Here is a 57,671-nt window from a genome sequence, read left to right on the forward strand (position 1 = left end):
ACCCGGAGGGCATCGTCCACGCCCGCTACATCGTGGTCTGGGGCCACAACATGCTGTCCTCCCACCTGCACCTGTGGCCGTTCGTCAGCCAGGCCCGCAGGAACGGGGCGAAGCTGGTGGTGATCGATCCCTATCGCAGCAGGACCGCCCGGCAGGCGGACTGGCACATCCGGATCCGGCCGGGCACCGACGCAGCGCTGGCGCTGGGCATGATGAACGTGATCATCGCCGAGGGGCTCACCGACCAGGACTACATCGACCGCTACACGACCGGTTACGAGGAGCTCGCGGCGAAGGCGGCCGGGTTCCCGCCCGAGCGGGTGGCGGCGATCACCGGCATCCCGGCGGACGACGTACGGACGCTCGCCAGGGAGTACGCGACCAGCCAGCCGGCGGCGCTCCGCCTGGGAACGGCGGTGGAGAACCACCCGCAGGGCGGGCAGGCCTTCCGCGCGATCTACAGCCTGCCCGCGCTCGTCGGGGCCTGGCGACACCCCGGTGGCGGGGCCCACGACCTCACGCTGTTCTCCTTCCCGGTGCACTTCGACCGGCTCTCCCGCACGGACCTGATCACGCCGGGCACGCGGACGGTCAACGGGTTGCAGCTCGGCCGGGCGTTGACCGGCGAGCTGGAGCTCGATCCACCGATCAAGGCCCTGATGGTGTGCAATGCGAACCCCGTCGTCACGGTCCCGGAGCAGAACAAGACGATCGCCGGGTTGCTGCGCGACGACCTCTTCACGGTGGTCAGCGACCACTTCGTCACCGACACGGCCCGGTTCGCGGACATCGTGCTGCCCGCGACGACGATTCTCGAGCATTTCGACGTCATGTTCTCCTGGGGCCATCTGTACGTCTCGGCCAACAATCCGGCGATCGAACCGCTCGGTGAGGCGGTCTCCAATATCGAACTGTTCCGCCGGCTCGCGAAGGGCATGGGCTTCGACGACGACCCGTGGTTCACCATGACCGACGAGGAGCTCGCCGGCCAATGCCTGGACTGGGACGCGCCGCAGATGACCGGCATCACGCTGGAGGGGCTGAAGAAATCGGGATGGGCGAGGCTCGCCGTTCCCGGTCCGGACGAGGCGCCCTACGCGGCAGGTGGGTTCGGGACGCCGTCGACGAAGGTCGAGCTCGCCCTGCCCGGCGATACCGACTCCGTGGTCCCGGTGTTCCGGCAGGGCTACGCGGCCCTGCAGGGTGACGTGCCCAGCGCCGCGGTGCCCGACTTCGTGGAGGAGCCGGTCGACCCGCGCTTCCCGCTGAAGATGATCACTCCGCGGGGCCACAGCTTCCTCAGCTCCCAGTACGCGAACATGGACCGGCAGCTGAACGCCGAGGGCGGCCAGCACGTCAGGCTCCACCCGAAGGACGCGGCCGATCGCGGTCTCGTGGCCGGAGGGGAGGCGGAGGTCTTCAACGACCTCGGCTCGTTCCACGCACGGGTCCTGGTGGACGACGGCGTGCTCGCCGGGGTCGCGGTCGTGCCCTACGGGTTCTGGCGCGAGAACGGCGGATCCGGCCCGGCCGCGCTGATCTCCGGCGACCTGAACGACCTCGGCCGAGGCCCCCGCTACTCGGCGGCGTCGGTCGACGTCCGCTCCCTGACTCCCTGAACGGGTCGACAACGTGGAGGAACCATGACCAGCAACCTCACCACCCATCACGGCGCCTCGGTCGACGTGACCGACTACGAGCCGTTCCTCGTCGGCGACACCGCGATCGGCGAGGTGCACTGGATCCGCGACGGCGGCGCCGACGGCACGACCCTCGCCGTCGGCCTGTGGCGCAGCGAGCCGCAGACCTTCCCCTACCCGTTCGCCGCGGACGAGACCATCCACGTCCTCGAAGGTGTCCTCGACGTCGAGCTCGCGGACGGCACGGTCGTCACGCTGCGGCCGGGGGACATCGCGTCCTTCGTCAAGGGGACGGAGTCGGTCTGGACCGTCCGGGAACCGTTCAAGAAACTGTTCGTGGTCAGCGGGGCGTGAACCCGGTGCGGCACCGGCGCAGGACGGGATGACATGTGCTACACGGTGAAATCCATCGACGACGTCCGCAGTCTCGTGGCCGCGGCCCGCGGCCTCGCCGGGCTCGTCGACCTCGGGACGCTCACCTCGCGGGCCTGCCGCCACCTCCGCGACCTGGTCGGCTGCGACGCCACGGTGATCGCCGTGTACCGCAAGCCCGACCAGCTGGAGATCGCGGCCACCGAGGGGCTTCCGATGCCGGCGGAGGAGGCGTGCTCCCGCCACGGTCACGGCCTGGGCCGGCTCGCCTTCGACCTCGACGACACCCCGTGCGTCCGGCTCCACGAGACGGGACCACGCCTGGAGGACACGCCGACGGTGCAGCTCGGCCAGGATCTCGTCGCCCGGCTCCACGGCGATCCCGTCCTCGAGCTCGCGGCCTCGGCCGGGCTGGGCCGCGTGATGGCCTGCCCGGTCGAGTTCGGCGGCGCCCCGCTGGGGGTGCTCTACATCGGCAGGCGCGGTGACACGCCGATCGGCCTGCGGGACGCCGAGCTGGTCTGGGAGTTCGCGGCATCGCTCGCGCCGCTGATGGTCACCGCGCTCACCGCGCAGCGCGCCGGGGAGGTCGCGGCGCAGGAGGAGCGGGCCCGCATCGCGCAGCAACTGCACGACACCGCGGGCCAGATGCTGTTCGCGATCAGCCTCGCCGCGCGCGACCTGCGCCAGACGGCCGACGTCCACGGCGGGGTGGACACGCAGACGCTGGTCGACTCCGCCAAGCGCATCGAGTACGAGGCGGCCCAGGCCTCGGTCTGCCTCCGCAACGCCATGCACACCCTGCTACCCGCCGGGGAGGCGCTGCCCGTGAGCCTCCGCCGCGACGTCGCCACGTTCTCGCGGCGTTCGGGGGTCCCCGCGGAGGTGATCGTCCTCGGTACTCCGACCGACACCAGCGACATCGTCGACGAGACGGTACTGGGCGCCGTTCGCGAGGGCCTCCACAACGTCGAGCGGCACGCGGCGGCCTCGTCGGTGTCGGTCACCCTCACCTACCGCCCGCTCGATCTGGCGCTGCTGGTGCAGGACGACGGCGTGGGCCTGCACGAGCTGCCGCCGATCACCCCGCTGCCCGGGAAGGCACCCGGCCTGGGGATACCCGGCCTGCGGCAGCGCGTGCGCGCCCTCGGCGGCGACCTGAGCCTGTGCAACGGCGAGGACGGCGGCGCGAGCCTGCTGATCACCTGTCCCCTGGCGGCGGCGTGACCGCCCGCGTGCTCGTCGTCGACGACCACCCCCTGGTGGTCGCCGGGATCCGCGCCGTGCTCGCCCACGCCGAGGACCTGCACGTCGTCGGCGAGTGTCACTTCGGCCGGGACGCCGTGTACGCCGCCGCCGAGCTCGACGCCGATCTCGTCCTGCTCGACGTCCGGCTCGGCGACCTCGACGGCTCGCAGGTCGTCCGTAGCCTGCTGCAGGCCAGGCCGGCGACCAGGATCGTCATGCTCACGGCGTTCGACGAACCGGCGATCCTCACCACCTGCCTCGAGCTCGGAGCCTGCGGCGTCCTGCTCAAGGGCTCGCTCGACCTCGACCTCGTCCGGGCGCTCCGCGAGGTCGTCCGCGGCGGCATCGTCATCGACGACACGGTGGCGGCCGCCCTGCAGCGGGCCGGCTCCCTGCTCGAACCGTCCGGGACGCCCGCCGTGCTCGCGATGCGCCCGCGCGAGGTCGAGGTGCTCAAGCTCATGGCGATGGGGATGACGACGAGGGACGTCGCCGAGGAGCTGCACCTGTCGGTCAACACCGTGCGCTCCTACACCCAGACCCTGATGGAGAAGCTGGGCGCGCACACCCGCGTCCAGGCGATCGTGCAGGCGCGCCGCCTCCAGCTCATCTGACGGGGGTGGGGTCCATGCCCGGCGAGGTCCGGCCCGTCGTGGCCGACGCGATGCTCCGGCATCCGAAGATCTGCGACGCGACGACGACGCTGGGCCGCGCACGCGAGCTGCTGCGCGACGACCACGTCCACGCCCTCCTGGTGGTCGACGACCACGGGCTCCTGCGCGCCGTGGTGGAGCGTGAGGACCTCGCCGAGGGCGCCGCCGACACGCTCGCCGAGCACGCGGGCCGGCTGGCCGACCGCACCGTGGGACCCCATGTGGACCTGGTGGACACGCAGCGGCGCATGCGCCGGAACCGGCGCCGCCGCCTGGCCGTCGTAGACGGGCGCGGACGGCTGCTCGGCCTGCTGTGCCTCAAGCGCTCCGGCACGGGGTTCTGCTCCGACGACGGGGTGCGCGCCCGCGCGGCCGAATCCCGCCGGGGGGCTACCCCGTCGGCCCGGTGAGGAGCACCTTGCCGAGCACGGCCCGCGACTCCAGGCGGGCGTGCGCCGATGCGGCATCGGCGAGCGGGAACGTCGAGTCGACCGGGACCGCGAACCGCCGCTGCGCCAGTCCGGCGAGCACCTCCGCCAGGTCGGGTCTCGGGTCGTAGCCGTGCTCCATCAGGTCGGTGAACTGGAATCCGTGGATGTGCACATTCTTCGGGTAGAAGTCGCGCGTGTCGATCACGCTGGGGGCGAGCGCGACGTTGGCCAGGGCGACGACGTTCGCGGCGCGCGCCGCCGCACGCAGGCTCCCGGCGAACGTCTCCCCGCCGACCAGGTCGAGCACGACGTTCGCCCCACGGCCGTCGCTGTGCGCCAGAACCTCGGCGGGTACGTCGGCGGCGGTGTGGTCCAGCACGACGTCGGCACCGAGATCGTGCACCCACTTCACCTTCTCCTCGCCACCCGCCGTCGCGATCACCCGCGCCCCGGCGTCCTTGGCGATCTGCACCGCCGCGCTGCCGACGCCGCTCGCGCCCGCATGCACCAGCACGACGTCTCCCGGCCGGACCCCGCCGAGCCGGTGCAGGCTGTACCAGGCCGTCAACCAGGCCACCGGCACCGCGGCTGCGCCGATCAGCTCGACCTCGTCCGGCACCGGAAGCACCCGCTCCGCCGGCACCTCGGCCCGCTCGGCGTAGAACCCGGGATCACCGATCGCGCCCCAGGCCACGACCCGCCGTCCCACCTGCAGGTCCGTCACCCCCGCACCCACGGCGACGATCCGGCCGGCGGCCTCCAGACCCGGGGTGGCGGGCAGCTGCGGCCCCCGGTGGTACCGACCTGCCCGGAAGAGCGCATCCGCCCGGTTGACGCCGGCGGCCACGACCTCGACGACCACCGCGCCCGGGCCCGCCACCGGGTCCGGCGCCGCGGACCAGCGCAGCGCACTCGGGGGACCGAACTCGAGGACGCGGGACGCGTACATGGCCGGGGCCTCCACTCGACGGCGGGCTGGGCGTCGCCAGCATGGAACACTAGTTCAACCGGTGTCAATCGCTATGCTGGCGCCGTGCAGGACCACCACTCGGCGTTCGTCTTCGTCGGCGGACGGCCCTCGCTCGACCTCGTGGCGACGCTCGGTCGACGGCACGCCCGGCCGGTGGAGCGCATCCCCGACGCCGGCACCCTCGCGCGCTGGTTCGTCGGCGCGGGCATCCTGTCGACCGCGCCGCACGTCCGGGACCGGGACCTGGAACGCGCGCGGACGCTCCGCGAGGCGATCCACGCCCTCGTCCGGGCCGCGATCGGGCGGCACCCCCCGGACCCGGCGGCGATCGAGGTGCTCAACCGGCACGCCGCCGGACCCGATGTGCCGCCCCGGCTGGTGGCGGACGGACACGGACGGCTGACCGTGGCACCTGCCCACGGCGACGCCCGCGCGGCGCTCGCCGGGATCGGGCGGGACGCGGTCGGGCTGCTCGGCGGGCCGCAGGCGCAGCGGATCAAGGAGTGCGCCCACCCGGACTGTTCGCTGGTGTTCCTCGACGAGACCCAGTCCGGGCGGCGCCGGTGGTGCTCGATGGAGCGCTGCGGCAACCTCGTGAAGACTGCCGGATACCGCGCGCGGCGGGCGATCCGGGAATGACCGGTCGATCTCAGGCACCGTCGCCCGGCCATGATCGATCAGGGCCGCCGGTTTCGCGGTTGCGCCGCGGTCGGTGAGTGGCGAGTCTCGTGGGATGGCGCGTTACCACGTCACCGTCGTGACCGGGGACCCGTCGCGGACGGCCGCGGAGGTCGCCGCCGACGCCGGTGCGGAGGTGATCCGCAAGATGCGTGTGCCGGAGGACGGGGTGGCGGCGCTCGCCACGGAGGCGCAGATCGACGCGCTCGTCGCCGCGGGCGCGACCGTCCACCGGCATGCCGATCTCGCCGAGGGGCGCGCGGAGCGGCTCGCCGAGGTCGGCGAGGGCGACCGGTACGCCGAGGCGCTGCGCCGGTTGGCCGGACGCTGAGATGCCCTACCTGAACGTGGTGGAGGTCGAGTCGGCGCTGCAGGTCGTCGCGGCCACGCATCCGGGGTTCACCGAGCTGGTCACGCTGCCGCACCGGACGTGGGAGAACCGGGTCTGCCGTGCGGTGCGGGTGGCCGCCGACCTCGCCACGCCGCGGCCGACCGTCGTCCTCGTCGCGGGCGTGCACGCCCGGGAGTGGGGCGGGCCGGACATCCTCGTGTCGTTCCTGGAGCGCCTCACCGCCGCTGCGGCGGCCGGCGCGGAGATCGCCGTGCCCGGCTACACGGCGACCGCGGCGGACGTCGCGCGGATCGTCGGTGGCCTGGACTTCGCGGTGTTCCCGCAGGTCAACCCGGACGGGCGGGCGTACTCGATGCACCCCGACGGGGACGAGCTGTGGCGGACCAACCGCCGCCCGTCACCGGACGGCGTGGACGTCAACCGCAACTACGACTGGCTGTGGGACTTCCGCCGCCACTTCGACCCGCGGGCGCTCGCGCGTGGCGAGGTGTCGGTGTCCGACACGCCGGGCCAGGACACCTACCACGGGCCGGACGCCTTCTCCGAGCCGGAGACCCGCAACGTCGCGTGGTTGGTGGACCGGTACCCGACCACCCGCTTCCTCGTCGACGTGCACAGCTTCTCCGAGTTGATCCTCTATCCGTGGGGTGACGACGACAACCAGTCCACCGAACCCGAGCAGAACTTCCACAACCCCGCCTTCGACCGCCGGCGTGGCCTGCTCGTCCAGAACGGGCATCCCCACGCCGCCCGCTACGGCGAGTACCTCGGCTCCACGCATCGGCGGCACCTGATCGAGATCGGGGAGCGGATGCGCGACGCCGTCGAGTCCGTCAACGGCCGCCGCTACACCGTCCAGCAGGGCGCGCAGCTCTACGGCACCTCCGGCACCTCCGACGACTGGACGTTCGCCCGGCACGTCCTCGACCCGGCGCGTCCGGTGATCTACCCGTACACCATCGAGTTCGGACGCGAGCACCCCGACGACGTGGCGGCGAGCTTCCACCCTCCGTACGCGGAGATGGCGAGGATCATCGACGAGGTCGTGGCCGGACTGCTGGAGATGTGCCTCGCGGGGTTGGACCGGCTCGCCGCCGAGCAGCTGCCGTAGGCGACCCCATACGGAGGTCCTGCGGTGCGGATTCTCATCGTGACGTCGGGTTCGCGGGGTGATGTCGCGCCGTTCACGGGCCTGGGCGGGCGGCTGCAGCAGGCCGGCCACGACGTCGCGCTGGCCGCACACGACCGGTTCGCCGATCTCGTGCGCGAGTGCGGGCTGGAGTATCGGGCCCTTCCCGGCGATCCGGTCGAGCTCGTGCGCGCACGCACCGCCGCCCCTTCCCCGGACGCCGCGCGATCGGTCTTCGCCGCGTTCCTCGACGACCTGGGCGAGGGTGTCGCAGCCGCCGCAGCCGCCGGAACCGACATCCTGCTCACCGCGTTCGGCCCGGCCCCGCTGAGCCGGCTCGTCGCCGAAGGTCTCGACATCCCCAGCCTCGGCGTCTACCTCGCGCCCGGGGTCCCCACCCGAGAGTTCCCGCCACCTGGCGGGCCCGTCACCGGGCGGCCCTCGCCCGCCGACAACCTCGCCGCGGGCCGCGAGCTGCTCGCCCGGACCGACGCCCTCTACGCCGACGTCCTGCTGCGGCTGCGGGCCCGGCTCGATCTCCCCACCGCGACCAGGAGCAGACCCGACCGGCGGATCTGCCACGGCTACAGCCCGGCAGTGGTCCCCCGGCCCGCCGACTGGCCCGCGACGGTGCACGTCACCGGATACTGGTGGCCGGCCAGGCCGCCGCGATGGCAGCCCCCGGATCTGCTGGTCGACTTCCTCGGGGCCGGTCCCCCTCCGGTGTTCGTCGGCTTCGGCAGCATGACCCCCTCCCACGAGCGGCTCCACGACGTCGTCGCGGCCGCCGTCGGACGGGCCGGCGTGCGCGCCGTCGTCCAGGCCGGCTGGGCCGACCTCGAACCCGCAGGCGACGACATCCTGCTGGTCGGCGACCTGCCCCACGACTGGTTGTTCCCCCGGACGGCCGCCGTGGTGCACCACGCCGGAGCCGGCACCACCGGGGCCGGGCTGCGCGCGGGCGTACCGGCGGTCCCGGTGCCCGTCCTGGTCGACCAACCCTTCTGGGCGGACAGGCTGCACCGCCTCGGCGTCGCACCGCACCCGCTGCCGATGCACGAGCTGACCGCCGACACCCTGGCCGATGCGCTGCGGTCCTGCCTCGACCGACCGAGCTATCGCGACCGCGCCACCGAACTCGCCCACCGGATCCAGGCGGAGGACGGCCCCGCTGCCGTGCTCTCGCTCATCACCGGCCTCGAAGGCCGGCCGGCTCCTCGTCACCGCCGCGGATCTGAGTAGGCGCCACTCACGCCGCCGGCCCCGAACACCGCGACGGTCGTGAGGGGGCCGCCGGCACCCGTCGGCCCGTGACGGAGCGGAGGACATGCGAGATGACCGACACGATCCACGATGCCGACCGGGCTCTCAAAGCGAAGCACCGCGTGATGTGGGCCCTCGGCGACTACCACGCGGTGGCCACGGGCGTGGTGTCCGGACTCGGGCGGGAGCTCGTCGACGCGTGCCGGCTGCGCGCCGGCGAGCGCGTGCTCGACGTCGCCGCCGGAACCGGCAATGCCACCGTGCCCGCAGCCGCGGCGGGGGCGAGGGTGACGGCGGCCGATCTCACCCCGGAGCTGTTCGAGGCGGGCCGCACGGCCGCTGCCCGGCAGGGCGTCGACGTGGACTGGGTGGAGGCCGACGCCGAGGCGCTGCCCTTCGCGGACGGCGAGTTCGACGTCGTGATGAGCTGCCTCGGCATCATGTTCGCCCCGCACCACCAGGCGGCCGCCGACGAGGCACTGCGGGTCTGCCGGGCCGGCGGACGGATCGGGTTGCTGAGCTGGACCCCCACCGGGTTCGTCGGTGAGCTGTTCAGAACCCTGAAGGAGTACGCGCCGCCTCCCCCGCCCGGCGCGTCGCCGCCGCCGCTGTGGGGCGAGGAAGAGCACGTGCGCACACTGCTCGGCGACAGCGTGACCGAGGTCGTCGCGGAGCGGCGGATGCTCACCGTCGACCGCTTCGGCACGCCGCAGGAATGGCGCGACTTCTTCAAGGACACCTACGGGCCCATCATCGCGGTGTACCGGGGCCTCGGCACCGACACCGACCGGATCGACGCCCTCGACGACGACCTCGCGGCGCTCGCCACCCGGCACGATCGAGGTGCCGGCTCCACCGTCATGGACTGGGAGTACCTGCTCCTGACGGCCCGCCGGACCGCGTGATGCCGGCCATGGGGGCGCGGATCGACGCGCTCCTGCGCGCGGCCGTCGACCGCGGCGACGTGCCGAACGTCGTCGCCGTCGCGGCGGATCGTGACGGCCCGATCTACGAGGGGTCGGCGGGTCCCCGGGTGTCCGGGGAGGACCCGCCGGTCGGGCCGAACACGACGTACCGGCTGGCGTCGATGACCAAGATGGTGACCACGGTCGCCGCGCTCCGGCTGGTCGAGCAGGGAACGCTGGAGCTCGACGCGCCGGTGGAGCACTACCGGCCCGAGTTCGGCGAGCTGATGGTGCTCGAACGGATCGAGGGCGGCATGCCGAAGCTGCGCCCGCCTGCCGCCAAGGCCACGATCCGCCAGCTGGCCTCGCACACGACCGGCCTGGGCTACTGGTTCTGGAGCGCCGACCTGCTCGCGTGGGAGGCCGCGAGCGGCGTACCGAACGTCATGGCGGGCGATGCGAGGTCGTTCACCGCACCCTTGATGTGCGATCCCGGATCGAGGTTCGAGTACGGCATCAACACGGACTGGCTCGGCAGGGTCGTCGAGGTGGTGGCGGGACAGCCGCTCGACGTCCATCTCGCCGAGCACGTGCTGGAGCCGCTCGGCATGGCCTCCACCGGCTTCCGGATCGGCGCCGAGCAACGCGCCGACCTGGTGCCGGTGCACGTCAAGGGCCCGGACGGCGCGTGGTGCCCGACCGACATCGAGTGGCCGCCCGAGCCGGACTGGTGGCCGGGTGGCCACGGGTTGTACTCGACCCCCCGCGACTACCTGCGCTTCCAGCGCATGCTGCTGGGCGGCGGGACCCTCGACAGCGTCCGCATCCTGCAGGAACGCACCGTCCGCGCGGCGTTCACCAACCAGATCGGCGACCTCTCCGTGCCGGAGGTCATCCGTACCGCATCGCCCGCCCACAGCTGCGACTTCGCGGCCGGACCGGGTCGGACGTGGGGCCTGGGCCTCCTTCTCAACACCGAGGGTGAGCCCGGCCGGCGCGCGGCATACAGCGGCGCCTGGGCCGGTCTGTGCAACACGCACTTCTGGGTCGACCCGACGTCGGGAGTCACCGGCGCGATCTACAGCCAGTTCCTCCCGTTCGTCACGCCCGAGTCGATGGCCCTCTACGCCGACTTCGAGAGAGCGATCTATGCCGCTCGCTGAAGCGGGTTGTCCGGGCTCGGCGCGGGCTCGCGGATGCGCCAAGGGCCGGGCCGGATCGACGCTGCGGGCGAGCTGCCCGCATCGCATCAGCGGTGTTTCCGGACGCACCGCGCCGTACGATTCCGGCCGTGTCCACGCAGCCGTGGCCGCTGGTCGGCCGGGCCGAGGAGCTTCGCGTCGTCGAGGACGTGACGCGCGGCGGCGACGGGCCGGTCGGGGTCGTGCTGGCCGGTGCTGCGGGCGTCGGGAAGACCCGGCTCGCCCGCGAGGCGCTCGCGCTCGCCGAGCGCCGCGGGGCCGTGGTCCACCGGGCCACGGCGACGGCGTCCTCGCGGAACGTCCCGCTGGGCGCGTTCCCCACCGTGTCCGGGACGGTCGGCTCCGATCCGATGTGGCTGCTGCGCCGCGCCCGCGAGGCGCTGCTGGCCCGTGCGGACGACGGCGCCGTCGTCATCGGGGTGGACGACGCGCACCTGTTGGACGAGCTGTCGGCGACGGTCGTGCACCAGGTCGCGGTGCGGCGCGAGGCCCGGGTGGTGCTGACCGTCCGCAGCGGCGAGCCTGCGCCGGACGCGGTCACCGGCCTCTGGAAGGACGGCCACCTGCGACGGCTGGAGCTTGCCCCCCTGACCGTGGAGGTGACGGGGGAGCTGCTGGAGGAGGTCCTCGGCGGGCCGGTGGCGAGCGGTACGACCCGTGCGCTGTGGACGATCACCCGGGGCAACGCGCTGTACCTGCGCCAGCTCGTGGACGGCGAGCTGGGCGCGGGCCGGCTCGCGCGCGCGCCCGGCGTGTGGCGGTGGTCGGGACGCCCGCAGCTGTCACCGGGGCTGACGGAGCTCCTGCACGACCGCATCGGCAAGCTCTCGGACGCGCAGCGCGACGTCGTCGACATGCTGGCCCTCGGCGAGCCGCTGGGCGTCCCGGTGCTCGCGCGGCTCGCCGGCATCGCGGCGGTGGAACGGGCCGAGGCCCGCGGGGTGGTCGAGGTGTACCCCGACGGGCGCCGGATGCAGGCACGGCTCAGCCACCCGCTGTTCGGGGAGCTCCTGCGCTCGCGCTGCGGTGTCGTGCGCGCCCGCCGGTTGCGGGGCCGGATCGCCACGGCGCTCGCGGACTCCGGCGGCCGCCGCTCGGACGACACGCTGCGCCGCGCCACGCTGATGCTGGACTCCGACCTCGATCACGACGCCGCGCTGCTCGTCCGCGCCGCGGAACACGCCGTCCGGCTGGGGGACGCGGGCCTCTCCGAGCGCCTCGCCCGGGCCGGTCTGGCCGCGGGCGGAGGGATCCCCGCCCGGTTCGCCCTGTGCGACGCGATGCTCGGGGCTCCGCCGTTGGACCGGGTCGCCGCCGAGCTGTCCACCCTCGCGACGCTGGTCCGCACCGATCACGAACGCACGCGCGTCGCGACCCACCGAGCCGTCACACTGTTCTGGGTCCTCGCCCGCCCGGACGAGGCGGAGGGCGTCGTGGCGTCGGCGTTGGCCGAGGTGACCGACCTCGGGTGCCGGCAGGTCCTCACCGGCCTGCAGTCGGTGCTGGACGGGATCCTGTGCCGGCCCGAGCGGGCGATGGCCGCCGCGGCCGCGGTCCTCGACGATGCGCAGCGGGCACCCGTCGCCGCGTCGATCTACGCCTGCTGGGGCCTCGCCATGGGGTGCGGGGCGCTGGGCAGGCTGGCCGGCCTCGCCGACGCGGTGCGGCGCGTGGACGCCGGGCCGGACCGGTTCGAGGCGGTGCACTACCGCGTCGCGGGCATCGCCAACGCCTGGACCCGGGCCCTGCGGCTGGCCGGGCTGCTGGCCGAGGCCGAGGAGAACACGGAGGCCTACCTGCAGCGTTACCAGGACGCGGGTGGTCGGTCGGCACCGATCAGCCGCGTCCTGCACGGTCTGGTGCTGCTCGACCGGGGCCGGGTCCGCGCGGCGGCACGGGTGCTCAGGGAAGCCGGTGCCGAGCTGCGGGGCATGCACCCGGTCTGGTCGTACGTCTCGGCGGTGGGCCTCACCCTCGCGCTCGGCATGGCGGGCGAGGCGACCGGCGCCCGGCAGGCCCTCGCCGCAGCCCAGACGCAGCGGCGCCACCCGGCCCTGGTGTTCCGCGAGCCCGACTGGCTACTGGCCCGCGCGTGGGTCGCCGCGGCCGAGGGTGCCGTCGCCGAGGCGCGCGCGCTGGCCGGTGCCGCCGCGACGCTGGCGGCGGCCCAGACGCAGCCGGCGGTGGAGGTGGTCGCGCGGCACACGGCCGTCTGCTTCGGCGATCGCGAGCAGGCGGCGCGGCTGGCGGAGCTGTCCCGCGAGGTGGACGGTCCCCGCGCTCCCGCGGCCGCAGCGCACTCCGCCGCGCTCGCCGCCACCGACGGCGACGGGCTGCGCACCGCCGCCGCGCAGCTGGCGGACATGGGCGCGACGCTGCTGGCCGCCGACGCAGCGGCCCAGGCCGCCGCGGCCTACGCCCGGCACGGGCGGAAGGGCTCGGCCCTGACCGCGGCCGCGCAGGCGCACCGGCTCGCCCGGCTCTGCGGCGGTGCCGGCACGCCCGCGCTCGCCGCCGCCGAGGCGCCTGCGGCCCTCACCGGCCGGGAGCGCGAGATCGTCACCCTGGCCGCCCGCGGGCTGTCCAACCGGGCGATCGCCGAGCGGCTGGTCATCTCGGTGCGCACCGTGGAGAACCACCTCTACCGCGCGTCCGCGAAGCTCGGCGCCACCGACCGCAGCGAGCTCGCCACCGTGCTCCACGGCTGAACGCCGGGCGCCGCTCCGCCGGGCTCAGGAGGCGACGAGCTCGTCGATCTGGTTGATCGCGGCGCTGGCGCCCTCGATGACACCCATCTCCAGCACCTTCTGCAGACCGTCGGCGGTCTCGTACGTGCTCACGTAGGTCGCACGGGTGCGGCCGTCGTGCTCGGAGAAGGTGTAGACGTTCGTCGAGACCGGCAGGTCCGGGTTCGGCTGGAAGTCCAGGTCGGCGAACCCGTCCTCGAACGAGAAGGTCCGCGGCTCGTCGACGGCCGTGACCTTCCAGTAGCCGGCGAACTTCTCACCCTCGGGGCCGGTCATGTAGTAGGTCACCCGGCCGCCGGGCGTGAGGTCGTGGTCGACGAAGGTGGCCGGGTAGGTCGGCGGGCCCCAGACCTTCTCCAGCTGGCGCGGGTCGGCGTAGATCCGCCAGATCCGCTCCACCGGTGCGGCGAACTCGGCGGTGATGGTCAGGGTCCGGGTGTCCAGGTCCTGCGTGACGTCGATGACGGGCATGGTCAGTCCTTCCGTTCGGACGGGGTTGCCGGGTCGAATGCGATCAGCTCGTCGATGCGGGCGATGCGGCCGCGCCAGACCTGCTCCAGCTCGGTGAGCAGTGACGCCACCGACCGCACCGCCGTCACGTCGCCGCTGGCCAGCTGCTCGCGGCCCTTGCGCCGCTTGACGAGCAGGCCGGCCTTCTCCAGGACGGCGACGTGCTTCTGCACCGCGGCGAAGCTCATGTCGTACTTCGCCGCGAGCGCCGAGACCGAGTACTCCCCGGCCAGCACCCTGCGCATGATGTCGCGTCGGGTCCGGTCGGCGAGGGCGTGGAACAGGGCGTCCGCCCGGTCCTCGTCCGCCTCGGTCACGCGAACAATATACAACCGATCGGTTGTACGTTGTCAAGGCGCCCGAGCCGGCGTCTGCCCTTGCGACAAAGCGGTGTGCCCGCAACCGGCCGTGCGCGATGCTTGTCGCGTGCGGCCGAGTGACCTGTCCGGGCTCCGCACCCGGGAACGTCTGGCCCGATCGCGTCGGGCGGTGTGCGTACTGCGTACGGAGATCGGCGAGTGGCTCGCTGTCCGACGCGCCGATGACGCGTTCGCCCGCTTCGCCGGGCACCTCGCCGTGCTCGAACGGGTTCTCGGCGGCATGCTGGACGCGGTGGCGGCCGAGATCGTCGCCATCGATACCGACGCGACCGCCAGTGGGCTCGTCTACGAACGGTGCCGTGCCGCCGACCACCGGATCTCCCTCGTCCGCAGGACCCACGAGTGGTACGCGGCGAAGTACGACCAGCGCCTGGGCAGCGCCGCGACGGTGCTGCGCGCGGCAGACGAGGTGGTCCGCAGCTGCTGGTCCGAGGCCTTCGCCGCGCTCGGGCGGCAGCCTCCCGCCGGTCCGCTGGTGTACCTCGATCCCCGGTTCGACGCCTTCGCCACCCCGAGGGTGTCGGTGCCGCCGGACCTGCGGGCACCGGGCGACGCCGTCGTGGGCGAGTTCGTCCGTGAGCTGCCGATCCCGGTGGTCGCGCTCCCCGCGCTGTGTGCCGACGAGCCGTGGTGGCTCGTACTGGCCGCCCACGAGACCGGGCATCACGTGCAGCACGATCTCGGCCTCGTCGCCGAGACCCGCACGGTCCTCGGCGTGGCGGTGGGGGACGAACGCGCGGCCTGCTGGTCCGCGTGGGCGATGGAGGCGTTCGCGGACGCTTTCGCGGTGCTGACGGTCGGTCCGGCGGCGGCATGGGCCGTCGAGGAACTGCACCACGGCGATCCGGCCCGGATGGTGACGACCCCGTCGGCGGCGAGCCGGTACCCGCCGCCCCCCGTGCGGACCGCCCTGATGGGTGAGCTGGCGCGCGCCGCCGGCTGGGTTAACACCGGCCCGGCCGCGGCCGACGTCCTGGAGTGGCTGGCCGAGCTGTCGACCGCGGATGAGGCCCCGCTGCCGTGCGAGGAGGTGAGCGAGCACGTGCGGCTCACTCCGCAGACGGCCTCGGCGCTCGTCGAACTGCCGATCGAAGGGGTACCGATGCGAGTGGTGTGCGGTGGGGAGGACGACACCCTCGCGGCGGACGACGGGGTCCACGCATGGGCGGCCGCACTGCAGACCCCCCGTCCCCTCGTATCGGGGCGGAGTCGGCGCGAAGCCGCCCGGTACGGCGTCGCAGGCGGTGTCGCCGCCTACCGCGCGCTCGCGGCCCGCTCCGGGTCCGGGCACCTCGACGACCTCCGTACGACGCTGCCCGCTCTGCTCGCGACCTGTGGCCCGACCGGTCACCTGGCCGCCGCCCCTGTGTCCGACCTCGACGACCTCACCCGGCGGTTGACCGCGCAGTTGTTCGCGGCGGCCCCCGACGGTCCCGGAGGCGGTTGATGCACCGGATCGTCGTACGTGTGGACGCCGCCGGTGCGGCGGGCGGATGGCGGGTGACGGTCCGCTCCGGCAGCGCCGAAGGCGAGGTGCTGAGCGTCTACCCCATGGCATCGACGGACCTCGGACGGCGGCGGGTGCCGGCCACGCCGCCGGAACGTGCACCGGAGCCGGGTGAACCGCACACAGCGCTGTGCACCGGCGACCGGGACGAGCTCTCGGGCCTGCTGGGGCGCATCGCGCGGGGCCGCACCCGCCAGGAGGACGTGGCGACGTACGGGCGGTGGCTCTTCGAGTGCCTGCTGGCGCCCGCGTGGCCGGTCGTGCTGGCCCATCCGGAGGTCGTCCGCGCCCACGCGGTCGAGCTGGCCCTGCGCTGGCCCGCCGCGGACGGGGACCTGCACCGGCTGGTGTGGGAGGCGATGCGCGACGGGATCGGTCCATTGGCCGGCCATCCGTCCGCCGTCATCGCCGTCACGCGGCTGGTCCCGGCCCCGCCGACGCCGGTCCGCACGGTCACCAGGGTCCCGTCGGTACTGTTCGCGACGAGCGTCGCGCTGACCGACCCGACGATCCGCCCTGGCGCGATGTACATGGGCCTGCTGCGCGAGTTCGATCTCGCCGGCCGCTGCCGGGCGCGCGCCATCGCGAAGGCCTCGGCCGAGGATCTGCACGCCGCGTTCGACCGCTGGCGACCCGATCTCGTGCACCTGGTGGCGCACGGGGTGCGCCGGGCCGACGGCGAGCCGGTCGTCCTGCTCGCCGACGGTGCGGGCGCCGAGCAGGAGATCGACGCCGCCGGGCTGCTCGCGGCGCTCGGCGCGGGTGGCGAGCGGCCGTTGGCGGTGGCCCTTTCGGTGTGCCACACCGCGTCCTCCGCCGAGGCGGGCGACGGCCCGGCCGACGCCGCTCCGCTCGCCGCGCGGCTCGTCGCGGGCGGGATACCGATCGTGTCCGCCATGGCGGGCGAGGTGCGCGAGTCCGCGTGCCGGCTCTACACCCGCAGGCTGGCCGCCGCGCTCCACGACGGGCAGCCGGTCGTCACCGCGTCGGCACACGGCAGGCGCGCCGCCCTGCTCGGCACCGAGCAGCCGAGCGCCGACATCGACTGGGCCCTCCCGGCGCTGTACCTCGGCGAGCACGTCGAGCCCGCGCAGCGGCTGGTCCACGCGGAGACGGCCACCGCGCTCACCCGCCTGTCCGACACTCTCGGCCTACGCCGGGAGCCGGTGTTCATCGGCCGTGAGGAGGTCCTGGCCGCGGCCGACACGGCGGTGGAGCCGTCGAGCCCGGTCGGGGTCATCACCGTGATGGCCAAGGGCCCCACCTCCGGGATGGGCGGAACCCGCCTGCTCCAGGAGATCGGCTGGCGAGTGCTGCGCGACGGCCACGTGCCCCTGCTGCTCGGCCCGTACCAGGACCCGCGCACGATGCCCACCACCTCCTGGGGGCTGGTGCACGCCCTGCTCTGGCGGGTCGTGCTCGTCGCCGAGCTGATGGAGCTGCCGCCGTTCGTACCGTTGACGCTGCGGTTCGAGCTCGGGGACGAGGGTGCGGCGCTGGCCGCTGCCATGGAGCAGGACGTCCCGGCGCTGGCCCGCGCCACCCTGCGGCAGGCGCTGCGCTCCCTGCTGGACCGACCCGGCGACGTCGACCCGATACTCACCCGCGACCTGCTCGCCGAGGATCTGGACGAGCTCGCCCGCCGGGCCGCCACCGTCTGGGGCGCGCCGTTCGGGCCACACACGCGCGCGGTGGTCCTGTGCGACGACGTTCACGAGTGGTCGAGACCGCCCCCGGACGACGGTCGCGGCCCCTTGACCGCGCTGGGCTGCCTGCTCTCGATGCTCAATGCACACGGGCTCGGACGGCCCGAGCGGCCGGCTCCGGTCGTACTGACCGCATCGACGACGCTCGGCGACGGCGGCACCGTGGCCCTCTGGAGCGCGACCGGCCGTCCTGGCTTCCTCGTCCACCCGATGGACGACCTCACGCCCGAGGAGCGCGTCGTCGGCTACCAGTGGGTGCTCCTGCACCCGTGGACCACGAAGCCCGCCGAGGAGCGGCAGGTGTTCGGCGCCGTTTACACGTCGCTTCCCGGCCGGGCCGCACACTGGGAGGCGACGCTGCAGATGGTGGGCGGGCGGCCCACCAGCGTCGCCGACCGTCTCTACTTCGCCGTCCAGGTCGCGGTGGCTAACGAGAGCGGGCGGCGCAACGACGACGAGCACGCCTGGAACCGCTACGTCGAGGCCCACCCGGAGTACCGGCTGTGAGCGCGGGTCTGCAGCTCGACGAGATCGAGGCCGAGTTCCGCCGACGGCGCATCGCGCGGTTCGCACCGGCCACGCTGCTGTGGTTGGCGGCGCTTCCGGAATGGACGGACCAGCGCGCGGCCGCCGTGGGGTTCCCGCCCGGGGACGAGTCGCTCGACGTCCTGCTGGACCGGCTCGACGCGGTGGGGCTGCTCGCGCGGCGGATCGACGTCGACCGGGACGGTCGGTTGCTCTCCGCGTTCTGGCTGCCCGCGTCGCGGCGTGCCGAGGTCGGCACCCATCTGCGGTCCGAACGCACGCCCGGACAGCTGCGCAACGGGCTGCGCGAGCTCGCCCGCGCCCTCGCCGGGCTGCCCGGCGAGCACGGCGAGGACATGAGGCCGTGGCTGGCCGTCGTCGAGCGCCACCTCGACGACCCGTCCGGGTTGACCTTGTTCACCGAGGTGGACGCCCTCGTGACCAGCGGCCGGTCCGCGGACGCGCTCGGCGTCGTGTCCGCCGCGCAGGCACTGGGTGACGTGCTCGGGGAGCCGCTGGTGTCCTCGGCCCGGCGCGCGCAGTGGCGCATCGACCGCGGACACCGCCAGGCCCTCGATGCCCGCACCGTCGCGCACTACCTGCCTCATCCGCAGGTCGACGAGGCCCTGTTGCGGCTGCTCGATCCGGATGGCGGTGCCTGGGCGGTGCACCTGCTCGGCGACGGCGGCGTCGGCAAGACGATGGCGGTGCGCGACCTCGCCTCGGGCCGGTTCGCCGCCCGGCACGGCCTCGCACACCCGGCGGTGGCCCGCATCGACTTCGACCACCTCGATCCCCGCTACCCCTACGGTCGGCCCGGTGAACTGCTGCTCGCCCTGGTCGGCGAGCTGTTCACCTACAGCGCCACTCGGGAGGCCGAGTCCGCGTTCCGTGCCTCCGACGACGCTCTGGCCCACCTGCACGAGAGCATGGCGGCGCCGGACGCGCTCGACACCCGCCTGCTCGACGAGGCGGTCGAGGCCTTCGCGGGCTACCTCGTCGATCTCGGCGGCCTGGTGGTGCTCGTCCTGGACACCTGCGAGGAGCTGGCCAAGTTGCACCCACCGGGTGGCCGCGCACCGGCGGTGGACAGGACGTTCGAGCTGCTCGAGCGGCTGCACGAGCAGGCACCGACGATGCGGGTCGTGCTGGCCGGGCGCCGATGGCTCGTGCCGCCTCCCGGGGGCCGCTCCTCGGGCGGCCTTGTCCTCGACCCGAGGCCGTACCTGGAGGTGGTCGGGCTCGGCGGGTTCAGCGACGCGCAGGCCCGTGAGTACCTCGACCGGCGCGACCCCGGTGCGACGCTGAACCCGCAGCTCCGCGACGCGGTGCTGGCCCGCTGCACCCCGCCGTCGGGGCGTGGGGTGAACCCGTACGACCTGGCCTGCTACTGCGACTGGGCGCTCGGCGCACCGGACCTGGACCCCGAGGCCCTGCGGGACGCGCCCGGCGACCCCTACGTCGAGCAGCGGATCCTCGCGCGCCTGCCGTCCTCGGAGGTGCGCGACTGCCTGCCCGCCGCCGTCGAGCTCGGCCGCTTCGACCGGACCATGATCGAAGCCGCGCTGGTCCGCCGCGGGATCGACGTGGACACCGCGTTCTCCGGTCTGGTGGGCCAAGAGTGGGTGTCGGCCGTGAGCTTCGACGCGGACGGGCGTCCCGACGTCGTGGAGATCGACGAGCAGCTGCGGCCGCGGCTGTCAGCGGTCCTCGCCGCGCATCCCGAGCGGTTCCCGCTGGACACCGGCGCCCTGGCCGCGGACCTGCACACGCTGATCGAGGCCACGCCGGTGCCGGAGCTCGCGGTCGAGGCGGTCGAGGCGGCGCTGCGGCTGCTGCCGGTGGGCGGGGCCGCAGCGCTGTGGCGGGACCTGGAATCGCGGATCGCGGCGGCCGATGGCGGCTTCGACTGGGCCCTGCAGGCCGTCGCCCGGGCCGCCGGCGTCGAGGCCGTCCGGGCGGCGGGGGACGGGCCGACCGTCCAGGCCGCGATCCTGGCCACCCAGGCTGCGGCGCAGCTGCGGCTGCCCGGTCCTGCGGTCCTCGGGCCGCTCTGGCGGCAGGTCGGCGCGCTCGCGGCCCGGCATCCGGACCCCGAGGCTGCGCGCGTACTGGAGTTCCGTGCGCTCTGCGGTCGGGTCGCGGCAGGCGAGAACGATGCGGGCGTGACCGGCCGGATCCGCGCGCTCTGGGCGGAACACCGCGACGGCCTGCCGCTCGACAGCCTGCTCGCCGCGCTGGACGCCGCGCCCGACGAGGTGCTCGACCGCCTTCCGCTGCCCGACGACGGGATCCTGGCCGAGACGCCTGCGGAGATCGTCGCCGCGGTGCTGCTCGTCCGGGCGCGCGCCTCTGCCCTGCGCGGCAAGATCGACGACGCGGTGGCCGCCGCGGACCGGGCGCTCGCGGACCCCGGCGATGACGCACCGGCCGACCGCTGGCCGGACTGGCGCCCGCCGCTGCGGCCGCGGGACCGCGCCCGGCTCGCCCGGGTCGTTCTCGCCGTCGCCCGCGGCGACGCGCCCGATACGTTGCCGGTCCAGCAGTGGCGGTCCGAGGCGTTGCCACGCGTCGCCGACATCGACGCCGAGCGGCTCGTCGCAGCGACCCTCACTCTGGAGCTCGCCTGGCGCCCGGTCGCCCGCGACGCCGTCGCGGCTGCCAAGGTCGCGGACGTCTACCTGCCCCAGCGGGGGCCGACCCAGTGGTGGCACCGCCGGACACCGCCGCTGTGTCTCGCGGTCGCACGGGGGCTCGCCGCGGACGGTGACGCGCCGGGCGCCGCGGACTGGCTGCGCCGCCGCCGTGAGGACGCCGTCGCCGCCGGCGAAGACCCCTCGACGATCTCCCTCTGCGAGCGCGAGCTCGCCGAGCTGAGCAGGGTGTTCCGCTCGCTGAGCTTCTCCACGTCGATCCTGCACTCAGCCCGGGCCGGCACCGCGTCCGACGCCGTGTGGCCCGCGCTTGCGCTCGTACGCGGCGAGTCCCCCCGCAGCCCCGAGCAGGCGGGCGGCGCGCAGTCGTGGTGGCGCACCCGGATCGTCGGGGACGGGCCGGGGCCGGACGTCGCGGTGCTGCCGTCGGCCGGCAGCACCCTCGCGGAGTGGCTCGACCTGCTGGAAGCGGCGATCCTGCAGGGCGACCGGACCGCCGGCGTGCAGCGCGAGGCCGCGCTGCGGTACGAGCGGCTGGTGCAACGGCCGCCGCGCCCACTGCTCGGCGAACCGTCCGCTGTCGCGGCTCTGCTCCGGGCCGGGGCGCTGCTCAACCCATCGCCGCAGGTGCCGGACGTCGTCATCGCCCTCCCGCCGCGCCTGCGCGGTGAGATCGCCATGGCCGAGGGTGAGCTGCTCGCGCTGCGGCTGCCGGCGAACGCCTGCACGCTCCTCGAGCAGGCCGTCGACGCGTTCCGCCTGGCGGGCGACGAGCAGGCAGCGGCACGCGCTGCGATCCTGCACGTCCTCACGGCTAGCCGGGCGGGTCACGGCTGGCCGGGGCTGCGCCGGATCGGCCCGCTCGTGAAGACCCCGCTGCCGGACCAGCCGGAGTGGTCCGGCTGGCCGGACCGCCGCGACCTGGCGCGCCGTCTGGTCGCGGGCGAGTGGCCGACCGCACCGGCGGACCCGTCACCGGAGCTCGCACTCGCGGCTCGGCCGCAGCCGGCCACGCCCGTCGCCGCCGGCCACGCGTCGCGGCCCGCCCTCGAGCCGGAGGGGCGCCGGGGCTCGCGGTTCGGGCCGTACCGGCTGGAGGAGCTGCTCGACCGCAACGACACTGGCGAGATCTACCGCGCGCACGACACCGCCGCGGATCGCGTCGTGGCGCTCAAGCTACTGCGTACGGAGCTCGGCGAGGATCCGTACTATCGCGCGCGGTTCGAGCGGGAGCTCCTGGTCGTCGCCCGGCTCAACGAACCGCACGTGATTCCGGTCCACCGGTGGGGCGAGATCGACGGGCGGCTCTTCCTCGACATGCGCCACGTCGAGGGGGCGAACCTCGACGAGGTCATCGACCGCGCCGGCCCGCTCCCCCCACACGACGCCGTCGAGGTGATCGCCCAGGTCGGGCAGGCGCTGGACGCGGCACACGACGAGGGCATCGCCCACCGCGACGTCAAGCCGGCCACGGTGCGGCTCGCCGAGGCGGGGAGGAGCACCACCTTCGCCTACCTGACCGGCTTCGGCGTCGCCCGCGCGCTGTCCGACGACTCTGCCGTCGGATTGACCATGGCCGGTTCAGCTGTCGGTACCCTGGACTACACGGCCCCCGAGAGGTTCTCGGGGAAGGACGCTGACAGGCGTGCCGACGTCTACTCGCTGGCCTGCGTGCTCTACGAAGCACTCACCGGCGAGCGCCCCTACCCCGTGGACGGGCTCGCCGCGCTGATGTTCGCGCACCTCAGGACGCCCCCGCCCCGGCCGTCGGAGCACGGTGCACCGGTGGCCTTCGACGAGGTGATCGCGAAAGGGATGGCGAAGGATCCCCAGGACCGCTACCCGACCGCGGGCGCGCTCGCTACCGCGGCCCGCAACGCCCTTGCCCTCGGATCGCGCCCACAGGCGCGGGCCGCCGGTGTCGCCACCCCGCCCTCGGCGCCCGACCCCCACCCGCTGGTCCTCCCGCCGGCCGCGGGCCACGAACCGGGCTACCCGCAACAGTGGTCGCTGCCGACCGGCGCACCGGCCGCCCCCGGCGGACCGCCTGCCTTCCGCGCTCCACCGAGCCCCGCACCGCGGGGTCGGCGGACCTGGCCGGTCGTGGTCGCCGCCGCACTCGTACTCGCCGGCGCGCTCGCCGCCGCACTCGGCGCATCACTGACGATGGAACGGGCGGCTTCGCCGGTCGGGATGGTTGTCGAGCACCAGCCCGCCACATCGACCACCACACCGCCATCGCCCACCGGATCACCCACCGTACGGCCGACCGTGTCGCCCACCTCAGCGCCCGCATTCGTGGCCACCGCGGCGGTCGGGGCAGTGCCCACCCGACCGCCCACCCGACCGCCTGTCCCACCGCCCACCACCGGCCCGACGACCCCCGTGGCGCAGCCGGGACCGCTCACGGGCGGCGGTGTCGTCGTCCTGGTCCTGGCCGCGGTGCTCATCGCCGGGGGCATCGGCCTGGCCGTGTGGCGACGGCTCCCCCGCGGGGCCCATACGCAGAACGCTCCGCAGCGGCCGTCCACGCGGCCGTCCACGCCGCCGTCCACGCGGCCGATATGGGAACGGCCGGGGGCGGACGGATCCGTCCCGTCCACGTCGGCGGGAAGGGCCGACCCCTTCGCGCCCGCGGCGCCACCGGAGCAGGGCACAACGGACCAGCGCGTGTACGGCGTCGTGGACCGCGGAACGGACGTGCTGCTTGTGCGCGAGCAGGCCGGCACGCGCGGCTACCGGGTGGTCGCGACCGTCGACGGCGAGCCGGGCGTCGGCCCGGCATCCCACCTGCTGGTGCGGGTCCAGTTGCCCCGCCTCACCCGCCAGGTGCTCCGGTGGCGCCTGCCGGTCGCCCGCCAGGGTCGGGCGCGCCTGGAGTTCCGCGGGCCGGCCCAGATGCGGCCGGCCTCGGCAGGCGCCGGACCCGGCCCGCGGGCGTGCGTGCACGTCGTCGGCACGGCGGTGGAGACCCGCGCGGGCTGGCGGCTGCGGGTGCGCGACGGGACGGCGGGCCAGTACTGGTCGCCGTCCGTTCTGCCGCCGCTTCCACGGCCGCCCTCGCAGGAGGCGTCGCTGCCCTCGCAAGGGGCGTTCGAACCGTCGACCCCGCCGCCCGCGTATGCGGAGCGGGGGTGGGCGCAGACCGCGCGCGGCTCCTTCGAAGGTGAGGAGCTGCTCGCGCCGGACGATCTCGGGCCCGCCGGCATGCCGCTGGTCGTGCTGCAGACCGAACCCGGGACGGGATCGCTCGCGGCACGGTCCGGGCGGGGGATGGAGACGCTCGCACGCGAGCTGCGCGACGCAGGTGCGGGCGGTGTGCTCGTGGTGCCGGCCCTCCCGGACGCGATCGCGCAGCGGGTCGTGGAGACCGTGGCCCGCGCCGTCGCCCGCGACGCGCAGCCGCTGCGTGCAGCCGAGATCCTCGACCTGGCGCACGAGGTCCACGAGCTGGCCGCCGACGACAGGCCCGTCCTGCTGTGCGTCACCGTCGAAGAGGGAGTGTCGTAGGTGCCCGAGAAGCTCCTGCATCGTATGTGGCAGCGCGTGGCGTCGTGGGTCACCGACCACGCCCAACACGTCACGGTCCGGTTCATGCCGGACGCCGACGGCGAGCCGATCCATCCCCATGCCGGATACCTTCGGCTGTGGCTGGCCGAGGGCTTCCTCGCCCGGCAGCGCGTGTGGGGAGCGAACCAGTTCCCCGCGCTGCACGGCGGCGTCTCACTCGACGTGTCGGCAGGCGAGCGGGCGACGTTCACCTCCTTCAGCCGCCCGCCGGACGCATGGACCGTTCCCGGAGCGCAGCTCGACTTCCCGATCACCACTCTGCTGCCGTTCGCAGGTGGGACGGTCGAGGTCGAGGCAGCGCTGTACGAGGCCCGCACGGACGGCCCTCTGGGCACCGCGATCGAGCTGATGAGCGGGCTCGCGGCGCTCCTCGGCCCGCCGTTGGCCACCGCCGCCGTGGTGGCCGACCGGATCTCCACGGGCCTGGACTCGGTGCTCTCCTCGGCGGGCGCGCAACCCGTGCTGGCGCTGCACGCGGCACTCGTCTCGCCCGGCGGCGGTGGTACCGCGGTCCGTCCCGGGTACCTCGCCGTGCTCGCATCGCCGGAGTCCGAGCTGGCCGGGACCCCGGTGATCCATCACGGCAGGCTGCACCTACGCAACGGGCGCGAGCGTGTACCCCCGACCGGCGTCGACTACCTCGTCGTCCGGGTCGAGTGCCGCACCGAACGCGACGACTGGCGCTTCCCGGAGCTGGACGACCTCATTCGGGCCGCGGGAGTGGCGCTCATCCACGGCCACCGGGACACGTTCCGGGCGCTGCGCACCGACGCCATCGCCAGGGCCTGGAACAGCGCCGACCTCACCCCGGCCGATCGCAAGCGCGTGGCGCTGCTGGTGCGCGACGAGCTCGACGGCCTGGGCGAGTTGGGGATCGTCCCGGGCCCGCAGCGTTCGCTCGACACCCTGGCCGCCGAACGCCTCGTCACCGCGGACGACCCACGCCTCGACGGACTGACGCTGCCGCAGCTGATCGCGGTGTGACGGCGGGGCCCCGGCCCGATCGGGACCCCGCCGCCGTGGGTCACCCCTGCAGCGTCAGCTCCGTGCGCCGACGGTCCATCAGCCGCAGGATCATCGGGGTGAAGATCAGCTGCATCGCCAGGTCCATCTTCCCGCCCGGGCACACGATCGTGTTCGGCCGCGACATGAACGAGTCGTGGATCATCGAGAGCAGGTACGGGAAGTCGATCCCGTGCGGGTCGCGGAACCGGATGATCAGCATCGACTCGTCCGCGAGGGGGATCGTGCGCGCGATGAACGGGTTGGACGTGTCGACGACGGGCACCCGCTGGAAGTTCACGTCGGTGTAGGAGAACTGCGGGCACAGGTAGTTCACGTAGTCGGGCATCCGCCGCAGGATCGTCTCCGTCACGGCCTCGGCGCTGTACCCGCGCGACTCCCGGTCGCGGTGCAGCTTCTGGATCCACTCCAGGTTGATGACCGGGACCACGCCGATCTTGAGGTCCGCGTACTGGGCGACGTCGACGTTGTCGGTCACGACCGCACCGTGCAGCCCCTCGTAGAAGAGGACGTCGGTGCTGTCGGGCAGCGCCTCCCACGGCGTGAAGGTGCCCGGCTCCTGCCCGTAGGGCGCCGCCTCACCCTCGTCGTGGAGGTAGCGGCGGACCTTGCCCGAGCCGGTCTCCCCGTAGCTGCGGAAGAGCTCCTCGAGCTGGTCGAGCAGGTTCGCCTCGGGGCCGAAGTGGCTGAACGTGCTGTCCCCGCTCGCCTGCGCCTGCGCCATCGCCGCCTTCATCTCGGCGCGGTCGAAGCGGTGGAAGCTGTCGCCCTCGACGAAGGCCGCCGTGACCCCCTCGCGGCGGAAGATCTGCGCGAAGGTGCGCATGACCGACGTGGTCCCGGCCCCCGACGAGCCGGTGATCGAGATGATCGGGTGCTTGCGTGACATCGCGTCGCCTCCTCAGCTCGCCGCGGCCCGGAACAGCCCCCGCTGCCCGTAGAGGGGCAGCGAGCTCGCGCGGTCGTTGTGGTCACGGTGGTAGCCCTCGATGCGCTGGACCTCCTCGAGCGCACCGAAGACGAACGGGGCCCGCTGGTGCAGGGCCGTCGGCGCGACGTCGAGTGCCCGCTCCCGCCCGGTGCTCGCGGCACCGCCCGCCTGCTCGATGAGGAACGAGATCGGGTTCACCTCGTAGAGCAGGCGCAGGCGTCCGGGCTTGCTGGGGTCCCGCTCGTCGCGCGGGTAGAGGAACACCCCGCCCCGGGTGAGGATGCGGTGGGTCTCCGCGACGAGCGAGGCGACCCAGCGCATGTTGAAGTCCTTGTGGCGCGGACCGGCGTGGCCTGCGAGGCACTCGGCGACGTAGCGCTGCACCGCGGGCTCCCAGAACCTCTGGTTGGAAGCGTTGATCGCGAACTCGCGGGTGTGCTGCGGCACCTCGATCCCCTCGCGCGTCAGGACGAACTCGCCCAGGGCGCGGTCCAGGGTGAACGAGTGCACGCCCCGGCCGACCGTCAGGACCAGGACCGTGGACGGGCCGTAGATCGCGTATCCCGCGCAGACCTGGGCGGACCCGGGCTGCAGGTAGTCCTCGGGCGCCGGGTCGGTCCCCGGGTTCGGCGCACGCAGGATCGAGAAGATGCTGCCCACCGACACGTTGACGTCGATGTTCGACGAGCCGTCCAGCGGGTCGAACAGCAGCAGGTACTTCCCGCGGGGGTGCTGCGCGGGCAGCCGGTAGGGCTCGTCGAGCTCCTCGGAGGCCATCCCGGCGATGGTCCCGCTCCACTCCGTGGCGCGCAGGAAGTAGTCGTTCGCGATCACGTCGAGCTTCTGCTGCACCTCGCCCTGGACGTTGGTGCGCTCGACGCTGCCGAGCGCCCCGCCCAGCGCCCCCGCGGAGACGCGGTTCGCGATCGCCTTGCACGCGAGGGCGATCTCCAGGATCAGGGCGTTGAGCCCGCCGCTGGCCCCGGGGTGGCGCCGCCGCTCCTCGATGAGGAACTGGGCGAGCGTCGTGTGACTGGAGAGCATGGCGTCCTCACTCAGGCGGGTGGGTGGACCGGGCGTCGCGGCATGCCTCGGCGCCGTACGTCACGAGCCTGCCGACGTCGTCGCCCCGGGCCATCCCCCTGCTCGGGGGCGCGCGGGGGCAAAGTGGGTCCGAGCAGGCCCGTCGGGCACCAGGAAGATCGCCGGCATGCGCCGGACGGGGCCGTCGACCAGGCCCGTGGGCTACGGCCGGCCGGGCCCCCGCCACCCGAGATCGCGGTGGTCGAGGGCGTGCTCGACCAGCAGCTCGGTGGAGGCGGTCGGCGAGGGCTGGCTGACGAGGTGCCACGGGCGGTCCAGCGGCATCCCGCGGACCGGGAACTCGACGAGCGTCCCCGCGGCGAGCTCGCGGCGAACGGCCTCCCGCGACGTCAGCGTGACCCCGAGGCCCGCGACGGCGGCGGCGATCACGGCCCCGTGGGAGCCGAGGGTCATGAGGGTGGGCGCGAGGTCGAGCCCGTCGAGCAGCGACATGCAGGTGGCGCGCATGCCCGACCCGGGCTCGCGCAGGAGCCAGGTGGCCCGCGCAGGGTCGAAGCCGACCTGCGCCTCCGGCGGGCCCACGACGACCAGCGTGTTCGGGCTGATGGCCCGGACGCGCGCAACGCTCAGGTCCTCCGGTGGCCGCCCCGCGACGACGAGGTCGACCTCGTGGCGGCCCAGCATCGGCCAGACGGTGCCCCGCGGCCCGACCTCGAGGCGCAGGACGACCGCGGGGTGCTTCGCGCGAAACGACGCGAGCAGCGCGGGGATCAGCAGCTCACCCGCGGTGGTGACCGCGGCGAGGCGGACCGCCCCGTGCTCGGGATCGGCCTCGGCGCGCGCGGCGAGCACGGCTTCCGCGTGCAGCCCGAGGATCCGGCGTGCGTAGTCGGCGTACCGCTCGCCCGCCGGGGTCAGACGTACGCCGCGGCCGTGTCGCCGCACGAGGGGCGCGCCGATCTCGTTGCTCAGCGCGCTGATCGACGACGAGACCGACGACTCGGTCACCACGAGGCGCTCGGCAGCGGCTCTCACCGAGCCGGCGTCGGCCAGCTCGACGAGTGCGCGCAGCCTCGCGTTCGTGGTCACCTCGTCACCGGCCCGCCCTACTCATGCCGAACGCACCGTCAACCCGGCTTCCGCCTCCTCGCTGAACACCCGCGACACCAGGAGGTCCGGCGCCTCGATGGTGGTCAGCGCCTTCAGGTCGACGCGGGTGTCCTCCCCCTCGACGAGGCGGCGCGCCTGACGCAACCGGGCCCGCTCGACCGCGTTGCGCACGCTGCGCGCATTGGCGAACCAGGGCTGGTCGACCCGCTTCTCCAGGTAGCTGTGCAGGACGTCCTGGGCCTCGGCCGAGAGCGAGTAGCCCAGGTCCCGCGTCATCAACCCGGCGATCTGTTCGAGCTCGCCCACCGTGTAGTCGGGGAAGGTGATGTGGTGCGCGATCCGGCTCTGCATGCCGGGGTTCGCCGCGAAGAACGTGTCCATCTTGTCGGCGTACCCGGCCAGGATCACCACGAGGTCGTCGCGGTTGCTCTCCATGACCTGCAGCAGGATCTCGATCGACTCCGAGCCGTAGTCGCGCTCGTTCTCGACCTTGTAGAGGTAGTAGGCCTCGTCGATGAACAGGACCCCGCCCATCGCCCGCTTGACGACGTCCTTGGTCTTCGGGGCGGTGTGCCCCACGTACTCGCCCACCAGGTCGTCGCGGGTCACGCTGACAAGGTGGCCGCGGCGCAGGTAGCCGAGGCGGTGCAGGAGCTCCGCCATCCGCATGCCGACGGTCGTCTTGCCGGTCCCCGGGTTGCCGGTGAAGCACATGTGCAGGGTCGGCTGCGGGGCGGTGATCCCGTACCGGGCCCGCATCCGGTCGACGAGCAGCAGCGCGGCGATCTCGGCGATACGGGTCTTCACCGGAGCGAGGCCCACCAGCTCGGCGTCGAGCCTGCCGAGCACGTCGTCGATCCCGGCTTCCCGCCGCGCCGTGGCCAGGTCGACGACGGCGTCGGCGGGAAGGTGCTCAACCGGCTCCGTGTCCGATCGGGTCGGCTCGAGCTGGGGACCGGACTGCTGGCCCGGCGTGAACCCGAAGGCTTTCCGGTCGGTTCCGTTCTGTCCGGTCGTCATGGATCAGTCCTGCGGGTACCGGTCCCCGGCGGGACGGTTGGTCGCGTAGGCGGTGGTGGTGTACCGGATCTGCCGGTCGGACGCCTCCTGGCGGACGAGCTGGAAGCCCGGCTCCTCCTTCGGCCGTTGCACGATGAAGGACAGCGCCGTGGTCTGCCGCCCGAGGCTCGCGTCGTAGGCGTTGAGCCGGACGTAGGCGTTCGGGTTGGCGCTGCGGCAGGCGTTGACCTCCAGCAGGACGCCGGCGGGGTCCTTGAGGTCGAACATCGGCAGGCCCCACATCTCCCAGTAGGTGTTGCGCGGGTGCGGGTCGTCGGTGAACTCCACCGACAGCGGCCAGCCGTTGTCCAGGCAGTACTCGATCTGCTTGGTGATCTCCTCGTCGGTGAAGTCGGGCAGGTAGGAGAAGGTGCCCTGGGTGATACGCACGTTCGGCCTCCTCAGACGCTCGTCGGCGTCGCGACGACGTCCGGGGTGTCGGTGGACTCGTAGTTGAAGGTGATGTCGCCCCACGTGGCCAGAGCGGTGTCCAGCGCGCGGTTGCGGGAGGCGGCCTTCTTGAGGATCTCCCGACCCTCCTTGAGATAGTCTGCACCCTCGTTGCGGGCCTTGATCATCGCCTCCAGGGCGACGCGGTTGGCCTCGGCACCCGCGGCGATGCCCATCGGGTGGCCGATCGTGCCGCCACCGAACTGCAGGACGACGTCCTCGCCGAGGTAGTGCAGCAGCTGGTGCATCTGGCCGGCGTGGATGCCGCCGGAGGCGACGGGCATGACACCCGGCATCGAGGCCCACTCCTGGTCGAAGTACAGGCCCTTGACCGGGTCGGCCTTGATGCTGTTGTCCCGCAGGGTCTCGTAGAAACCTGCGGTGGTGTTCGGGTCGCCCTCCAGCTTGCCGACGACGGTTCCGGCGTGGATGTGGTCCACGCCCGCCAGGCGCATCCACTTGGAGATGACGCGGAAGCTGATGCCGTGGGTCTTCTGCCGGGTGTACGTGCCGTGGCCCGCGCGGTGCAGGTGCAGGATCACGCCGTTGGCGCGGGCCCACTTCGCGATGGACTGGATCGCGGTGTAGCCGATCGTGAGGTCGATCATCACGATCACCGAGCCGAGCTCCTTGGCGAAGTCCGCCCGCTCGTACATCTCCTCCATCGTGCCGGCGGTGATGTTGAGGTAGTGGCCCTTGATCTCGCCGGTGGCGGCCTGCGCGCGGTTCACCGCCTCCATGCAGAACAGGAACCGGTCCCGCCAGCGCATGAACGGCTGGGAGTTGATGTTCTCGTCGTCCTTGGTGAAGTCCAGGCCGCCGCGCAGCGCCTCGTAGACGACGCGGCCGTAGTTGCGGGCCGAGAGGCCCAGCTTCGGCTTGGTGGTGGCGCCCAGCAGGGGGCGACCGTACTTGTTCAGGTGCTCGCGCTCCATGACGATCCCGTGCGCAGGCCCCTGGAACGTCTTGACGTAGTGCGTGGGGATCCGCATGTCCTCCAGGCGCAGCGCCTTGAGCGGCTTGAACCCGAAGACGTTGCCGATGATCGAGCTCGTGAGGTTCGCGATCGAGCCCTCCTCGAACAGGTCGAGGTCGTAGGCGATCCACGCGATCCACTGCCCGGGGGTGTTCGGCACGGCCTCGACCTTGTAGCACTTGGCCTGGTAGTGCTCGAAGGTCGTGAGACGGTCCGTCCACACCACCGTCCAGGTGGCGGTGCTCGACTCACCCGCGACGGCTGCGCCCGCCTCCTCCGGCGGCACCCCCTCCTGCGGAGTGATGCGGAAGGCGCACAAGACGTCGGTGTCCTTGGGGACGTAGTCCGGCTGCCAGTAACCCATCTCGGCGTACGGGATGACCCCGGCGTTCCAGCGATCTGCCATGCCACAGATCCTGGCCACGAATAGTCAACCTGTCTATCGAGACTTCACCGCGAACAATTCGACGATAGCTTAAGTGTGTTGTTCCCCCGCCGGCTCCACCAGCTGGGTGAGGCCAGCCTCCGGGGACCGCTCGTAGGTTCCGGTCGGAATCCACGACGAAGGGACCTACTCATGAGTTCGTGCCGGCAGACCGCCGCGCGGATGGTGGCGCCCGGGAAGGGCATCCTCGCGGCCGACGAGAGCATCGGCACGATGTCCTCACGCCTGGAGAAGGCCGGGGTCGAGGCGACCGCCGAGAACCGCCGCATCTACCGCGAGCTGCTGTCCGCGACGCCGGGGCTCGCCGACGGCGCGTCGGGCATCATCTTCTGCGACGAGACGCTCGGCCAGACCTTCGGCGACGGCAGCCCGTTCGCCCAGGCCGTGCACGCGCTGGGCATCCTGCCCGGCATCAAGGTCGACACCGGCGCGAAGCCCTGCCCCGGGCTACCCGGCGAGACGGTCACCGAGGGCCTCGACGGGCTGCCCGGCCGGCTCGCCCACTACGCCGAGGTCGGCGCGTCGTTCGCCAAGTGGCGGGCGGTCATCACGATCACCGACGAGCTCCCGAGCGCGGGCGCGATCCGCAGCAACGCCAACGCACTGGCCCGCTACGCGGCGGCCTGCCAGGCGGCCGGCATCGTGCCGATCGTCGAGCCCGAGGTCCTGATGGACGGCACGCACACCATCGAGCGCTGCGCCGAGGTCACCGCGGCCGTGCACGCGGCCGTCCGCGAGGAGCTCGCGCTGCTGAACGTGGACCTGGCCGGGATCGTGCTCAAGCCCAACATGGTCGTCGAGGGCAAGGACAACCCACAGGTCTCCACGCCCGAGCAGGTCGCCGAGGCCACCGTCGAGGTGCTGCGCACCTGGCCGGAGGACCTCGCGGGCGTCGCGTTCCTCTCCGGCGGCCAGTCGCCGGAGCGGGCCACGGCCAACCTCGAAGCCATGCAGCGCCACAGCACCCCGTGGCCGCTCACGTTCTCCTTCGGCCGCGCGCTGGTGGACCCGGCGCTCGCCGCATGGCACGGCGACCCGGAGCTCGTGACGGCCGGCCAGGACGCACTCGCCGAGCGCGTCGCGGCCAACGCCGCGGCCGTGCGGCTGCGCGGCGAGCTCCAGCCCGCCTGACCGGTCGGGCGGGCGGATCAGCGCATGTCCGGTCCCCGCAGCGGCACGGTGACGGTGACCGTCGTGCCCGCACCGGGCCGCGACCGGATCCGCAGCCGCCCGCCCACCAGCTCGGCCCGTTCCTGCATCGACCGCAAGCCGTACCCACCATCCGAACCGCCCGAGCCACCGGGACCGACCCGGTGGCCGGGCGCGACGGCTGCGGTGTCGAACCCCGTCCCGTTGTCGGCGACCTCCAACCGGGCCACGCCGTCGAACACCCCGAAGCGGAGCGTCGCCACGTCGGCGCGCGCGTGCTTGACGATGTTCTGCAGGCACTCCTGGGCGATCCGGTACAGGGCGATCTCGACGTGCTCGGTCAGCCGGTGATCGGCGAGGTCGACGGTGAGCTCCAGCTGCGGCGTGGACCGCGCGAGGCTCGCCAGCCCCCCGGCAAGCCCCAGATCGTCCAGGATCGGGGGACGGAGCCCGCCGATCGCCGCCCTGGCCTCGTCCAGGGCGAGGCCGAGCAGCTCGCGGGCCTGCACGAGCTGCCCCGCGGCCGCGCCCGGGTCGTCGCGGACGGCGCTGGACGCCGCGTCCAGGTGGTAGGAGAGGCTGATCAGGCGCTGGGAGATCCCGTCGTGGATGTCGCCTGCCATCCGGCGCCGCTCGCCCTCCTGGTTCGCGATCACCTGCTCCACGAAGCGTTCGTGGGCACGCTCGCGGGCGGCGAGGCGCCGGTGCAGGCGCGCCTGGTTCAGCGCGCCCGCCACGAGGCGACCGATGACCCGCAGCAGCTCCACGTCGCGCGCCGTGAACTCGCGCCGCTCGACCGTGTGCACGTTGAGCACCCCGACCAGCCCGCCGGGGCGGATCTCCATCGGGATCGAGGCCATCGACGTGAACTCCGCACCGCGCAGCGCCGGGATCGGCAGGTAGCGCGGGTCCGCCTCCTTGCGCTCGGTGATCACGACGGCCTGGCGGTGGCTCGCGACCCAGCCCGACACGCCGAGCCCCAGCGGCAGGTGGACCTGGCCGACCTGCTCGTCGAACGGCGGCGTCGCGCCGGCGAGGGTGAGCGCGCGCTCGGAGTCGTCCAGGACGTGGACGAAGCAGACGTCCGTGGCCGTCGCCTCGGTGATGATGCGCGCGACGGCCGCCGCGAGCGGCTCGACCTCGGGGCCCGTGGCCGTCAGCTGGATGATGTCGAGCAGCAGCGCGACCTCGCGGTCCGGGTCGATGAGCCCGCGCATCCCCGGCGGCGTCGCGCCCGCGGGGACGGCGCTGTCCGGTGCGGTCACTGGAAGATCCCCTCGCGCAGCGCCGTCGCCACCGCGCTGGTGCGGTCGCTCACCTCCAGCTTGCGGTAGATCGAGCGCAGGTGGCTCTTCACCGTCTCGTCGCTGATCACGAGCCGGACCGCGATCGCGCGGTTCGACAGCCCCGAGACCATGAACGAGAGGATCTCGCTCTCCCGCTGCGTGAGGCCGCGCCGCGCACCGGGCCAGTACTCGTCGCGCTGCAGGCGGGCCGCGGTGTCCGCCGCCCGCGCCGCCATGCCGGGGTCGATCACCGTCGTGCCCGCGTGGGCGCGCTCGATCTGGGTGACGAGCTCCTCCCCGCTGATCTTCTTGATCAGGTAGCCCGACGCCCCGGCCCGCAGCGCCTGGAAGAGGTACTGCTCGTCCTCGTACACCGACAGCAGCACGACCTTGCGCTGCGGGTCGCGTTCCCGGACGGCCCGGCACAGGTCCAGCCCGCTCGTGCCCTGCATGCGGACGTCGCAGAGCACGACGTCCGGCGCGAGCCCGAGGATGACGGGCAGGGCGCTGTCCGCGCCCACCGCCTGGCCCACCACCCGGACCCGGCTGCGGAACGCGGCCAGCATCGCCTTCAGCCCTTCGATGACCATCTCGTGGTCGTCGACGAGGACCACCCGAACGGGCCCGCTGTCCGGCGTCACCATGACCACAGGCTAGAGCCACGGCGCCCCACCGGCCGCTTTCCCCCCGCAGTCCCCCCAGGTCGGGGGACGAACCGTCGCGCAGCGCTTCCCTAGCGTCGGCAGCACGTCGGAGAAGGAGAACAGATGGCGGAACAGGTGTCGCCGATGCTGGTCGCATCGGTGCTCCCCGCGGACTTCGCCGACCTGGGTCGCCAGGTCGAGGAGATCGAGAAGGCCGGTGTGGACCGGATCCAGTGGGACGTGATGGACGGCCGGTTCGTCCCGAACATGACCTTCGGCCCTGACGTGATCGCGGCCTGCCGCCGCCACGTCGACATGGGCTTCGAGGCGCACCTCATGGTCGTCGACCCCGACCCGATGCTGGAGCGGTGGGTCGAGGCCGGGTGCGAGATCGTCATCGTGCACGCGGAGGCCACGACGCACCTGCACCGCACGCTGTCGCGCATCCGCGACCTCGGTGCCGGCGCGGGCGTCGCGCTCAACCCCGCCACCCCGCTCTCCGCCGTCGAGAACGTGCTGGACCTCGTGGACCTGCTGCTCGTCATGACGGTGAACCCCGGGTTCGGCGGCCAGTCATACATCGCGTCGATGGAGCCGAAGATCGCCCAGGCACGCGCCGAGATCGACCGCCGCGGGCTCGACATCGAGCTCGAGGTGGACGGCGGCATCGGTGCCGCGACGATCGGCGCTGCCGCGCGTGCGGGTGCCCGCGTCTTCTGCGCGGGCTCGGCCCTGCTGAACGGTCCCGGCACGATGACCCAGCGGGCCGAGGAGATGCGCAACGCGGCACTGGCGGAGATGGCGGCATGAGCAGCGAGGTCGAACTCTCCCCCCGGCGCGACGGCCTGGCGGATCTCTCCGGCGACCAGGACGCGCTCGCGATCGACACGGTGCGGTTCCTCGCCGCGGACGCCGTCCAGGCCGCGAACAGCGGCCACCCCGGCCTGCCGCTCGGCGCCGCCCCGACGGCCTGGGTCCTGTGGTCGCGCCACCTCCGCCACGACCCCGCCGATCCCCGGTGGCCGGACCGCGACCGGTTCGTGCTGTCCGCGGGGCACGGTTCCATGCTGCTCTACGCGCTACTGCACGTGACCGGCTACGACCTGCCGCTGGACGAGCTGCAGCGGTTCCGCCAGCTCGGCTCGCGCACCCCCGGGCACCCGGAGTACGGCTACACCCCCGGCGTCGAGACCACCACCGGCCCCCTGGGACAGGGGATGGCGAACGCCGTCGGGATGGCGCTCGCGGAGCGGATGCTCGCCGAGCGCTGCAACACCGCCGAGCACACCGTCGTCGACCACCGCACGTGGGCGCTCGTCGGTGACGGGTGCCTCATGGAGGGCATCAGCCACGAGGCGGCGTCGCTGGCGGGCCGCCTCGCCCTCGGCAAGCTCACCGTGATCTTCGACGACAACGACGTGACGATCGACGGGCCAGCGCACCGCAGCTGCGGCGACGACGTCGCGGCCCGCTTCGAGTCCTACGGCTGGCGCGTGCTGCGCGTCGAGGACGGCAACGACGTCGAGGCGCTCGACCTGGCCTTCGCCCAGGCCAGGGCCCGCGAGGACCGGCCGACCCTCATCACCGTCCGCACGACGATCGGCTACGGCGCCCCGGGGATCGAGGGCACCTCGGCGGCGCACGGCAGCCCGCTGGGCGAGGACACGATCGCGGCCATGCGGGAGCGGGCAGGTTGGCCGCCCACCGCGTTCCACGTCCCGACGGCGGTGCGGCTGCAGGTCGCCGAGCGGCGGGCCGAGTGGTCGGCCACCCACGCCCGGTGGGACCGGGTGCACGCGCAGTGGAGCGCGACCCACCCCGATCTCGCGGAGGCCTTTCCCCTCGACCGCGTGCCGGCCGCGGCGGATCTCTCGGTCCTGACCCCGCTCGCGGACGAGGCGGCGGCCGGCGGGAAGGCGGCCACGCGGAAGTCCTCGGCGGCCGCGCTGAAGGCGCTCGCCGCCGTGTACCCGGCGCTGGTCGGCGGCTCCGCCGATCTCGCCTCCTCCACCGGCACGGCGATCCCCGGCGGCGACGTCGGCCCCGGTGAGTACGGCGGCCGGACGATCCACTTCGGAGTGCGCGAGCACGGCATGGCGGCCGCGATGAACGGCATCGCCCTGCACGGCGGCCTGCGCCCGTTCGGCAGCACCTTCCTGGTGTTCTCCGACTACCTGCGTCCCGCGCTGCGGCTCGCGGCCCTCATGAAGCTGCCGGTCGTGCACATCTTCACCCACGACTCGGTGTACGTCGGCGAGGACGGCCCCACGCACCAGCCGATCGAGCACGTCGAGTCGCTGCGCCTGATCCCGGGCCTCACGGTGCTGCGCCCGGCGGACGCCGCGGAGACCGCCCTCGCCTGGGAGATCGCCGCGGCCAACCTGGACGGCCCGACGGTGCTTGTGCTCAGCCGCCAGGACCTGCCGGTGCTCGGTGGCAGCGGCCTCGACGACGTCCGCGCGCACGGCGCCCGCACCGTCCACGAACCGGACGGGCCCGCGGACGTGGTGCTCGCCGGGAGCGGCTCGGAGGTGTCGCTGGCGCTGAAGGCGGCGCGGCTGCTCGACGCCCGCGGGGTCGCCGCGCGCGTCGTCTCGGTCCCCTGGCGGGAGCGCTACGACGAGGCGCTGCGCGTGGGCACGGTCCCCGTACCCGGGGCTCCGGTCGTGTGGATCGAGGCCGGCGTGACGACCGGTTGGCGGGCGGTGGCCGGTCCGGGCGACCAGGTCGTCGGGATCGACCGGTTCGGCGAGAGCGGGCCGGGCCAGGACGTCGCCGTGCATCTCGGGTTGTCGGTCGTCGCGGTCGCGCGCGCGGCATTCACCGCAGCGGGGCGCGTCCCCGCGCAGCTCTGATCGCGCCGTGGCAGGCAAGACCGTGCGAATCCGCAGGGCCGGCGCTTCCGGATCGGGTCGGCGCGCCCGCCCGGTGATGCTGGCCGTCGCGGGAGACAGCGCAGCGGGCAAGTCGACGATCTCGGCGGGGATCGTGGCCGCGCTCGGCCCGGACCGCTGCGCCCACCTCTCGACCGACGACTACCTGCGCCACGACCGCGTCGAGCGCCGCGCGCTACCCGTGACCCCGCTGCACCCGGACACCCACCACATCCCGATCCTGGAGCAGCACCTGCGGCTGCTCGCCGGCGGCGAGGCCGTCCTCAAGCCGGTGTACGACCACCGCTCCGGCCGGCTCACCCGGCCGGAGCTCGTGGAGCCGCGGGAGTTCGTGATCGTCGACGGGCTGCTGCCGCTGCACACGACACTCGCCCGGGCCTGCTTCGACGTCACCGTGTTCCTCGACCCGGCCGAGGACATCCGCAGGCACTGGAAGCTGCGGCGCGACACCACCACCCGCGGTTACACCCCGGACCAGGTGCTCGCCGAGCTCGCGGCTCGGGAGGCGGACGCCGTCGCCTTCGTCCGGCCGCAACGTGGCCGCGCCGACATCGTCGTCCGGTTCGCTCCGATCCCGGGCCGGCCCGGCGCCCCGCTGTCCGCGGAGATCCTGCTGCGCGCGACGATCCCCCAGCCGGATCTCGCCGGCGTGCTGACCCACGAGGTGTCCCAGGTGATGCACCTGCGCCTGGCCCGCGACGTCGACGGGCGGCCGGTCGACAGCCTGCACGTCCACGGCTACGTCCCGCCCGAGGACGGGGCCGCCGCGGTGAAGGCGATGTGGGAGGCCTTCGGCGACCCCGACTCCGGTGTCCCCGAGTTCTTCGGACGCATCGGGCCGGACGAGTACAGCGCACCCCTGGCCATCACCCAGATCCTGCTGCTGCACCACCTTCTGGAGGGCGCGCGGTAGCCACCGTCGCGTGCCGGTCCGCGCCCGACACCCGGGCCCTGAGGAGACCGTGATCACCGGTTGTGTGACCTGGGCTGCACGGGTGCACGCCAGGTCACGGCTACGGTGATCATCGCTCCCCAGAGCCGGGCCGCGCTCTCAGGCCGCGGCGCCCGCCCGCAACACCCGGACGAGGCCGTCGAGGCGGGTGCGCACCTCGTACTGCACGGCCCTGTCCTGACCGCGCCGGGCGGCGCGGGCCGGGACGAGCGCGGACAGCTCGACCCCGAACCCCCAGCGCACGGCCGGCGCCGAGCGCACCACCGCGTCGAGGTGGGCGGGCAGGTCGCTGAGGCGGTGGGGGGCCCGCAGCACCACCCCGCCGATCTCACCGACCCCGCCCTCACGCAGTGCGCGGACGGTCGCCCGCGCAGCGTCGTCCGGGCTGGCCACCTCGGCGTGGCGGGAGCCGGGCAGGACCGGATCGATCTCCAGGAGCATCCCGGCGGGATCGACGCCGCGGTGTTCCAGCGTGGCGAGCAGCAGCTCGACGACGTTCCGCAGCCGTGCCTGCGCCGCCCCGAGCGGGGCGCGGGGCGGGACCGGCGCCCGGCAACGCAGGAGCGGCACCGTCTCCGTCTCGCGGCAGGCGAGGGCCCAGCTCGCCGCCATGTTCGCCTGCTCCTCCCGCGTGTCGGGGTCGCCGTCGTCGACCTCGGCCGTCCATCCGGAGAAGGTGACTCCCGCTCCCGCCCAGGCCGCCATCCGCTGGGCGAGGAAGCCGCTCGGGTCGCGCAGCGCCTGCGGGAGGTCACCCGCGTCGAGCGCGACGCCGACGGCGCAGCCGCGGGCCACGGGTCCCGCCACACCGCCATCGAGCATGTCCGGCTCGAGGAGCACGCCGCCCACGCAACGGCCGAGACCAGGGGTCTCCAGCACCGTCCGGCGCAGCGCCGGGGAGGCGGCGGCGTCGACGGCGAGCAGGCCGCGGCCGCGGGAGAGGAGCTCGCTCATTCCGGCCCCCTTCGGGCGTTGCGTGGCGTGAGCACGGTGATGGTCGCCGCGCCGACGGGCTCGGTGCCGGACCGCGGATCGGCGAGCCGCTCGAGCCGGGCCGCGAGGGCGTCCGCGGCCGCCGGAACCGACGACGGCCGCCCACCCCACGCGAGCAGCGCGGGCAGGGTGACCTCGCGGCCGACGTAGAAGACGATCGGCCAGGGCGCGTCCGGCGGCGGTGGTGCGCCGGGCGCCACGTTGAGGGCGACGCCGCCGAGATGCGCCGGGAGCACGGCGAGCGGGCTGTCGGCGAACGCCCGCACACCGGTGTGCACCGTGTTGACGACCGTGGCGGCGAGATCGGCCTCGAGGTCCTCCAGGTGCCCCACGACGCTCAGCAGCGCAGCGCCCAGAGCCGCGGAGCGCGCCCGCTGCGGCCCGTCCGGCATGCGCGCGCCCACGCGGACGACCGGTACCAGGCCCGCGGTCTGGCAGGTGCGGGCGAACCGGGCGGCGGCCTGGCTGTTCACGGTGAGCGAGGACAGCCCGTCCGGGGCCAGGCCGGTCCAGACGCTCCACAATGCGAACCGGGCGCCCGCGTCCCGCGCACTGCGCAACCGGTCCGCGAGCCCGTCCAGGCCCGAGGTGACCCGATCCTCCGGGCCGAGTCCGCGTTCGAGCCCGGTGTCGACGCGCACGCCGACCACGACGCCCGACCGCCACAGGAACTCGGTGGCCGTGGTGCCGTCCACGGGCAGGTCGAGGTCGTCGGGCCGCAGGACAACGCCGCTCGCGAACCGGGCCAGCGCGGCGGACCTGACGAGGACCCGGCGGAACTCGCGGGCCATCGGATCGGTCGGCGCGAGGCCCGCTGACCGCAGGCGCGTGGCGATCGCCGCTGCCGGGGTGTCGATCGCGACGATCCCCTTCGGGGCGGCGGTGATCTGCCGCGTGCACCGCAGGAGTGCGTCCATGCTGCTCCTCTGGGTCCGTGCGATAGGTGCCTTCGGGGGGTCAGCCGCCGCTGCCGTGCATGTCCTGCGCGAGGTCGTCGGGGAGGTCGTAGCCGTTCTCGCGGAGGAACCGCCGCTGCCGGCGGCGCCAGTACCGGGGCCTGGCGATGCGCGCCATCGCCTCCGTGTACTCGACGTACAGCGCATGCTCCTGGTCGGTGTGGAACCGGACGCGGGCGCGGTCGATCTCGGCCGCGGACATGAACGGGGTCATCGTCGTGTCCTCTCCGTGCCCATCGCACCGTGCACGTTCCCCCAGCGGACACCCCGAGGCGGGGGATTCCGCGGGGGGAATCTTCGGGGCTCAGTGGGCGGTCAGCCCGACCAGTCCCGGATCGAACGTGGCGCGCGCCGCCACGGAACCGGCCGCCGCCGCGACGATCAGTTCCGCGTCGGGTTCCCGGCCCTTCCCGAGCACGATCGCCGCGCTCTCCGGGCCGTCCCGGTGGGCCATCAGGAAGTCGTAGAGCAGCCAGTCCAGCGCGCACGCGACGGCGAGCGGATCCGCAGCGGGCGAGCGCGCGCCGCGCAGGACGGCGCGGATCGCCCCGCGATGCTCGTCGCGGGCGGCGTCCTTGTTGGTGCCGGAGCTGTCGAACAGCAGTGTGGACAGGGTCAGCGGATAGCGCTCGCCCGTCTCCGTCCGGACGACCCAGCGGCCGCCCTTCCAAGGCTTCTCCGGATCGACCTGCACCATCTCCCCGAACCCGCCGATGACGCCGATCCCGGGCGTGTCCAGCTCCCCGTCGAAGGGGGCGGGCCCGAGCAGGTCCAGCGGGTGGCGGGCGCGGATGGAGAACAGCGCCGCGGTCCCGATGATCTGCCCGGCGCGGACGTCGGCCGCGATGCCGGTGACCTCGGACGCCGCTGCGAACTCGTGGGTGAGCCGGTCCAGCGCGCGGTGCAGCTCCCGCAGCCCGTCGCGCTCCGCGGCGTCCACCGGACGGCGCCCGCCGCCGAGGAGCTCACCGAACCGCTCCGCGGCGATGATCAGGGCGTCGTCGAGCGCGGCGAGATGGGTGGCGACGAGCCGGTCCGGCTCCTCGTCGTCCGCGACGAGCTGCTGCAGCGTCGCGGGCCTGCCCGTGGGCGTCGCCCACTGGAAGCCGATCTGCTCGTCGTCCTGGTGGATGCGCGGTCTCACGCGTGCTCTCCTCGTAGCCGCCTGCTGGTGACGTCCAACCGGTGGTGGGTGGACTCCTCCACGTCCCGGAGCTGCGACGGCGTGAGCCGCCCGCAGATCCGGCCCCAGTGCAGCGCCACCTCCTCACCCACCTCGACATCCGGAACGGCGGCGTACCCGTCGACCCGTACGGCGACGCGGTGCACCTTCGGCTCGGCCAGGGCGAGCCCGCCCTCCCGGAGTTCGAGGGCCTGGGAGCGGACGCCGGCGTGGTCGGCGTCGGTCCCGCCGTCACCGAGCGAGACGACCGTGCCCCACCCGATCCGGCAGCTGTCCAGCACGTGCAGCGGGTGCTCGTCCATGCCCCGGCCGAGGAGCCGCGACCACGGGTAGACACCGAAGACGTGGAAGCCGTGATCGCCCGCGGCCTCGTCGAGCAGTGCGGGAGTGAGGTGCGCCCAGTAGTGGCCCGCCTGCGGACCGATGACGTCGAGCAGCGCCTGCCCGAACTCGCGCGCGTCCAGCTCCGCGCCGATGCCTCCACCGAGCCAGTACGACTCGACGACCCGGTGGTCCATCGGGTCGGCGATCCCGGTCATCCGCGCCAGCACCTGCAGGTACGGCCAGGCGCCCGAGAAGCGCCGGGCGACCGCCCGGATCTCCTCGGGCGATCCCGACCGCAGCACCGCCGCCTCCGGCGGACCGCAGTAGCCGAGCTGGTTCGGCGCGTAGGCGTAGCGGGCGAAGAACTCGGTGCCGCGGGTGTCGATCGAGGAGCCGGCCGGAGCCGCCGTCACGACCGCCCCGCCTGCCCGACCAGCTGGGCGGCGTCACGGTGCATGCGGCCGAAGTTGTAGTACGCCGCGCAGGCACCCTCCGGCGACACCATGCAGGTGCCGATGGGCGTCTCCGGCGTGCACGCGGTGCCGAAGACCTTGCACTCCCACGGCTTGAGCACGCCCTTGAGCACCTCGCCGCACTGGCACGCCTTGGGGTCGGCGACCCGCACGCCCGGCATCGCGTAGCGCAGCTCGGCGTCGAAGGCGGCGAAGTCGTCGTGCAGCCGCAGCGCGCTCTGGGCGATGAAGCCCAACCCGCGCCACTCGAAGTGCGGGCGCAGCGCGAAGACCTGCCCCATCAGCGCCAGCGCAGCGGGGTTGCCCTCCTCGGCGACGACGCGGGCGTACTGGTTCTCCACCTCGCAACGGCCCTCGTGGATCTGGCGCAGCAGCATCGCGACCGAGGCGAGGAGGTCGAGCGGCTCGAAGCCCGCGACGACGAGCGGCTTGCCGTACACCTCGGGCACGAACCGGTACGGCCGGTTGCCCACGACGGTGGAGACGTGGCCCGGGCCGAGGAACCCCGACAGGCGCAGGTCCGGCGAGTCCAGGATCGCCTTGATCGGCGGCACGATCGTGACGTGGTTGCAGAACACGCTGAAGTTCTCGACCCCGAGCTCGCGCGCCCGCACCAGCGTGACGGCGGTGGACGGCGCGGTGGTCTCGAACCCGATCGCGAAGAACACGACCTGCTTGCCGGGGTTGTCGACGGCGATCTTCAGCGCATCCAGCGGCGAGTACACGAACCGGACGTCCGCCCCGCGCGCCTTGGCGTCGAGCAGGCTGCCGTCCGATCCGGGCACGCGCATCATGTCGCCGAAGCAGGTGAAGATCACGTCCGGCCGGGACGCCAGCCAGACCGCGTCGTCGACCCGGCCCATCGGGATGACGCAGACGGGGCATCCGGGGCCGTGCACGAGCTCGACGTTGGCGGGCAGGAGGTGCTCGATCCCGTGCCGGTAGATGGTGTGGGTGTGCCCGCCGCACACCTCCATGAACTTGTACTGCTCGTCGCTCGTGGCGGCCAGCCGCTCGATGGCGCCGAGCAACGACCGCGCCGCAGCAGGGTCGCGGAACTCATCGACGAAACGCATGACTCGCCTCCTCAGACGATCGCGGACGAATCGAACGCTTCGATCTCGTCCTGGTAAGCCTCACCGAGCCGTTTGACGGCGGCCAAGGTCATCAGGGCCTCCGCCTCGTCGATCTTCGCCATCGCGAAACCGACGTGGACGAGCACCCACTCGTCGGGCTCGGGCAGGTCCTTCTCCAGCAGGCGCACGCTGATCGTGCGCTGCACGCCGCTGACGTCGACCTTCGCCAAGCAGTTGACGGGGTCGGTGATCGCGACGATCCGTCCGGGGATCCCCAGGCACATGTGCGTCAGCCCTTCTCAGCAGATCTCAACAGATTCGGGGCAGCGGGTCGCCGACGAGCATGTCGACGATCCGCGTGCCGCCGAAGCCGGTGCGGAGCACCACGGCCTCCGCAGGCTCCTCGACGATGGTTCCGATCTCGGCGGCCTCCTGACCGAGCGGCAGGGCGCGCAGTGCGGCGAGGCCCGCCTCGGCCTCCTCGGGTGCGACGACGGCCAGGAACTTGCCCTCGTTCGCGACGTAGAGCGGGTCGATGCCGAGCATCTCGCACGCCCCGGCGACGACGGGCCGCACGGGCAGGTGCTCCTCGTCGAGGACGACGCCGAGCCCGCTCGTCTTGGCCAGCTCGTTGCAGCTGGTCGCGACGCCGCCGCGGGTGGGGTCGCGCAGCCAGCGGGTGGACGGCGCGGCCTCGAAGAGCGCCTCCACCAGCGGGCTCACGGCGGCCGTGTCCGAGGAGATCTCGGCCTCGATGGCGAGGTCGCCGCGGGCCAGCATCACCGCCATGCCGTGGTCGCCCATCGACCCGGAGAGCAGCAGCTTGTCGCCAGGGCATACCGCCTGTGCGGACAGCGTGCGGCCGGCCGGGACGACTCCGACGCCAGCGGTGGTGATGAAGAGCCCGTCCGCCGCGCCCTTGGGGACGACCTTCGTGTCGCCGGTGACGATCTGCACGCCCACGGCGGCCGCGGCAGCCGCCATGTCCGCGACGATCTCCTTGAGCTCCGCGATCGGGAAGCCCTCCTCGAGCACGAAGGCCGCAGAGATCCACGACGGCACCGCGCCCGCCATCGCGAGGTCGTTCGTGGTGCCGTGGACGGCGAGGTGGCCGATGGAGCCGCCGGGGAAGCGCAGCGGCTTCACGACGAACCCGTCGGTGGACATCGCGACGCGCTCGCCGCTGGGCAGCATCATGACCGCGCCGTCCCCGAGGGACTCGAGCAGCGGGTTGCGGAACGCCTCGACGAACACCGCGTCCACCAGTGCCGCCGACGACTTGCCACCCGCCCCGTGGGCGGACGTCACGATCTCGTCGCGCAGCCGCGGCCTGCGCCTGCGGAAGGCCTCGATCCGCTCGATGACCTCGCCCTCGGCGAAGGTCGGGCCCGAGGTGAGGTACTGGCTGACCGTCCTGCTCTGGTCGGTTCTCACTGATCTTCCGTTCCGTGCTCGTGCACCATGTGTTCGTGAACTGCGGCCCACAGATGGTGGCCGAGCAGCGCCTGTGACTCCTGGATGCGGTGCACGCTCTGCGAGCGGACCACGAAGCACACGTCGACGTCGGGGCTGCGGGCCATCGCGCCGCCGTCGTAGCCCGCGAAGCCGACCGTGTACATGCCGCGCCGGCGTGCCTCGTGGAGCCCGGAGGCGAGGTCCGCCGAGCTCCCGCTCGTGGACATGGCGAGCGCGATGTCGCCCGCCGTCGCGCGCGCGATCAGCTGGCGGGCGAACACCAGCTCGAACCCGACGTCGTTGCCCAGCGCCGTGAGGATCGCCTGGTCGGCGGTGAGCGAGAACGCCGGAAGCGGCGGGCCCGTCGGGGGGCGCGCGAAGAGCGCGGCGAGGGTCGTCGCGTCCGTGGAGCTGCCTCCGTTGCCGAACGTGAACAGGCGCCCGCCCGCTGCGAACCGCCGCGCCATCTCCGCCGCGGCCGTGGCGATCGCCTCACGGCTCGCCTCGAGGGTGCTGCGGCGCAGCTCGGCACTCTGCGCGGCCTTGGCGCGAGCGGACGCGGCGAGGTCGGTGAGCAACGCCTGCGCGTCCGTCTCGCTCGCGTCGAGGAACGGGTAGAGGAAGCCGGTCGCCTCCGCCGACGCGGCGGGGGCACCTCCGGTTCCGGTCGAGGTCACAGCTGTTCCACCTTCCCGATCGCCATCCCCGCGTGCACCAGCAGCAACTCGTCCACGGCCACCGGTTCCACGAGCACCGTCGCGATCGACTCCGTGCCCTGCGCGGTGCGCACCCGCGCCGATCCGGGCTCCACCGAGATCACCTCGGCGAGCCTGCCCTCGTCGCTGCACGTGACGCAGACCTCGTCCGTGCAGTCGGCCGGCTCCTCGGCCAGCAGGCCGGGATGTTCGAAGCAGACGTGCGTCAGCTCCCAGAGCAGGTGGTAGAGCAGCACGAACCGCCCGGTGGCCGGAACGAGCGGGTCCTCCTCGTCGATCCAGAGGAGGTGGTCCGCGCTCCCCGCCGGGGGCCGCGGGCCGCTGCCGACCCAGATCGTCGTGATCCCCCACGCCGGCGCGCGCTGCATGATCGACCGGACGTCCGCGTCGGACGCGCCGGCCACCGCGAGCAGGACGTCACCGCGGCGCGCCGACACGCGTGCCGTGCCGACCAGGTCCGGGCCCGCCAGCGCGACGGCCGGAAGCGCCCTGGTCCCGACCACAACCGGGTGCACGAACTCGACCGCGACGTGCTGGGCGTGCGGTTCCCAGGCGGGCGCCACGCACCACAGCGTCGCCCCGGCGGCGAACCGTCGCGCCAGCGCCAGCGAGGCCGCGGCCAGATCGGCCGAGGCGTTCTCGTCCAGTCCCGGTTCGACGACGGCCGTCACGGCAGCACCGCCGGATCGCCGGGCACCACGTCGGACACGCTGTCGAAGACGCCGTACTCGGTCATCGTCGCGAGCGTGACCCGGGCGGTGTCCTCATCGATGCGCGTGAGCGCGAACCCCGCGTGGGCGATCGTGTAGTCCCCCACCTGCAGGTCCGGCAGGTAGGCCAAGCACAGCGTCCGCTCCTCGCCGGGGAACTCCACCCGGGCCATCCGGGCCCCCGACTCGGCGTCCCAGATCTCGGCGACCCGCCCCGGGATCCCTAGACACATCCTTCAGCCCTCCTGCTCTGTCGTGCGGTCTCCTCGACCGCCGTCAGTGCGGACACCGCCGCCTGACCGAGTGCGAGACCACCGTCGTTCGGCGGCACGAGCCGGTGCGTGAGCACCTCGAACCCGGACTCCTCCAAGCGCCGCCGGCACTCCTGGAGCAGCAGCACGTTCTGGAAGACACCGCCGGTGAGGCCGACGGTGCGCACGTCGCCCGCGACCTGCGCCACCACGGTGGCCACCGCGACCGCGACCGCGCTGTGGAACGCCCTCGCCAGCCGCGCGGGTTCGACGCCCGCTCGCAGCGCGACCACCAGGTCGCGGATCAGGGGCACGGCGTCGATCGTCGCGTCGGCGTGCACCGCGAGGCCCGGCCAGACCCCGGCGGGTGCCGGTGCCACGCCGCACTCCCCCGCGAGCACCTCCAGCTCGATGGCGGCCTGACCCTCGTAGCCGATCCGGTGGCGGACGTCGAGCAGGGACGCCACCGCGTCGAACAGCCTGCCCATGCTGGTGGTGGCGACGCAGCCGATGCCACTGTCGAGCTGCGAGCGGAGCACCGCGAGCTCGGTGGGGCTGGCGGCCCGGACGGGCGCCAGGTCGTCGGTCCACTCGACGCCCGCCGCCCAGGCGTGGGCCAGTGCCATCCGCCACGGGTTGCGGACGGCTGCGTCGCCACCGGGGAGCGGAACGGGTGCGAGATGCCCGGCCCGGACGAACCGGTGGCTGTCCGTGCCCAGCACCAGGATCTCTCCACCCCAGATCGTCTCGTCGCACCCGTACCCGGTGCCGTCGAACGCGACGCCGACGATCGGGGTGTGCAGTCGCCCGTGCTCGGCGAGCAACGAGACGACGTGCGCGTGGTGGTGCTGCACGAGGTCCAGCGGACGGTCGCCCGCGTGCCGCTCGGCCCAGACCCGCGTCAGGTAGGCGGGGTGGAGGTCGGCGGCGATCCGCTCGGGCGTGCGGCGGATGCCACCGAGCTGGGCCACGGACCGCTCGAAGGCCCGCAACGTCTCGAGCGTCCCCATGTCCCCGATGTGTGCCGAGCAGTACGCGAACCTGCCCTCGGTGAGGCAGAAAGTGTTCTTCAGCTCGCCGCCCGCCGCGAGGACGGGTGGCAGCTCGCGACCGAGGTCGACGGGCAGCGGGGCGTAGCCGCGGGATCGCCGGATCGGTAGCTCGCGGCCGTCGACGACCCGGACGACCGAGTCGTCGCACGGCACGTGGATCGGCCGGTCGTGGTCGAGCACCGCGTCGCAGAGATCCGGCAGCCGGGTGGCCGCGTCCTCCTCGGTGAAGCAGATCGGCTCGTCCGAGCGGTTCGCGCTGGTCAGGACGATCGCGTCCGGGACCGGCGCGTCGCCTGTGTCCGTGTAGCCGGGCACCGGGGCGAGCAGGAGGTGGTGCACCGGCGTGTAGGGCAGCATCAGGCCGAGCATCGGGTTGCCCGGCGCGACGGACGCCGCCACCGGCGCCGCGGCCGTCCGCCGCAGCAGGACCACCGGCCGGGCGGGCGAGGTGAGCACCTCGGCCTCGGCCTCGTCGATGCCGGCGAACCTGCCGGCGACCTCGAGGTCGCGCACGAGCAGGGCGAAGGGCTTGCCGCCGCGCGCCTTGCGGGTGCGCAGCCCCGCCACGGCCTCCTCGTTCCCCGCCGCGCAGGCGAGGTGGTAGCCGCCGATGCCCTTGATCGCGACGACGCGGCCGTCCGCGAGCGCCCGCTGCGCCGCGGCCAGCGCGGCGTCGGCACCGGTGATGCGCTCGTGCCCGTCGTCGAACCCGTCGGCGAACCACAGCGAGGGCCCGCAGTCGTGGCAGCCCACAGGCTGCGCGTGGAACCGGCGGTCCGCCGGGTCGTGGTACTCCGCCGCGCACCGGGAGCACATCGGGAAACCGGCCATCGTGGTGGCGGGCCGGTCGTAGGGCAGCTCCCGGATGATCGTGAACCGCGGGCCGCAGTTCGTGCACGTGACGAACGGGTGGCGGTACCGGCGGTCGCCCGGGGCGGCGAGCTCGCGCAGGCAGTCCTCGCACACCGCGACGTCCGGCGGGATCAGGGTCGTCGCACCGTCGGCGGCCCGGCTGGGGACGATCTGGAAGGACCCGTCCCCGTCCGGCTCGACGGGCAGCTCCTCCCACGTCAGGCCGGCCACCACGGCGAGCGGCGGTGCGTCGGTGCGCAGCCGCCTGCCGAACTCGTCGACGGCCGGGCACGCGCCCTGCACCTCCACGAACACCGCCGCCGGGTCGTTGCCGACCAGTCCGCCGAGGCCGAGCTCGCTGGCCAGGCGGTGCACGAAGGGCCGGAAGCCGACGCCCTGCACCACCCCGGTGACGCTGAACCGGCGCCGGGTACGGGTGGTCTCGCACGCGGTGCTCGTCGACCGGGTCATCGTCGCCGCCAGATCACGACGCGGTTGTTCCCCGAGTCCGACACGGCCATCCGGTCCCCGCGCAGCGAGAGCCCGTAGGGCCAGCAGAGCGTGTCGTGGGTGACCGCGGCCCAGCGGTTCTCCCCGTTGGCCGCGAAGGTCGGCTGGGCGAGCACGTGGTCAGCACCGCGCACGGTGGTCGGCATGCCCTCCCAGATCAGGATCCGGTTGTTGGCCGTGTCGGCGACGGCGAGCCGCTCGTCCAGCCCCGGCGTGCCGTCCAGCCCGATCGCGTAGGGGAACCGGAACCGCTCGTTGTTGTGCGGCCCGTACGGCCATTCGTCGGCGGTGTCGAACCCGGGCTGACCCAGCACCAGGTCGGCAGCCCGGTCCCCGTCGGGGCCGGGCGACCAGCCGAGCACCCGGTGGTTGCCCGCGTCGGCGACGAGCAGCAGGTCCTCGCGGCCTGCGATGTCGTGCGGCCAGCGGAAGCTCGCCGGGCCGACGGCCGCCCCGCGGTTCTCCTCGCGCGCCGCGGGGTCCGGCTGGCCGAGCACGACGTCCGCGGGCCGGTTCACGTCCGGCACGCCACCGTCCCAGCCGAGGACGCGACGGTTCCCGGTGTCGGCGATCCAGAACCGCCCGCCGACCACCGCGATCCCGAACGGCCAGTACAGCGTGGAGGCCGAGCAGGTCCAGCCACGGTTGGGCTCGACGCAGGTCGCGTCGTCCTGACCGAAGACGAAGTCCGGTGCGGAGTCGCTGCGCTGCGGCACCTCGTTCCAGACGAGGACCCGGTGGTGCCAGGCGTCGGCGACGATCAGCTTGCCCTCGTGCACGAGCACACCGGTCGGCAGGTTCATTCCACGCTCCGGTCCGCGCCCACCGGCGGCGCGCCCCTCGGTCTGGCCGTCGGGCTGGCCGAGCACGACGTCGGCCGGCCGGTGGTCGGCGTCGGGGATGCCGTGCCAGATCAACACCCTGTGATTGCCGGAATCGGCGACGATCACGTGCTCCTCGCCGAGGAAGACCCCGCGCGGTGAGTACATGAACGCCATCGACGGCGAAGCCTGCGGGAGGGCGAGCCCCCCGGTGGCCGGGGCCCCGAGCCACACCTCGGGCTCCCAGCCACCCCTGATGCCCTCCTCGGGCAGCGGATCGATACGTGCGGGTCGGCCGGCCACGTTGCGCCGGACGGTCAGGCGGCTCATGTCTCGATCCGGATCCAGACCTCGCCGCCGTCGACCCGCATGGGCAGCTGCTCGAGCTGCGCGCCCGGTGCGCTCAGGCACTCGCCGGACGAGGCGTCGAAGCAGAACCCGTGCCACGGGCAGGTGAGCGTGCCGTTCGCGGTGTCGATGATCGCGTCGTCGAGCGGCAGGCCCTCGTGCGCGCACTCGTTGCGGTACGCGGTGAGGCGCTGCTCGATGTTGACGACGACGACGTCCGCCTTGTCGCCGGACTCCGCGACGAGGTCGAAGCGGCTCATCCCACCCTCGGGGATGTCGCTCGCAGCGCCGGCCCGTACCCAGCCCTCCTTCTCCCGGGACGGCCCGATCCGCAGCGCGTCCAGGGTGATCAGCGTCGGCGTGGGCTGGTTCTTCAGCACCTCGACGGCCCGGATCGCGGGCACGCCCTCGACGAGGGCGCTCTCGACGAGGTTGCGCAGCGTCACCGAGGACATGGAGCACCCGTTGCAGGCACCCTCGAGGCGGACGTATGCGACACCGTCCTCGACACGGTCGAGCGTCACGTCGCCGCCGTGGCTCTGCAGCTGCGGGCGCACCTCCACCAGCACGCGGTTGGCATGCGTCGTCGGATCCGGCCGCACGATCCCGTGCAGGGACAGCAGCAGGTGCACGACCGGGTCGTCCACCAGCTCGAACAGGGCGGCCCGAGTCTCGTCGCCCTCCCTCAACCGGCGCACGATCGTCACCAGACCGGCCTTGTGGACGGCCTCGATCGCGGCCTTCAGCTCATCGGCGGCCTTGCGCGCGCTCGGCTCCAGCTCCGCGACCGCCGTGACGGCCTCGTCGACCCTACGGGCCAGCTCCTCGAACGTCGGCTCGGCGGAGGCGTCCGCCGTCGCCGCCGATGCGGCGACAGTCGTCGTCGACATCGTCGTCTCCCTCAGTCGGCTCGATCACTCAGTCGGTGTGGTCGGTGGTGCGCGCGAGCGCCCGCTCCCGCGCGATCTCGTCCAGGACCCCCCGGACGGCGCGCACCGACTCCTCGTCCTGGTGCTCCTCGAACAGGAAGCGCGCCTCGTAGAGCTTGGCCTTGGCGTCGTCGAACACGCCGAGATGCGCCAGCACGTTGCCCTGGTTGGCGAGCACCCGGGCACGGCCGAGCGGATCGGACTCGCGACTGCGGGTCTGCAGCACCGCCTCGTACAGCTCGACGGCCTCGACGAGGTTGTCGGCCTGGTGCTTGGAGGGCGTGTAGACCAGCGAGTTGGCCAGGTTGAGCTGCACGCTCGCCCACTCCGTGGGGTGCTCCTCGCGCGTGTAGACCTTCAGCGCGGAGCGCAGCGACTGCGCGGCGATCCCCAGCCGGAGCTGTCCCGACGCCTCCACCATCGGCATGGTCAGGTACGCGGTCGCAAGGCCGGCGTGGGCGGCCGCCCACAGCAGGGGGGCCTCGGCGCTCTGCACGAGCTGCAGCGCACCCTGGTAGTGCGGCACCGACCGGACCAACCGCTCGGGCCGCGTCTGGGCCTGCTCGTGCAGCGCACCGGCGAGGCCGAGATGGATCTCGGCGCGGCCGACACGCAGATCGTCGGCTCCGTCGAGCAGCGTCAACGCGCGCTCGAACGCCGCGACGCAGTCCTCGTCGCCGCGGTCGCGTAGGACCGACGCGGCCGCGCCGTGCAGCAACCCGGCCAGTGGCGGCGCCACCGGCTGCGCCATCTCCGCCGCGCGGTTCAGCAGCTCGACCGCCGCGGCGCCGTCGCCGGCGGCGAGTGCCTGCGTCGCACGGGCGGAGAGTACGAGCGCACCCACCTCGCCGTCCGCCGCACCGAGCTCCGGAGCGGTGTCGCTGCGCCCGACGACGAACAGCACGAGATCGACGAGCACACCGAGCTCACCGAGCTCTGCGCGCAACGCGTCGGCGTCCTCGGCATCGGGGTCCAGGACGAAGCGGTTGTAGCGCGACACCGCATCGGTGGCGCCGCTCTCGTCCAGGGCCGCAAGCGCCCCGGCCCGGTCGCCAGCGAAACCGAGCTCGTGAGCCTCCAGGCCCGGAGGCCATTTCTCCGGGAGGCGACCTGCGACGAGCTCTTCGCGCACGGACTCGTACTCCTCGCCCTGGGGAACAAGGAGGTACCCCAGGGGTAGGGAGAACGCGCCGAGCGGTTGTGGCCGCGTGACGAGCGGGCCGGGGACGGTGCGGATCGTGGTGGGATCGGGTGCCGTCAGTGCGTCAGCCATTCAATGGACCTCGAATATCTCGTTCGGCGGCGCGCTTGATCAGGCCGGCCGAGAGACGCGCGCGGGCCTCGGTCGGGAAGGTGTCTATCCGGCGGCGGACGACCCCGTCCGCGAACAGCACGACGATCTCGACAGCCCACCGTCCGCGTTCCGGGACGACGACGGTCTGCACGTCCAATGCATCGTCTGCCGAGCTGTCCTCGCGCGGAGTGGTCTTCTGCCGAATGTCTTGGTCGTCCGCCATCGTGATCACGTCTCCAGCCCCAGAGGGATCTTCAGCGCGGCCTGCGCGTCGTCCCAGTATGCGGCGTACACGCCCGCCCGGAAGGAATCGCCGAGGACCTCGCGGACGAGGACCGATCGATCACCTTCGGGGGTGCGCTGCTTGAGCAGGAGACCACCGCTGCGCGGGCCGCGCAGCGGAACGAGCCAGAACGCCCCGTCCCGGACGACGGCCACAACCGCGTCCGACGGGAACCGTGTTGCGGCGAGCGTGGCGTCGAGGCGCATGTACCCGTCCTCGGTGACCTCGACGGTGTCGGCGTCGGCGGCCGGGACGGGCCGCAGCGGGCCCAGGTACTCACGCTCGATGATCTCGATCACCTGTTCCATCGCGGCCTCCACCGGCTCGGACAGGTCCGCACCCAGTTCCACTCCCTCGGCCTCGATGAGGAAGACGGAGATGTCGGTGGGGCATGCGTCGCCGAGCGCCCACCGGGCCAGCGCGATCGCGTTGTCCCAGCGGAACGAGTGGGTGTGCACGCCCTCCAGGGGCGGGAGCTCCGCGAGCTCCGCACCGGGAACCCGGAAGAGGGTTCCCGGCGCAGAGCCCGTCGCGGCCGCGTCGACGATGACGACCCGGCCGGCGCCGCGCATCTGGAACGCGACGTCCATGCCGGCCGTGCCACCGTCGACGAGCCGAGCGCCCGCGGGCACACCGCGCTCCCAGAGATGACGGACGAGGACGGGACCGACCCCGTCGTCACCCCGGAGGAGATTCCCGCAGCCGACGACGAGCACTTCGCAGCCGGGCGGCTCGATGTCGACCGAGGGACCTGCCTCGGTGTTTCTGTCCGCGGACGTCGGGATCACACCATTCCGTTGATGACGAACTTCGACAGCTCGCGACCGGTCTTGCCGTCGTAGGCGTGCACCGTGCACACCAGGCAGGAGTCGAAGCTGCGGGCCACGTGGCCCAGCTCCACCGGGTCCTCCGGGTCGACGATCGGCGACCCGACGAGCGCCTGCTCGATCGGGCCGAGCGCCTCCCGGCCGTCCCGAGGACCGATGTTCCACGCCGTCGGCGTGACCACCTGGTAGTTCTTGATCTTGCTGTCCTCGATGACGATCCAGTCCGACAGCGCGCCACGGGCGGCCTCGGTGGAGCCGAAGCCCTTGCCCTCGGCGTGCTCGACCGGCTTGGTGTAGAAGCTCTCCGAGAGGTCGAGCTGGTCGAGCCACGCCCGGGCCCACTTGTAGTACTTCGGGCCCTCGTGCATGCGCGCCATCTGACGGACGAAGACGCTCGGCCCGATCTTGTTGTACATGTCCAGGAACAGCTTGTCGTCGTCCTGGTGCGGGGCAGCGTTCGGACCGGCTGCGGCCATGCGGCGGGACAGCGGGCCGGCCTCGAGCGGGATGTGGCCCAGGCCGGGGACCTCGTACCGCGGGGACTTGGCCCAGCTGTACTTGCCCTGCTTCGCACCGTCCGCCGGGTCGATGGGGTTGGTCTCACCCTCGAACGGGTGGAGCGCTCCCGTGCCCTGGTAGAACGAGTGCGTGACGTCCTCGCTGACGTTGGCCTGGTCGAACTCGTGCCACTGCCCGCCGGCGAAGACGCCGGACCGGCCGATCAGCGCCGCGTTGCGGCCCGCGATGGTCGGGTTCTCGTACAGCGTCGGGTCGAAGTACGTACCGGTGGCCAGGTAGTTGCCCACGCCACGGCCGTACTTGTCGAGGCCCACGTCCAGGCAGTAGCGGATGAAGAACCCGCAGTCGCTGTTGTACTGCGACTCGTTCTCGTCGACCCAGGCGAGCATGTCGTCCCAGGTCTTGACCTCCAGCCAGCGGTCGACCGAGCAGCCGAGCCACTGCTTCTCGAGCCACTCGTCCTTCCAGTGCTCGAGGATCGCGATCGAACGCGTCACGTCCGACAGCGTCGGCGCGCACATCACGCCACCGGGCACCATGAAGCTGGAGTGCGGCCACTGCCCACCGAAGATGGCGTAGACCTCGACCGGCTTGTTGGAGAGCACGACGCCGGGCTGGTAGCTGGTGCCGACGTACGGGGCGAACCGCCGCACGGCCTCGGCGTACATCTTGGACTTGGCGTAGTTCTTGTTGGTCAGGTCGATCGCGAACAGTGCGTAGAAGTATCGGGGGATGGACTGCAGCGTCTCGGTGGCCTGGGCGATGTTGCGCACCAGGGTCGCGTTCGGCGGCATGTGGGTCCGCCACGCGGTGTCGAGGGCGTACGCGGACTTGTAGAGGTGGCTTCCACCGCAGATGCCGCAGATGCGGGGGCAGACGATGAGTCCGGCCTGCGGGTCCTTGCCACGGAGGATGATCTCGAATCCGCGGAACATCGCCGCCTCGGTCCACGCCGAGGTGACGACGCCGTCCTCGATGGTCACACGCACGTCGAGGTCACCCTCGACGCGGCCCAGTGGGCTCACATGCAGGTCGAGTGCGGTCATGGTGGGGGGGTCCTTTCGGGACGACCGTTCGGGTAAGGGGCACGAACCGGCGTGAGCCGGCCGGTCAGACGACGAACATGTCCTCCTTGGACCACTGCGGTGCCGCGATCCGGGCGGCAGCGGCGTGGGCCATGTAGGTCAGGTGGTCGCTGCCCTCCGGGACCTCCTTCGGGATCGTCCCGCTGACCTTCTGGGTCTTGAAGACGGTCCCGGGAGCGAGGTCGAAGTGGGGGAACTCGGGTTCGGTGCAGCCCAGGCACGGCATGCCGGCGCGCGTCTTCGACGACTGCCGGTTCCACAGGATCCGGTTGCACGGCGAGTGCGTCATGGGCCCACGGCAGCCGAACTCGTAGAACAGGCAGCCCGTACGGGTGCCCTCACCGAACGAGAGCGTCGACTGCTTGTACTCGAAGAACTGCACTCGCGTGCAGCCCGTCTGCGTGAAGGACTTGAAGAAGGTCTCCGGCCGGTGGAGGTCGTCGAGCCGGATGTCGCCAGCGCGACCGGTGGCCAGCGCGACGATGATCTGGGTGATCCAGTCCGGGTGGGCGGGGCAGCCCGGGACGTTGATGACCGGCAGGCCCATCTTCGACTTGAAGTCCGGCCCGAGGAAGCCGCCCTTCGCACGCTTGTGGAACTGCAGGCCGGTGGACGCCGACGGGTTCGGCTCCATGGCCGGGATGCCACCGAAGCAGGCGCAGTCGCCGATCGCGACGACGATCTGGGCCGCCGCGGCCAGGTCCGTCACCCAGTCCTTCATGGGACGGTCGGCGAACATGTCCATCCGGCCGCTGCCGTCGGGCGCCTCGATGACGGTGCCCTCGAACACGAAGATGTCGAGCGGGCGGTCACCGTTTGCGCAGTCCCAGAAGACCTTCTGCGCGTTCTTGCCGAGTTCGAGGCCGAGCGACGGGTGCCAGATCAGGTCGAGGCCGAAGTCGACGATCAGGTCGACGACATTCGGCTCTTCGGCGTTCAGGAAGGACATGGTATTCCCGCTGCATGCTCCGCCTTGGAACCACAGCACGGACGCCATGGGAACTCCTCTCGGTTCGATTTCCGCGCACAGCGCGGTTGCTGTCGTGGCGGCGGCGCCGCCACGAACGGGTGTGGCGGAAACGGCTCAGCCGAGCCGGCGGCCGAGGGCCTTCGCGACCTGAACCATCAGGCCGATTCCGCGGGACACGTCCTCGTCCTTCAGGACGCGGAGAAGACCGAACACACTCGTCGGTCCGCCCGGGGACTTCGCCGCCTCTTCCCTTCCTTCGGCGAGCGCCTCGCCGAGCAGCCCGATGGTGTCCGCAGTGCGGACATCGGCGAGCGCGGGTGAACCGAGAAGCGACTTCAGTGCCGGGGTGGCATTGACCATACCGGTGGAGAGATCGGCAAGGCTCGCCAGCACCTTCGGAACGTCGACGGCTCCGATCCCGGACGAGTCGGGAGCTGCGGAGCGCAACTCGCGAACGCCGTCGACAACGGCCTCGGTGATGGTGTCGCCGCGCTCGACGAACCCGTGGATGCCGGCCACGAGGATGGCGAGCAGATCTGCGTGATCGAGGATGTACGAGAGTGAACTCGCCACCCTGGGGTCGTCGAGGCGTTCCAGCAGCTCGTCCGCCGGGGACTGCGTGACGAGCTGATCATTCACCGCCAATGGAGCTCCTCCGTTCGCAACGTCGAGAGGTGTGAGGTGACGCACAGGCTAGGCACGCGCACCCACTTGGCCTATCGCTTCTGCGCAGGAGTTATCAGGATCGCGCTGAGGTTGTGACACTGATGCGCTGAGCCGTCCAGGAGACTTGCATGATCGGAGTCAACCCTTCGCGCTACGCTCAACCAACCACCACCACCGGTGCCTAGATCGGTACCCCAGGAATGTCCCGTCTGTCACGGCTGCGCTTCATCGACGTCCGGCGCACGCGCGGCCCGGTCCGTCGCAAGGTCCGGTCCCGAGGCGTCCCACCCGCCCTGGCCGAGCACGAGATCTTCTACACCGAGGACGTCCGCGCGGCGGCCAGGATGGTGGGCAAGGTCCTGTCGCCGGGCACCCTCGAACTCGCGGAAGGAGCCGAACCGGGTTTCGCGGCGAGCCTCTACGGCGTGCGCCTGCGGGACGTCAGCATGCTCTACCTCGACCTGCACGTCGCGGTCACATTGGACATCCCCGCGCTCGGCCCGTACGTCTGCGTCTGCATGCCGACGAACGGGCGCGTCGTCTGTGCAGGGCACGGCCCGACGTTCGAGGCGAACACCGTCCGCGCCCTCGTGACCAGCCCGGATACGCCTGTGACCTTGCGGTTCGACCACGACTCGCCCATGCTCATGATCCGGATCGAGGCCCAGCCGTTGGCCGCTCACCTGACCCGCCTCCTCGGCAGGTCGCTGGCGCACCCACTCGCCCTGGAGCGCGAGTTCGACCTCGCATCGGAGGCCGCGATGCGCTGGAACACGGCCGTGCAGCTGCTGCACGCCGAGGTCTACTACGGCGATTCGCTCGTCCAGCGCGGCCAGGGGCTGGGCACGCTCGAGGAGTTCCTCATGAGCAGCCTGCTGCTGCTGCAGCCGTCGAACTACCACGAGGAGCTCGTCCGCCCTGCGGGCCGCCGGGAGCGCGGCGTCGTCACGAAGGCGACCGACTTCATTGAGGC

Annotated in this window: 52 protein-coding genes (1 of these 52 running past the window's edge); 21 read left to right on the forward strand and 31 right to left on the reverse strand. The window is 73.0% G+C overall.

Going from position 1 to position 57,671, the window contains the following annotated elements; genetic code table 11:
• The 5 genes from AB7J25_RS06530 to AB7J25_RS06550 form a co-directional block, all read left to right on the forward strand.
• Nucleotides 1-1,619 (forward strand): molybdopterin-containing oxidoreductase family protein (locus AB7J25_RS06530; protein ID WP_428506101.1); only part of this gene is annotated, 1,619 nt, incomplete at its 5' end.
• Nucleotides 1,620-1,643: 24 nt separating this feature from the next.
• Nucleotides 1,644-1,994 carry a cupin domain-containing protein gene (locus AB7J25_RS06535; protein ID WP_428506103.1) on the forward strand — a complete coding sequence of 117 codons (351 nt, stop codon included), beginning with the start codon at nt 1,644-1,646 and terminating at the stop codon, nt 1,992-1,994.
• Between the two features lie 45 nt (nt 1,995-2,039).
• Nucleotides 2,040-3,239: a sensor histidine kinase gene (locus AB7J25_RS06540; RefSeq protein WP_428506105.1), complete on the forward strand. Its 1,200-nt coding sequence runs from the start codon at nt 2,040-2,042 to the stop codon at nt 3,237-3,239.
• On the forward strand, nt 3,236-3,874 hold the full coding sequence (locus AB7J25_RS06545) for a response regulator (protein WP_428506107.1): 639 nt from the start codon (nt 3,236-3,238) through the stop codon (nt 3,872-3,874). The genes AB7J25_RS06540 and AB7J25_RS06545 overlap by 4 nt, the downstream gene beginning before the upstream one ends.
• Nucleotides 3,875-3,888: 14 nt before the next feature.
• On the forward strand, nt 3,889-4,323 hold the full coding sequence (locus tag AB7J25_RS06550; RefSeq protein ID WP_428506109.1) for a CBS domain-containing protein: 435 nt from the start codon (nt 3,889-3,891) through the stop codon (nt 4,321-4,323).
• On the opposite strand, the gene AB7J25_RS06555 is transcribed toward AB7J25_RS06550, so the two are convergent.
• The gene (locus AB7J25_RS06555) at nt 4,304-5,293 is read right to left on the reverse strand and encodes a quinone oxidoreductase family protein (RefSeq protein WP_428506111.1); all 990 of its coding nucleotides are present in this window, start codon (nt 5,291-5,293) and stop codon (nt 4,304-4,306) included. The two genes, AB7J25_RS06550 and AB7J25_RS06555, sit on opposite strands and share 20 nt — an antisense overlap.
• A gap of 84 nt (nt 5,294-5,377) precedes the next feature.
• Between AB7J25_RS06555 and AB7J25_RS06560 the strand changes: the two genes are divergently transcribed.
• The 7 genes from AB7J25_RS06560 (at nt 5,378) to AB7J25_RS06590 (ending at nt 13,551) form a co-directional block, all read left to right on the forward strand.
• On the forward strand, nt 5,378-5,953 hold the full coding sequence (locus AB7J25_RS06560; RefSeq protein ID WP_428506113.1) for a CGNR zinc finger domain-containing protein: 576 nt from the start codon (nt 5,378-5,380) through the stop codon (nt 5,951-5,953).
• Between the two features lie 94 nt (nt 5,954-6,047).
• Nucleotides 6,048-6,323 (forward strand): hypothetical protein, encoded by a 276-nt coding sequence (locus AB7J25_RS06565; RefSeq protein ID WP_428506115.1) that lies wholly within the window; start codon nt 6,048-6,050, stop codon nt 6,321-6,323.
• Between the two features lies 1 nt (nt 6,324).
• A complete protein-coding gene (locus AB7J25_RS06570; protein WP_428506117.1) occupies nt 6,325-7,455 on the forward strand; it encodes a M14 family zinc carboxypeptidase in 1,131 nt (376 codons plus the stop codon).
• 24 nt (nt 7,456-7,479) lie between these two features.
• Complete coding sequence (locus AB7J25_RS06575; protein WP_428506119.1) at nt 7,480-8,715, forward strand: glycosyltransferase; 1,236 nt, start codon at nt 7,480-7,482, stop codon at nt 8,713-8,715.
• Between the two features lie 92 nt (nt 8,716-8,807).
• A complete protein-coding gene (locus tag AB7J25_RS06580; protein WP_428506121.1) occupies nt 8,808-9,641 on the forward strand; it encodes a class I SAM-dependent methyltransferase in 834 nt (277 codons plus the stop codon).
• 8 nt (nt 9,642-9,649) lie between these two features.
• Nucleotides 9,650-10,804: a serine hydrolase domain-containing protein gene (locus AB7J25_RS06585; protein ID WP_428506123.1), complete on the forward strand. Its 1,155-nt coding sequence runs from the start codon at nt 9,650-9,652 to the stop codon at nt 10,802-10,804.
• A 128-nt stretch (nt 10,805-10,932) separates the two neighbouring features.
• The gene (locus tag AB7J25_RS06590) at nt 10,933-13,551 is read left to right on the forward strand and encodes a LuxR C-terminal-related transcriptional regulator (RefSeq protein WP_428506125.1); all 2,619 of its coding nucleotides are present in this window, start codon (nt 10,933-10,935) and stop codon (nt 13,549-13,551) included.
• Between the two features lie 24 nt (nt 13,552-13,575).
• Here the strand turns inward: AB7J25_RS06590 and AB7J25_RS06595 are convergent, their stop codons facing one another.
• Both AB7J25_RS06595 and AB7J25_RS06600 read right to left on the reverse strand, forming a co-directional pair.
• Entirely contained in the window at nt 13,576-14,061 is a 486-nt protein-coding gene (locus AB7J25_RS06595) for an SRPBCC family protein (protein WP_428506127.1), read from the reverse strand.
• Between the two features lie 2 nt (nt 14,062-14,063).
• The gene (locus tag AB7J25_RS06600; RefSeq protein ID WP_428506129.1) at nt 14,064-14,417 is read right to left on the reverse strand and encodes an ArsR/SmtB family transcription factor; all 354 of its coding nucleotides are present in this window, start codon (nt 14,415-14,417) and stop codon (nt 14,064-14,066) included.
• Between the two features lie 172 nt (nt 14,418-14,589).
• Between AB7J25_RS06600 and AB7J25_RS06605 the strand changes: the two genes are divergently transcribed.
• The 4 genes from AB7J25_RS06605 to AB7J25_RS06620 are packed head-to-tail and all read left to right on the forward strand — an operon-like array spanning nt 14,590 to nt 25,426.
• Nucleotides 14,590-15,927, forward strand: a complete 1,338-nt coding sequence (locus tag AB7J25_RS06605) for a hypothetical protein (protein ID WP_428506131.1) — start codon at nt 14,590-14,592, stop codon at nt 15,925-15,927.
• A complete protein-coding gene (locus AB7J25_RS06610) occupies nt 15,927-18,200 on the forward strand; it encodes a CHAT domain-containing protein (protein ID WP_428506133.1) in 2,274 nt (757 codons plus the stop codon). The genes AB7J25_RS06605 and AB7J25_RS06610 overlap by 1 nt, the downstream gene beginning before the upstream one ends.
• Nucleotides 18,197-24,382: a protein kinase domain-containing protein gene (locus AB7J25_RS06615; protein ID WP_428506135.1), complete on the forward strand. Its 6,186-nt coding sequence runs from the start codon at nt 18,197-18,199 to the stop codon at nt 24,380-24,382. Before AB7J25_RS06610 ends, AB7J25_RS06615 begins: the two co-directional genes overlap by 4 nt.
• Nucleotides 24,383-25,426 (forward strand): hypothetical protein, encoded by a 1,044-nt coding sequence (locus AB7J25_RS06620; protein ID WP_428506137.1) that lies wholly within the window; start codon nt 24,383-24,385, stop codon nt 25,424-25,426.
• 40 nt (nt 25,427-25,466) lie between these two features.
• Here AB7J25_RS06620 and AB7J25_RS06625 read toward each other — a convergent pair whose 3' ends face one another.
• The 6 genes from AB7J25_RS06625 to AB7J25_RS06650 all read right to left on the reverse strand — a co-directional run bounded on the left by AB7J25_RS06625 (nt 25,467) and on the right by AB7J25_RS06650 (nt 31,441).
• Nucleotides 25,467-26,354, reverse strand: coding sequence for a phosphoribulokinase (locus tag AB7J25_RS06625; protein ID WP_428506139.1), 888 nt, complete (start codon nt 26,352-26,354; stop codon nt 25,467-25,469).
• Between the two features lie 12 nt (nt 26,355-26,366).
• Entirely contained in the window at nt 26,367-27,440 is a 1,074-nt protein-coding gene (locus AB7J25_RS06630; RefSeq protein ID WP_428506141.1) for a class 1 fructose-bisphosphatase, read from the reverse strand.
• Nucleotides 27,441-27,641: 201 nt separating this feature from the next.
• Entirely contained in the window at nt 27,642-28,529 is an 888-nt protein-coding gene (locus AB7J25_RS06635; RefSeq protein ID WP_428506143.1) for a LysR substrate-binding domain-containing protein, read from the reverse strand.
• A 21-nt stretch (nt 28,530-28,550) separates the two neighbouring features.
• Nucleotides 28,551-29,570, reverse strand: coding sequence for a CbbX protein (cbbX, locus tag AB7J25_RS06640; protein WP_428506145.1), 1,020 nt, complete (start codon nt 29,568-29,570; stop codon nt 28,551-28,553).
• 3 nt (nt 29,571-29,573) lie between these two features.
• The gene (locus tag AB7J25_RS06645) at nt 29,574-29,999 is read right to left on the reverse strand and encodes a ribulose bisphosphate carboxylase small subunit (RefSeq protein ID WP_428506146.1); all 426 of its coding nucleotides are present in this window, start codon (nt 29,997-29,999) and stop codon (nt 29,574-29,576) included.
• An 11-nt stretch (nt 30,000-30,010) separates the two neighbouring features.
• Nucleotides 30,011-31,441 (reverse strand): form I ribulose bisphosphate carboxylase large subunit, encoded by a 1,431-nt coding sequence (locus tag AB7J25_RS06650; protein WP_428506148.1) that lies wholly within the window; start codon nt 31,439-31,441, stop codon nt 30,011-30,013.
• Between the two features lie 171 nt (nt 31,442-31,612).
• Between AB7J25_RS06650 and AB7J25_RS06655 the strand changes: the two genes are divergently transcribed.
• Entirely contained in the window at nt 31,613-32,611 is a 999-nt protein-coding gene (locus tag AB7J25_RS06655) for a class I fructose-bisphosphate aldolase (protein ID WP_428506150.1), read from the forward strand.
• Nucleotides 32,612-32,628: 17 nt separating this feature from the next.
• Here AB7J25_RS06655 and AB7J25_RS06660 read toward each other — a convergent pair whose 3' ends face one another.
• Both AB7J25_RS06660 and AB7J25_RS06665 read right to left on the reverse strand, forming a co-directional pair.
• Nucleotides 32,629-33,894, reverse strand: coding sequence for a GAF domain-containing protein (locus AB7J25_RS06660; protein WP_428506152.1), 1,266 nt, complete (start codon nt 33,892-33,894; stop codon nt 32,629-32,631).
• The gene (locus AB7J25_RS06665) at nt 33,891-34,559 is read right to left on the reverse strand and encodes a response regulator (RefSeq protein WP_428506154.1); all 669 of its coding nucleotides are present in this window, start codon (nt 34,557-34,559) and stop codon (nt 33,891-33,893) included. The genes AB7J25_RS06660 and AB7J25_RS06665 overlap by 4 nt, the downstream gene beginning before the upstream one ends.
• Nucleotides 34,560-34,682: 123 nt before the next feature.
• Between AB7J25_RS06665 and rpe the strand changes: the two genes are divergently transcribed.
• Genes rpe through AB7J25_RS06680 form a run of 3 tightly spaced genes read left to right on the forward strand, consistent with a single transcriptional unit; the run spans nt 34,683 to nt 38,366 of the window.
• The gene (rpe, locus tag AB7J25_RS06670; protein ID WP_428506156.1) at nt 34,683-35,369 is read left to right on the forward strand and encodes a ribulose-phosphate 3-epimerase; all 687 of its coding nucleotides are present in this window, start codon (nt 34,683-34,685) and stop codon (nt 35,367-35,369) included.
• Nucleotides 35,366-37,414 carry a transketolase gene (tkt, locus tag AB7J25_RS06675; RefSeq protein WP_428506158.1) on the forward strand — a complete coding sequence of 683 codons (2,049 nt, stop codon included), beginning with the start codon at nt 35,366-35,368 and terminating at the stop codon, nt 37,412-37,414. The genes rpe and tkt overlap by 4 nt, the downstream gene beginning before the upstream one ends.
• 7 nt (nt 37,415-37,421) lie before the next feature.
• Nucleotides 37,422-38,366, forward strand: a complete 945-nt coding sequence (locus AB7J25_RS06680; RefSeq protein ID WP_428506160.1) for a phosphoribulokinase — start codon at nt 37,422-37,424, stop codon at nt 38,364-38,366.
• A 138-nt stretch (nt 38,367-38,504) separates the two neighbouring features.
• Here AB7J25_RS06680 and AB7J25_RS06685 read toward each other — a convergent pair whose 3' ends face one another.
• From AB7J25_RS06685 to AB7J25_RS06780, 20 genes are all read right to left on the reverse strand, one after another.
• Nucleotides 38,505-39,359: a class I fructose-bisphosphate aldolase gene (locus AB7J25_RS06685; protein WP_428506161.1), complete on the reverse strand. Its 855-nt coding sequence runs from the start codon at nt 39,357-39,359 to the stop codon at nt 38,505-38,507.
• Complete coding sequence (locus AB7J25_RS06690) at nt 39,356-40,315, reverse strand: class I fructose-bisphosphate aldolase (protein WP_428506163.1); 960 nt, start codon at nt 40,313-40,315, stop codon at nt 39,356-39,358. Before AB7J25_RS06690 ends, AB7J25_RS06685 begins: the two co-directional genes overlap by 4 nt.
• Before the next feature lie 40 nt (nt 40,316-40,355).
• On the reverse strand, nt 40,356-40,568 hold the full coding sequence (locus tag AB7J25_RS06695; protein ID WP_428506164.1) for a hypothetical protein: 213 nt from the start codon (nt 40,566-40,568) through the stop codon (nt 40,356-40,358).
• Between the two features lie 90 nt (nt 40,569-40,658).
• Complete coding sequence (locus AB7J25_RS06700) at nt 40,659-41,498, reverse strand: hypothetical protein (RefSeq protein WP_428506166.1); 840 nt, start codon at nt 41,496-41,498, stop codon at nt 40,659-40,661.
• Nucleotides 41,495-42,274, reverse strand: a complete 780-nt coding sequence (locus AB7J25_RS06705; protein ID WP_428506167.1) for a DUF6390 family protein — start codon at nt 42,272-42,274, stop codon at nt 41,495-41,497. The genes AB7J25_RS06700 and AB7J25_RS06705 overlap by 4 nt, the downstream gene beginning before the upstream one ends.
• Nucleotides 42,271-43,410, reverse strand: a complete 1,140-nt coding sequence (gene hypD, locus AB7J25_RS06710; RefSeq protein WP_428506169.1) for a hydrogenase formation protein HypD — start codon at nt 43,408-43,410, stop codon at nt 42,271-42,273. The genes AB7J25_RS06705 and hypD overlap by 4 nt, the downstream gene beginning before the upstream one ends.
• An 11-nt stretch (nt 43,411-43,421) precedes the next feature.
• Nucleotides 43,422-43,694 (reverse strand): HypC/HybG/HupF family hydrogenase formation chaperone, encoded by a 273-nt coding sequence (locus AB7J25_RS06715; RefSeq protein ID WP_428506171.1) that lies wholly within the window; start codon nt 43,692-43,694, stop codon nt 43,422-43,424.
• A 25-nt stretch (nt 43,695-43,719) separates the two neighbouring features.
• Nucleotides 43,720-44,844, reverse strand: a complete 1,125-nt coding sequence (gene hypE / locus AB7J25_RS06720; RefSeq protein WP_428506173.1) for a hydrogenase expression/formation protein HypE — start codon at nt 44,842-44,844, stop codon at nt 43,720-43,722.
• Entirely contained in the window at nt 44,841-45,542 is a 702-nt protein-coding gene (locus AB7J25_RS06725; protein ID WP_428506175.1) for a D-sedoheptulose-7-phosphate isomerase, read from the reverse strand. Before AB7J25_RS06725 ends, hypE begins: the two co-directional genes overlap by 4 nt.
• Complete coding sequence (locus AB7J25_RS06730; RefSeq protein WP_428506177.1) at nt 45,539-46,252, reverse strand: HypC/HybG/HupF family hydrogenase formation chaperone; 714 nt, start codon at nt 46,250-46,252, stop codon at nt 45,539-45,541. Before AB7J25_RS06730 ends, AB7J25_RS06725 begins: the two co-directional genes overlap by 4 nt.
• Nucleotides 46,249-46,524: a HypC/HybG/HupF family hydrogenase formation chaperone gene (locus AB7J25_RS06735; RefSeq protein ID WP_428506178.1), complete on the reverse strand. Its 276-nt coding sequence runs from the start codon at nt 46,522-46,524 to the stop codon at nt 46,249-46,251. Before AB7J25_RS06735 ends, AB7J25_RS06730 begins: the two co-directional genes overlap by 4 nt.
• On the reverse strand, nt 46,515-48,917 hold the full coding sequence (hypF, locus tag AB7J25_RS06740) for a carbamoyltransferase HypF (RefSeq protein ID WP_428506180.1): 2,403 nt from the start codon (nt 48,915-48,917) through the stop codon (nt 46,515-46,517). Before hypF ends, AB7J25_RS06735 begins: the two co-directional genes overlap by 10 nt.
• Entirely contained in the window at nt 48,914-50,107 is a 1,194-nt protein-coding gene (locus AB7J25_RS06745) for an NHL repeat-containing protein (protein ID WP_428506182.1), read from the reverse strand. The genes hypF and AB7J25_RS06745 overlap by 4 nt, the downstream gene beginning before the upstream one ends.
• The gene (locus tag AB7J25_RS06750) at nt 50,104-51,015 is read right to left on the reverse strand and encodes a NifU family protein (RefSeq protein ID WP_428506184.1); all 912 of its coding nucleotides are present in this window, start codon (nt 51,013-51,015) and stop codon (nt 50,104-50,106) included. The genes AB7J25_RS06745 and AB7J25_RS06750 overlap by 4 nt, the downstream gene beginning before the upstream one ends.
• Before the next feature lie 28 nt (nt 51,016-51,043).
• Nucleotides 51,044-52,327, reverse strand: coding sequence for a hypothetical protein (locus AB7J25_RS06755; RefSeq protein ID WP_428506186.1), 1,284 nt, complete (start codon nt 52,325-52,327; stop codon nt 51,044-51,046).
• Nucleotides 52,320-52,580 (reverse strand): hypothetical protein, encoded by a 261-nt coding sequence (locus tag AB7J25_RS06760; RefSeq protein ID WP_428506188.1) that lies wholly within the window; start codon nt 52,578-52,580, stop codon nt 52,320-52,322. Before AB7J25_RS06760 ends, AB7J25_RS06755 begins: the two co-directional genes overlap by 8 nt.
• Nucleotides 52,577-53,419, reverse strand: coding sequence for a hydrogenase maturation protease (locus AB7J25_RS06765; protein ID WP_428506189.1), 843 nt, complete (start codon nt 53,417-53,419; stop codon nt 52,577-52,579). The genes AB7J25_RS06760 and AB7J25_RS06765 overlap by 4 nt, the downstream gene beginning before the upstream one ends.
• The gene (locus tag AB7J25_RS06770) at nt 53,416-55,023 is read right to left on the reverse strand and encodes a nickel-dependent hydrogenase large subunit (RefSeq protein WP_428506191.1); all 1,608 of its coding nucleotides are present in this window, start codon (nt 55,021-55,023) and stop codon (nt 53,416-53,418) included. Before AB7J25_RS06770 ends, AB7J25_RS06765 begins: the two co-directional genes overlap by 4 nt.
• Nucleotides 55,024-55,087: 64 nt before the next feature.
• Nucleotides 55,088-56,059 carry a hydrogenase gene (locus AB7J25_RS06775; protein ID WP_428506193.1) on the reverse strand — a complete coding sequence of 324 codons (972 nt, stop codon included), beginning with the start codon at nt 56,057-56,059 and terminating at the stop codon, nt 55,088-55,090.
• 87 nt (nt 56,060-56,146) lie between these two features.
• Nucleotides 56,147-56,671: a DUF1641 domain-containing protein gene (locus AB7J25_RS06780; RefSeq protein ID WP_428506195.1), complete on the reverse strand. Its 525-nt coding sequence runs from the start codon at nt 56,669-56,671 to the stop codon at nt 56,147-56,149.
• 227 nt (nt 56,672-56,898) lie between these two features.
• On the opposite strand from AB7J25_RS06780, the gene AB7J25_RS06785 reads away from it, so the two are divergent.
• Nucleotides 56,899-57,671, forward strand: the 5' portion of a protein-coding gene (locus AB7J25_RS06785) for an AraC family transcriptional regulator (RefSeq protein WP_428506197.1). It continues 286 nt past the right edge of the window; only the first 773 of its 1,059 coding nucleotides appear in the window; the start codon lies at nt 56,899-56,901; its stop codon lies beyond the right edge, outside the window.

Origin of the sequence: Pseudonocardia sp., from assembly GCF_050246655.1 — a bacterium.
In the GTDB taxonomy this organism is placed as follows: Bacteria; Actinomycetota; Actinomycetes; order Mycobacteriales; family Pseudonocardiaceae; genus Pseudonocardia.

Coding starts and splice junctions, on each gene's coding strand:
- AB7J25_RS06535 (WP_428506103.1), top strand. CDS start 1,644: ATGACCAGCAACCTCACCACCCATCACGGCGCCTCGGTCGACGTGACC.
- AB7J25_RS06550 (WP_428506109.1), top strand. CDS start 3,889: ATGCCCGGCGAGGTCCGGCCCGTCGTGGCCGACGCGATGCTCCGGCAT.
- AB7J25_RS06555 (WP_428506111.1), bottom strand. CDS start 5,293: ATGTACGCGTCCCGCGTCCTCGAGTTCGGTCCCCCGAGTGCGCTGCGC.
- AB7J25_RS06565 (WP_428506115.1), top strand. CDS start 6,048: ATGGCGCGTTACCACGTCACCGTCGTGACCGGGGACCCGTCGCGGACG.
- AB7J25_RS06570 (WP_428506117.1), top strand. CDS start 6,325: ATGCCCTACCTGAACGTGGTGGAGGTCGAGTCGGCGCTGCAGGTCGTC.
- AB7J25_RS06580 (WP_428506121.1), top strand. CDS start 8,808: ATGACCGACACGATCCACGATGCCGACCGGGCTCTCAAAGCGAAGCAC.
- AB7J25_RS06585 (WP_428506123.1), top strand. CDS start 9,650: ATGGGGGCGCGGATCGACGCGCTCCTGCGCGCGGCCGTCGACCGCGGC.
- AB7J25_RS06595 (WP_428506127.1), bottom strand. CDS start 14,061: ATGCCCGTCATCGACGTCACGCAGGACCTGGACACCCGGACCCTGACC.
- AB7J25_RS06610 (WP_428506133.1), top strand. CDS start 15,927: ATGCACCGGATCGTCGTACGTGTGGACGCCGCCGGTGCGGCGGGCGGA.
- AB7J25_RS06625 (WP_428506139.1), bottom strand. CDS start 26,354: ATGTCACGCAAGCACCCGATCATCTCGATCACCGGCTCGTCGGGGGCC.
- AB7J25_RS06630 (WP_428506141.1), bottom strand. CDS start 27,440: ATGCTCTCCAGTCACACGACGCTCGCCCAGTTCCTCATCGAGGAGCGG.
- cbbX (WP_428506145.1), bottom strand. CDS start 29,570: ATGACGACCGGACAGAACGGAACCGACCGGAAAGCCTTCGGGTTCACG.
- AB7J25_RS06650 (WP_428506148.1), bottom strand. CDS start 31,441: ATGGCAGATCGCTGGAACGCCGGGGTCATCCCGTACGCCGAGATGGGT.
- AB7J25_RS06655 (WP_428506150.1), top strand. CDS start 31,613: ATGAGTTCGTGCCGGCAGACCGCCGCGCGGATGGTGGCGCCCGGGAAG.
- AB7J25_RS06665 (WP_428506154.1), bottom strand. CDS start 34,559: ATGGTGACGCCGGACAGCGGGCCCGTTCGGGTGGTCCTCGTCGACGAC.
- rpe (WP_428506156.1), top strand. CDS start 34,683: ATGGCGGAACAGGTGTCGCCGATGCTGGTCGCATCGGTGCTCCCCGCG.
- tkt (WP_428506158.1), top strand. CDS start 35,366: ATGAGCAGCGAGGTCGAACTCTCCCCCCGGCGCGACGGCCTGGCGGAT.
- AB7J25_RS06685 (WP_428506161.1), bottom strand. CDS start 39,359: ATGAGCGAGCTCCTCTCCCGCGGCCGCGGCCTGCTCGCCGTCGACGCC.
- AB7J25_RS06690 (WP_428506163.1), bottom strand. CDS start 40,315: ATGGACGCACTCCTGCGGTGCACGCGGCAGATCACCGCCGCCCCGAAG.
- AB7J25_RS06695 (WP_428506164.1), bottom strand. CDS start 40,568: ATGACCCCGTTCATGTCCGCGGCCGAGATCGACCGCGCCCGCGTCCGG.
- hypD (WP_428506169.1), bottom strand. CDS start 43,410: ATGCGTTTCGTCGATGAGTTCCGCGACCCTGCTGCGGCGCGGTCGTTG.
- AB7J25_RS06715 (WP_428506171.1), bottom strand. CDS start 43,694: ATGTGCCTGGGGATCCCCGGACGGATCGTCGCGATCACCGACCCCGTC.
- AB7J25_RS06735 (WP_428506178.1), bottom strand. CDS start 46,524: ATGTGTCTAGGGATCCCGGGGCGGGTCGCCGAGATCTGGGACGCCGAG.
- hypF (WP_428506180.1), bottom strand. CDS start 48,917: ATGACCCGGTCGACGAGCACCGCGTGCGAGACCACCCGTACCCGGCGC.
- AB7J25_RS06745 (WP_428506182.1), bottom strand. CDS start 50,107: ATGAGCCGCCTGACCGTCCGGCGCAACGTGGCCGGCCGACCCGCACGT.
- AB7J25_RS06750 (WP_428506184.1), bottom strand. CDS start 51,015: ATGTCGACGACGACTGTCGCCGCATCGGCGGCGACGGCGGACGCCTCC.
- AB7J25_RS06755 (WP_428506186.1), bottom strand. CDS start 52,327: ATGGCTGACGCACTGACGGCACCCGATCCCACCACGATCCGCACCGTC.
- AB7J25_RS06770 (WP_428506191.1), bottom strand. CDS start 55,023: ATGACCGCACTCGACCTGCATGTGAGCCCACTGGGCCGCGTCGAGGGT.
- AB7J25_RS06775 (WP_428506193.1), bottom strand. CDS start 56,059: ATGGCGTCCGTGCTGTGGTTCCAAGGCGGAGCATGCAGCGGGAATACC.